The organism is Streptomyces sp. CB00316 (genome assembly GCF_001905595.1).
GTDB lineage: Bacteria > Actinomycetota > Actinomycetes > Streptomycetales > Streptomycetaceae > Streptomyces.
The window spans coordinates 337,501-394,601 of record NZ_LIXI01000011.1; the positions used below are offsets into that span (position 1 = coordinate 337,501).

Sequence of the window (57,101 nt, forward strand, 5' to 3'; positions counted from 1 at the left end):
TTTGGCACGCTGTTGAGTTCTCAAGGAACGGACGCTTCCTTCGGTCCCGTTTCACCGGGGCCCTCCGGGCGCTTCCCTTCGTTCTTGCCTTTCCGACTCTATCAGACTCTTATCTGTCCGATTCCCGGTCGAAGCGGGTCTCGCTCTTCGCTTCAGGTAATTCGCTTTTCGCGGTATTCCCTTTCGGCGAGTCCGACTCTATCAGGCCTTCTCCGTTTCCCTGACCACGTCCCTCGGGCATGCCAAAGAGAGGTTCAGGGTTAGGATCTAGGCTTAAAGGTCGCCGCCGACCCCCGACTCAAAGTCGCGTTGGGGTCAGGCAGGAGTACGACAGTACAGGCCGCCGGGCATCGAGGCAAATCGCTTGCGGGGCACTCCTAGGCCTGTCAACCGGGCGGTCTCGGGCGGAACCGGGACTTCATATGACTTACTCTGCTGAGCAGTACGCCGCCCCCACATCAGCCGCGGCGGCGACACCTGAATCTCCACCTCCTGGGAGGCTCCCCATGACCAACGTGACGTCCCCTCTTGCTGGACGCGCCATCGGACTCACCGCGGTTCCCGACCCGGTCTTCTCCGGCGCGATGGTCGGTCCCGGCACCGCCATCGACCCCGTACGTGAGCCCTCCGAGGCCGTGTCCCCGGTCGACGGCATCGTCGTCTCTCTGCACCCGCACGCGTTCGTCGTCGTCGACGCCGACGGGCACGGGGTTCTGACGCACCTCGGTATCGACACCGTCCAGCTCAACGGCGAGGGCTTCGAACTTCTCGTCAACAAGGGGGACACGGTGACCCGTGGCCAGAGCATCGTGCGCTGGGACCCGGCCGGCGTCGAGGCGGCCGGTAAGTCGCCCATCTGCCCGATCGTGGCCCTGGAGGCCACCGCCGAGTCGCTCTCCGATGTCCGTGAGGACGGGGACGTGAAAGTCGGCGACACGCTCTTCGGCTGGCAGTAACACCTCGGGCGCAGTGACAAGCCAGTTGCACAACCACCGCGGTGGCTCGGTCGCCGCACAACCGGAGACGGGTGAAATGGAGACAACGCTGCGAGGCGTCGGCGTGAGCCACGGTGTGGCCATCGGCGAGGTTCGGCACATGGGTACGGCGGTGCTGGAGCCACCCGCCAAATCGATTCCCGCGGAGGAGGCCGGTCGCGAACAGGGGCGCGCCCGGCAGGCGGTGGAGGCCGTCGCGGCTGATCTGATCGCGCGCGGCAATCTGGCCGGCGGTGAGGCACAGCATGTGCTCGAGGCGCAGGCCATGATGGCCCAGGACCCCGAGTTGATGTCCGATGTCGACCGGCGTATCGCCGTGGGCAGCACCGCTGAGCGCGCGGTGTACGACGCGTTCGCCGCGTACCGGGCGCTGCTCGCCAATGCCGGGGAGTACCTGGCCGGGCGGGTCGCCGACCTCGACGACGTACGGAACCGGATCGTGGCTCGGCTGCTCGGTGTGCCGATGCCCGGGGTTCCGGACAGCGACGAGCCGTACGTGCTCATCGCCCGCGATCTGGCGCCGGCGGACACGGCGCTGCTCGACCCGACTCTGGTGCTCGGCTTCGTCACCGAGGAGGGTGGGCCGACCAGCCACAGTGCCATCCTGGCGCGGGCGCTCGGTGTTCCGGCCGTGGTGGCTCTGCCCGGCGCCGGTGAGCTGGCCGAGGGCACGGTCGTTGCGGTGGACGGCAGCACCGGCGAGATCTTCGTCGATCCGAGCGCCGAGAAGCGTGCGGAGATGGAGGCCGCCGCCGCTGCTCGTAAGGCGGCGCTGTCCTCCTCGACCGGTCCGGGCGCAACGTCCGACGGGCACAAGGTGCCGCTGCTCGCCAATGTCGGCGGTCCGGGCGACGTGCCCGCGGCGGTCGAGGCGGGGGCCGAGGGCGTCGGGCTGTTCCGCACCGAGTTCCTCTTCCTGGACGACAGCAAGCAGGCTCCTTCCGAGGAGAAGCAGGTCGCGGCCTACCGTGCGGTGCTGGAAGCGTTCCCCGAGGGGCGTGTCGTCGTGCGCGTACTGGACGCCGGCGCCGACAAGCCGCTGGACTTCCTGACGCCGGCCGACGAGCCGAACCCGGCGCTCGGTGTCCGGGGGCTGCGCAGCCTGCTGGACCACCCGGAGGTGTTGCGTACGCAGCTGACCGCACTGGCGAAGGCCGCCGAGGGTCTGCCGGTGTACCTGGAGGTCATGGCGCCCATGGTGGCCGACCGCATCGACGCCAAGGCGTTCGCGGACGCGTGCCGTGAGGCCGGACTGCAGGCGAAGTTCGGGGCGATGGTGGAGATTCCGTCCGCCGCTCTGCGGGCACGGTCGATCCTCCAGGAGGTCGAGTTCCTGTCGCTGGGAACCAACGACCTGGCGCAGTACACCTTCGCGGCCGACCGTCAGGTGGGTGCGGTGTCGCGGCTCCAGGACCCGTGGCAGCCGGCGCTGCTGGATCTCGTCGCGCTGTCCGCCGAGGCGGCTCGCGCCGAGGGCAAGAGCTGTGGTGTCTGTGGTGAGGCCGCCGCGGATCCGCTGCTGGCCTGTGTGCTGACCGGTCTGGGTGTCACCTCGCTCTCCATGGGTGCCGCGTCCATTCCCTATGTGCGCGCCACGCTGGCCAAGTACACGCTGGCCCAGTGCGAGCGTGCGGCCAACGCCGCCCGGTCGGCCGACTCCGCCGAAGAGGCGCGCGACGCCGCTCAGGCTGTGCTGTCCGGCGAGTAGCCGCACGGCGTTGTCTGTCGGAGGGGCTTCCCGCCATGGGGCGGGGAGCCCCTCCTTCTGTGTGCCCTCGTCAGTGGTGCCTCTCCGCGGGGTCGGCTCCGATGTCGAAGCCGGCGCTGTACTCCACGCCGGATTCCGGGGAGACGGGCTCTCCGGTCTCGGCGTCGGTGCAGTAGGCGTTGAAGACCTCGCCCGCGGTGAGCGGGGCGAGGGCGCCAGTCGCCAGTCGCCAGCCGTGGACGCGGTCCGGGCTGTCGGGGGTGCTGGTGCGGAGCACCACTCCCCCGGGCGACTCCAGGGCGATCGCCACTGCGAGCACGGTGGCGAACTCCGCTCCTTCCGAGGTGTCCAGGCAGGCCGGTCCCGTGGCGTCTCGGTAGGTGTGGAGCACCGCGAGGAGCTGGTCGTTCTCCGTCGGGGTGGAGCAGACCAGGTGGTGAGTGCCCGGCCCTGCCGTTTCCAGCAGGCGTGTCAGGAGGTGGGAGGCCCGGTCGAAGGCCGCGCGTCCGATGTCCTGGCCGCAGTCAACGCAGGCGCCGAGGTCGGCGAGGAGGAGCGTGGCGTACTCCCAGGTGGCCTGGCGGACCGCGCGGGAGACCAGAAGCGGGATGAGGTCGCTCAGCCGTTGGCCGGTGTAGGCGACGGTGGCTCCGGCGGCGGCGATCTCGGCGGTGAAGCGGCTGCGGCTGGCGCCGGTGTCCGCGTCGAGTCCGGACTCGGCACAGAACTCCGCGTAGTCCTCGGGGTCGAAGAGGGCGATCGTGGTGTGCACGCCCTGGGCGGCCAGTGTCTTGAGCAGGCCCTCGACCTGGTGCAGATAGGCGGTGTGGTCGTCGAAGGGGAAGGTGCGGTAGCGGCGCATGACCGCGAAGTCCTGGGCGTCGACCAGGAGGCCGACGGTGCTGGGGGCTTCGCGGCGCAGTGTGCGTCGCAGGGTGGTGCCCTGTTTGGTGCCGGGTTTGATGCGGTGCTTCGCGTTGGGTGCGGAGCTGTGCTTGGTGTTGTCCTGCTGCGCCATGTGTCCCCCTGTGCGCGGTGAATCCTTGCTCACTCAGCGTAACCAGGGGGACTGACAAGCGGCCTAGCGGCGGCGGTTCGCGGCCAGTTCGGCGTAGAAGTGGAGCAGGTCGAGGTTGTCGACGGAACCCGGGTTGACCGCCTTGGCGAGCTCGGTGCCCTGGAGCAGGCGCTTGACCGGGACCTCGATGCGCTTGCCGGTGAGGGTGTGCGGGATGGCGGGGACCTCGATGACCTCGTCCGGTACGTGGCGCGGGGAGAGGTTCTCGCGGATGGTCGCCTTGATCGCGGCGCGCAGGTCGTCGTCGAGGGTGGCGCCTTCGGCGAGGTGGACGAAGAGCGGCATCCAGTACCCGCCGTCAGGCTCTTCGAGGCCGATGACGAGGGACTCGCGGATCTCGGGGAGCCGTTCCACGGCCTCGTAGATGTCGGCGGAGCCCATGCGGACGCCCTGGCGGTTCAGGGTGGAGTCGGAGCGGCCGTGGATGATCACCGAGCCGTGGTCGGTGATGGTGATCCAGTCGCCGTGGCGCCAGACGCCGGGGTACATGTCGAAGTAGCTGTCGTGGTAGCGGCTGCCGTCGGGGTCGTTCCAGAAGCGGATCGGCATGGACGGGAGCGGGTTGGTCACCACCAGTTCGCCGACCTCGTCCGTGAGGGGCTTGCCGGCCGGGTCCCAGGACTGGAGGTCGGTGCCGAGGCAGGGGGCCTGGAGCTCGCCGATGTGGACCGGGAGCGTGGGGACCGCTCCGGCGAAGCAACTGCAGACGTCGGTGCCGCCACTGACCGAGGCGATCCAGAGGTCCTCGGCCACCTCGTCGTGGAGCCAGCGGAAGCCGTCGGGCGGGAGCGGGGAGCCGGTGGTGGCGACACACTGGACGCGGGAGAGGTCGAAGTCGCGGCCCGGGTGGATGTCGGCCTTGCGGCAGGCCATGACGTACGCGGCGGAGGTGCCGTAGAGGGTGGCGCCGGTCTGTTCGGCGATCCGCCACTGGGCGCTGACGTCCGGGTGACCGGGGCTGCCGTCGTACAGGACGACGGTGGTGCCGGTGAGGAGGCCGGAGACGAGGAAGTTCCACATCATCCAGCCGGTGGAGGTGTACCAGAAGAAGCGGTCCTCGGGGCCGAGGTCGCAGTGGAGGCCGAGCTGCTTGAAGTGTTCGAGCAGGATGCCGCCCTGGGACTGGACGATGGCCTTGGGCAGGCCGGTGGTGCCGGAGGAGTAGAGGACCCAGAGCGGGTGGTCGAAGGGGACCTGTTCGAAGACCGGCTCGGTGTCGGCGGAGGTGAGGGCGGCCCAGGCGAGGGCGCCTTCGGGGGCGTCGGTGCCGAGCAGCGGGATGTGGACGACGGCGCGCAGGGTGGGCAGCTCGCGGCGGAGTTCGGCGACGGTCTCCGTGCGGTCGTGCTCCTTGCCGCCGTAGCGGTAGCCGTCGACGGTGAAGAGGACGACGGGTTCGATCTGCTGGAACCGGTCGAGGACGCTGCGGGCGCCGAAGTCGGGGGCGCAGGAGGTCCAGACGCCGCCGACGGCCGCGGTGGCCAGGAAGGCGACGACGGCCTGCGGGATGTTCGGGAGGTAGCCGCTGACACGGTCGCCGGGGGTGACGCCGAGGGCGCGGAGTTCGGCGGCGAGGGCGCCGACCTGGCGGCGGAGTTCGGCCCAGCTGATGGGCACCTGGGTGTGGGTCTCGTCGACGTACAGCAGGGCGGGGCTGTCCGCGCGGGCCGGGTTCTCCGCGGTGCGCAGGGCGTGCTCGGCGTAGTTGAGGGTGGCGCCGGGGAACCAGGTGGCGCCGGGCATGGTGCGGTCGCCGAGGACGCTCTCGTACGGCCTGGAGAAGCGGATGTCGAACCACTCGGCGACGGCCTGCCAGAAGGTGTCGAGCTCGTCGACGGACCAGCGGTGCAGGGCCTCGTACCCGCCCTCGGCCGGAGCCCCGAAGCGGCTCGCGGCCCAGCTCTGGAAGCGGGTCACGGCCGCGGCCTCGATGCGCTCGGGGCTGGGCTGCCAGAGGGGGGCGTCGGGCGTGGCTGCGGTCATGGGGCGGCTCCCTGGCTGGACGGGTACGCGGGTGGCGTGTGGGCGCGCACGGGCTGGGGTGTGCGCGTGAGCGGCTGACACGGACGATGCCATGTGATCGTCTTCGGCACCAGGGTGGCCCGGCGTGATGCCGGCTTCGATTCCTCGGCCGAGGTGGGTGAACGGGAGTTGAACGGGGGGTTCTGCGGTCCTGGCGGGTGGCAGGGTGTGCGCCATGGACGGTCGTGACCTGGTGCGTCGGGTGAGGTTGGTCGGTTCGGTACGGGGGCTGCGTACGGTGCGCGCGGCCTGGCGGCGCCGGTCGGCGGATGCGCGTGCGCTGCCTCCGCGCGGTGCGGAGCGGGCCCGGGTGCCCGGTGCTCTGGTGGGGGCGGAGCCGGGTCCGGGCGGGGGTGTGGTGCGGTTCGCCCGTTCGGAGCTGCGGATCCGGGTGGCGGTGGGCGGTGCGGTGTTCTGGGCGTGGGACGGGGCCGATCCGCTGCCGTCGTACGCGTTGGCGGGTGAGGTGCCGGCGGCGGATCCGCGGGCGGTGCTGGAGCCGGACAAGGACGGCGGCTGGCAGGTGGTCTCCGAGCGGCTGACCGTGGTGGTGTCGCGGACCGGTGCGGTGGAGCTGCGGACCCCGGGCGGGGTGCTGCTGCGGCGGGAGCTGCCGCCGCGCTGGTGGGAGCCGGTGGGCGGGGGCGCGGTGCGGTGGGTGCAGCGGTCGGAGGTGCCGGCGGACGCGCGGTTCTTCGGTCTCGGCGGGCGGGCGTCGGGGCCCCGGCTGCGGGACGGGGCGTACGGGCTGTGGAACACGGACCCGGGCGGGCGGTTCGGTCCGGGGGACGATCCGCTGTATCTGACGATGCCGGTGCAGGTGGTGGTGTCGGACGCGGGGACGCACCTGGCGTTCCACGACAACACCTGGGCGGGCCGGGTGGTGGTGCGGGAGGGCGAGGAGGGCGCGGGCTCCGGGCACGACCGGCCGGGGACCTGTGAGGTGCGGATGGAGGGTGGTCCGCTGCGGTGCTGGGTGGTGGCGGGGACGCCGGCCCGGGTGCTGCGGGGGTGGACGGCGCTGACGGGTGCGCCGGCGGTGCCGCCGTCGTGGGCGCTGGGGCCGCAGCACGCCCGGTGGGGGTTCGGGAGTGAGCGGGAGGTGCGGCGGGTGGTGGCCGGGTACCGGGAGCGGGGGCTCCCGCTGTCCGTGCTGCATCTGGACATCGACCACTACGACGCGCACCGGGTGTTCACGGTCGACCGGGGGCGGTTCCCTTCGCTGCCCGGGCTGGCGAAGGAGTTGTGCGAGGAGGGCGTGCGGCTGGTGTCGATCGTGGATCCGGCGGTGAAGGCGGCGCCGGGGGACGCGGTGTTCGACGCGGGCGTGGCGCTCGGGGAGCGTGGGGCGTACGTCCGGGACGCGCGGGGGCGGGTGGTGGTGGGTGAGGTGTGGCCGGGGGCGTGCGTCTATCCGGATTTCACCGATCCGGTTGTGCGGGAATGGTGGGGATCTCTGTACGAGGAGCGGCTTGGGCAGGGCTTCTCGGGGGTCTGGCACGACATGAACGAGCCGGTGTCGTTCACCGCGTTCGGGGATCCGTCACTGCCTCGTTCGGCCCGGCATGTCCTGGAGGGCGCGGGTGGTGATCATCGCGAGGCGCACAACGTGTACGGGCTGGCGATGGCGCGTGCCGGGTACGAGGGGCTGCTGCGGCTGCGTCCCGAGGAGCGGCCGTTCCTGTTCTCGCGGTCGGGGTGGGCGGGGATGCAGAGGTACGGGGGCACCTGGTCCGGTGATGTGTCGACCGGGTGGCCGGGGCTGCGGGCCTCGCTCTCGCTGGTGCTGGGTCTCGGGCTGTGCGGGGTGCCGTACTCGGGTCCGGATGTGGGCGGGTTCGACGGGTTCCCGTCGCCGGAGCTGTATCTGCGGTGGTTCCAGCTGGGCGCCTACCTGCCGCTGTTCCGGACCCATTCGGCGATCGACGCGGGGCGCCGGGAGCCGTGGGAGTTCGGGCCCGAGGTGCTGGACCACGCGCGGGCGGCGCTGGTGGAGCGGGAGCGGCTGCACCCGTACTTCGTGACGCTGTCGCACGTGGCGCGGCTGTCGGGGGCGCCCTATGTGCGGCCGGTGTGGTGGGCGGCGCCCGGTGACCGGGCGTTGCGGGGGTGCGAGGACACGTTCCTGCTGGGCGATGCGCTGCTGGTGGCGCCGGTGATGGAGGCCGGTGCGGACCGACGGGTGGTGCGGCTGCCGCGGGGGCGCTGGTACGACACGGTGACCGGGCGGGCGTACGAGGGGCCGGGACCGGTGGTGGTGGACGCGCCGCTTTCCCGGATTCCGGTGCTGGCCCGGGCGGGGGCGGTGGTTCCGGTGCGGGACGCGGACGGTGAGCTGGAGCTGGAGGTGTGGGCGCCGGCGCCGGGGCGTAGGGGGGGCGGGCTGGTGGTCCGGGACCCGGGTGACGGGTGGGCCGAGGCCGAAGCGGAGCGGTATGTGTCGCGGTGGGAGGGCGAACGGGTCGTGGTGGAGCGGGACGGCGGGGAGGGGGCGGGGGCGGTGGGGCTTCCGGTGCGGGTCCGGGGGGTGGCGGAGTAACAAGGACTCAGCCGTAGCGGCCCGCGAACCAGGCGTTCACCGCTTCCGTGTGCAGCGGGAAGGCCAGCGGGCGCGGGGCCTGGAGGATCTCGTACCCCGAGGTCTCGCGGGTGGGGACGGAGGGCGGCAGGCTCGTCAGGGGGCGCTGCGGGAGGAGCCCGAAGAGCAGGAGGTGGCCGGCCGTGTCACTGAGGGCGTCGGCGAGGCGGACGTCCCGTTCGTCGGCCTCGATCCCGGTCTCCTCGCGCAGTTCGCGGACGACCGCGTGGCGCCAGTCCTCGGCATGGTCGATGAAGCCGCCGGGCAGTGCCGTGCCGCCCTTCTGCGGCGGGATGGTGCGCGTGATGACGACGAGTCCGGCCGAGGCCGGGCGGGTCACGGGGAGCAGCGCCACGGCGACCGGGAGCGGGTTGCGGTAGACGGTGGTGCCGCAGCGGGGGCAGGTGCGCGGCCAGGTGCCGGGAGCAGCCAGGGCGGGGTACGGGGCTCCGCAGGTGGAGCAGTGGGAGTCCCTGACGTACGGGGTCGGCTGCCGACCGGTCGTCGGGGCGGGGCTGTTGGTGGGCTCGGACACGGGCGGACTGTATCCGATCGTCCTTTCGCCGGGGCGCCGAAGCCGATAGACGGTGTGACCATGACAGGAATGCGTACCGCTCTCCGCGCCCTGGCCACCGCTGTCGCCGCCACTGCCCTCGCCACCGCGGCCGTCTCCCCCGCTCCGACGCAGGCCCGGCCCGGATCGGTTTCGGCACAGGTCCGCCCCGAACCGAAGGCGCCCGACGGGTTCGTGGCGTTGCGTTCGGTGGATCGGACGACCCCCGGATTCGGGGGGTGCAGCGCGCGAACCGGCAGTCCCTGAAGAGGACGTTGACCGAGGTGGGGTCCGTGAACCTGCCCGAGGAGTGGTGGCACTTCACCTACAAGCCCGAGCTGTTCCCGGACACCTACTTCGACTTTCCGGTGGACCGCAGGTCGGTAGCAGGACGATGAAAGGAACGGGCGACCGGGACCACCCCCGTGGGCTCCGGCCGCCCGTTCTTCATTTCGGACGCGAAAGAGGCGTGTTCGGTTGCCGGTCGGGCGGCTACGGTGCCCGTATGTCACAGCAGACGTTCGATTCGTACGAGGAATTCTGGCCGTACTACGTCGCGATGCACTCTCGTGCCGCCACCCGCTGGGTCCATCTGACCGGCACGCTCACCGGCCTCACCATCGCCGCCTACGGGCTGGTGCGGGGCCGGAAGCGGTATCTGGCGGCGCTGCCTCTGATCGGGTACGGCACGGCCTGGCCCGCGCATTTCCTGATCGAGAGGAACAATCCGGCGACGCTCGGGCATCCGGCGTGGTCGTTGCGTGGGGACGCGCGGATGATCGGGATGATGCTGGCCGGGCGGGACGCCGAGCTGGCCGAGACCGCGGCGAAGTGGCTGGCCGAGAACGGCTGAGCCGCGTGCGGAACGGCTCTCACGTCCGCCCCTCTCGCCGGGGACGGCCGCCCGTGGCACACTTCTGACGTTCCATCAGATTCAGTGCCCGGGAGGGGCTTTGCCGCGAACGCGCATACCCGTGGTGGCCGGTTGGTTCACCGAGGACACCGCGGAGGAGGAGTTCCGACTGCTGGGCACGCGCTGTTCGGGCTGCCGATCGGTCCACTTCCCCCGCGAGGACGGTCACTGCCGCAATCCGGGCTGCCCCGGCGGGGAGCTGGAGGAGGTTCCGCTTTCGAGGCGGGGCACGGTGTGGTCCTGCACCGACGGGCGCTACCGGCCCCCTCCCCCGTACGTCAGCGACCCCGAGGTGCCCTGGGTGCCGTACACCCTGGTCGCCGTCGAGCTTGCGGCCGAGCGCATGGTGGTGCTGGGCCAGGCCGCGCCCGGGCTGGGCGTGGACGATCTGCCCGTGGGCTCGGTGGTGGAGGTGGTGCCGGGTCTCCTGGACGAGGACCGGGCAGCCGGCACCGTACACACGACGTGGAACTGGCGACCCGTCGCAGAGAAGGGTTCCCTGCCGTGACCGGCGATGTGGCTGTCCTCGGGGCCGGGATGCATCCGTGGGGCAAGTGGGGGCGCAGCTTCGTCGCGTACGGGCGTGCCGCCGCGCGTGCCGCTCTCGACGACGCGGGTATCGGGTGGCCCGAGGTGGGGTCGGTGGTCGGCGCGCAGACGGTCCGGGGCGGCTATCCGGGGTACGTGGCCGGGGCGACGTTCGCGCGGGCGCTGGGGTGGCAGGGGGCGCGGGTGACCTCCGTGTACGCCGCGTGCGCTTCGGGGGCACAGGCGCTCAACACCGCGCGGGCCCAGATCCTGGCGGGCATGGCGGACGTGGTCCTGGTGGTGGGGGCCGACGCGGCGCCCAAGGGGTTCTTCGCCCCGGCGGGCGGGGAGCGGCCGGAGGACCCGGACTGGCTGCGGTTCCGGGTGCTCGGGGCGACGAACCCGGCGTACTTCGGGCTGTACGCGCGCCGCCGGATGGCCCTGTACGGGGATACGCCGGAGGACTTCGCGCTGGTCAAGGTGAAGAACTCGGCGGCGGGGGCGGTGAACGCGTACGCCCGCTACCGGACGCCGGTGACGGCGGAGGAGGTCGCCGCCTCCGCCGTGGTCGCCGATCCGCTGCGACTGCTGGACATCTGCGCCACCTCCGACGGGGCCGCCGCTCTGGTGCTGTGCAGTATGGAGTTCGCGCGGCGGCGCGGGGCGGCCGATCCCGTGCGGATCCGGGCCGTCTCCACCGTGACGCCGACGTTCCCGCGGACCGTCCTCGATCTGCCGGACATCGGCACCGACTCGGCGGTGGCCGTGGAGCCGTCGTCGGAGAGCTTCCGGTCCTCGATCGCCCGGGCCGCGTACGAGGAGGCGGGGATCGGGCCGGAGGATCTGTCGCTGGCGGAGGTCTACGACCTGTCCACCGCACTGGAGTTGGAGTGGTACGAGGACATCGGGCTGTGCGGTCCGGGTGAGGGCGCGAAGCTGGTACGGGAGGGAGCCACCGCGCTGGGCGGCCGCATCCCGGTCAACGTGAGTGGGGGGCTCGCCTCGTTCGGGGAGGCGGTGCCCGCGCAGGCGATCGCGCAGGTGTGCGAGCTGACTTGGCAGTTGCGCGGAGAGGCCGGAGACCGCCAGGTGCCGGGGGCCAGAGTGGGCATCACGGCGAATCAGGGGCTCTTCGGGCACGGTTCGGCGGTGGTGGCCGTCTGCTGAGAAAACCTCTCGCCTGGGCATGACTTGACGGTTCGTCACGAACGCAGAACACTCGCAGCCCGGCCCGCCGGGCTGCGAGTGCGGCCCGTACCCCTGTCGGCGGGGGTGCGGGCCGACGCGTGCGACCGCAGGGCCGTCAGGTGGCGACGGGCGGGCGGTCCCGTGCCGCGCGCTCCAGGGCGTGCTCGACGACCGCGATCAGGACGTCGCGTACGGAGGAGCGGTCCCGTGCGTCGCACAGCAGCACCGGGACCTCGGGGTCGAGATCGAGGGCTGCCTGCACGGTCTCGGCGGGGAACTGCCCCGCCCCCTCGAAACAGTTGACGGCCACGGTGAACGGGATCCGACGGCGTTCGAAGTAGTCGACCGCGGCGAAGCAGTCCTCCAGGCGCCGGGTGTCGGCGAGGACGACCGCTCCCAGGGCACCCTGGGCCAGCTCGTCCCAGAGGAACCAGAAGCGGTCCTGGCCCGGCGTGCCGAAGAGGTAGAGGACCAGGTCCTCGCGGACCGTGATCCGGCCGAAGTCCATCGCGACCGTGGTGGTGGTCTTGGACTCGACCCCCTCCAGGTCGTCCACCGGGCGGCCCGCCTCGCTCAGGCGCTCCTCCGTACGCAGCGGTCTGATCTCGCTGACCGCGCCCACCGCGGTCGTCTTGCCGACGCCGAACCCTCCCGCCACCAGGATCTTCAGGGTGACGGGCTCGACGGGCCGCTGCTTGACGCGGCTAGAGCGCCCGAAGGCCATTGATTACCTCGCGAAGAATGTTCACGTCCGGCAGCTCGGCCGGGGGAACGGGGCGGGTGACGTGCACCAGTTCGTCCTCGACGAGATCGCCGACCAAGACCCGTACCACCCCTACCGGGAGGTCGAGTCCGGCGGCGAGCTCGGCGATCGACTGGGGCATGTCGCTGCAGAGTTCGACGATCGTGACGTGTTCGGGCGCGAGCGTCTGGTCCCGGCCGGGGTCCTCGGCGGCCGGTTCGGGAACGACGAGGGCGATCAGGTCGAGCCGGTGCCGGGAGGCGCTGCTGGTACGCCCCCGGGTCATGGCGTACGGGCGGACGACCGGCCCGGCCTCCGCGTCGTACCACCGCGAGGACTGGGGGTCGGCGGCCGCGTCCGGGGATCCGGGGCCCGTGGCCCCGAGACCCGTGGATCCGGAGTCCGTGGATCCGGGGGTCGTGCCCCGGCGGGAGTCAGCGCTCATGCCCGCCCCTCACCCTCCGGCGGGCAGACCGGTCGTCCGTGGGGCGTTGGCCAGGTGGGCCCCCACGCGCTTGACCATCAGCGTCATCTCGTACGCCACCTGGCCCACGTCGGAGTCCGCGTCGGCCAGGACGGCGAGACAGCTGCCGTCCCCGGCCGCGGTCACGAAGAGGAACGCCTCGTCCAGTTCGACGACGGTCTGGCGCACCCGGCCCGCGTCGAAGTGGCGGCCCACGCCCTTGGCGAGGCTGTGGAACCCGGAGGCGACGGCGGCCAGATGCTCGCTGTCCTCCCGGGTCAGATCCTGCGAGGTGCCGGTGGCGAGCCCGTCGCTGGAGAGCACCAGCGCCTTGCGGATGCTGGCGACGCGCTGGACGAGTTCGTCGAGCAGCCAGTTCAGCTCGCCCGAGCCGTGGCGTGCGGGGTTGGGTGCTGCGGCGTTCGGTGCGGTCATCGACCGTCCCCTCCCGGAGTGGTTCCTGGTGCTGTTCCCTCGGGGCCGGTCGCGTCGTGTGTGTCCTCGGCGTTCTGCCGACGACCGCGCTGCCAGCCGCGCTGGAGTGAAGCCATGCGGTTGCGTACCTCGTCCGCGTCACGGTCGTAGTCGTCGACCGTGTCCACGGGCGCCCGATGCGGAGTCCGGTCGGCGGACTCCGCACGGAGCTGGTGGGCGAGGCTGGCCTGCCGGACCCGGCGGGGCAGGCCGCCCACGGTGTCGGGGGCGCTCGACGCCGGAGAGCTCTCGGGGCGCGCCTCGGTGGTGCGGGGTGGTTCTGGGGTGTGCGGGGGTTCGGTGGTGCGGGATGGTTCGGCGGCGCTGAACGGTGCGGGGGTGCGCTGGGCGGCGCGGGCCGCCCAGGGGGTGGTGTGTGCGACCGGGCCGGTCGGGGTGCGGGGTGCGGTCGCGGGCGGCTCGGCGCCGTCCCGGTCCAGGTCTCGGTCCGGGCCCTGGTCGTCCACGCGGCGGCCCCGGTCGGTGACGAGGGTCGGCGGGGTGCGGCGCGGCAGCGGTACCGGGCCCGCGGGGCGCATCGGGCGGACCTCGGCCGTGGGACCCTCGCCATGGTCGCGGGCCTGCTGGTGCTGTTCGCGGCCGGTGGCCCGGCGCCGGTCCCGGCCGTCGTCACCGCGCGGGCCTCGGTCGTCCTCGCGGCGCGGGTCCCTGCCGTCGTCGCGGCGCAGGTCGCGGGCGCGGAAGATGCCGCCGCGCTCGCTCTCGGTGTCCTCCAGGTCGCAGACGCCGTCGAGTACGGGGCCCAGGGCCGGATCGAGGGCCGGGTCCGAGGCGCGGTCCAGCCGGTCGCCGGTGAGGTCCAGAGGGCCGACCGGGGCTTCCAGCTCCACCGGGCCGTCGAGCACCGCCGGTCCGGTGAGCCCGGTGGGGACCGGGGAGAGGACGGCGGACCGGCCGTTGGCCCTGCGGTCGCCGCCCGATGTGGTGCCGTCGGCAGACGGGGCTTCGCCGTCGGTGCGGCCGCTCCCGATGGCCCGCTCGGCGCGGCGGTCGAGACGGAAGCCGGTGCCGTGGGTTTCGGGGGCCTCGGTGAGGAGGGCGGCCGGGATGAACACGACCGCGGTGGTGCCTCCGTACGGCGATTTCTGCAGGGAGACCCGGACGTTCTGGCGCTGGGCGAGCCGGCTGACCACGAAGAGGCCGAGGCGGTCGGTGTCGGAGAGCTCGAAGTCTGGGGTCTCGGCGAGCCTCAGGTTGGCGTCGAGGAGGACCGCGGGGGGCATGCCGAGGCCGCGGTCGTGGATCTCGAGGGTGAAGCCGTTGGAGACGCGTTCGCCGTGCACCTGGACCGCGGTGTGCGGGGGTGAGAAGACGGTGGCGTTCTCCAGGAGTTCGGCGATGAGGTGGGTGAGGTCGGCGACGGCGGGGCCGCCCACGCCGATCCGGGGCAGCCGTCGCACCTCGATGCGTTCGTAGTCCTCGACCTCGGCGACGGCGGCGCGGACCACGTCCATGAGCTGGATGGGCTTGCGCCACTGGCGGGAGGGTGCGGCGCCGGAGAGGATCACGAGCCCTTCGGCGTGGCGCCGCATACGGGTGGTGAGGTGGTCGAGGCGGAACAGGTCGGCGAGCTCGTCGCTGTTCTCGGTACGGCGCTCCATGGTGTCCAGGAGCGTCAGCTGGCGGTGCAGGAGGACCTGGTTGCGGCGGGCGAGGTTGACGAAGACCTCGGAGACGCCTCGGCGCATGTCCGCCTGCTTGACGGCGGCCTCGACAGCGGCGCGCTGGAGGGTGTTGAGCGCCTGGCCGACCTGGCCGATCTCGTCGCGCTCGTAGGTGAGGTGCGGGGCCTCGGTCTCGACGTCGACCTGTTCGCCGGAGGCCAGCCGCCGCATGACGCTCGGCAGGCGTACGCCGGAGACCTCGTGGGCTTCCTTGCGCAGCCGGGAGAGGTCACGGACGAGTTCACGGCCGATGCGTACGGAGACGAAGATCGAGATGATCAGGGCCAGGAAGCCGAGGACTCCGGCGATCCCGGCCTGGGCGAGGACACGGTATCCGGCCGGTTCCGCGCGGTCCTGGAAGCGGTTGCCCATCTCGGTGGAGTCGTCGGCCAGCCGGTCGAGCACGGGCGGGGCCGCCTCCTGCCAGCGCTCGGTGTCGACGGCGCCGAGGCGCTTGGTGGGCCCGGCGGCGATCAGGGTGTCCTCGGCGGTGCGCAGCGGTTCGGCGTCCGGGCTGCTCCAGAACTGCTCGACGCGGCGGCGTTCGGCGGCGGGGAGGTTTTCGAGGCTGACCTCGTAGAGCAGATCGCGCTGGGCCACCAGGCCGGATACCTGGCGCAGTTCGGCGGTGGTGAAGCGGCCCGCGATGAGGCTCGACGCGACCAGCGCGTCCTCGCGCGACAGCATCTCACGGGCCCGGGATATCCCGACGAGCGCCCGCATCTGCTTGTCCAGCGATCCGTTCTCCGTGGTGTGGAGACCGTTGAGGAAGCGGTACGCGGGGTCGACGAGACCGTTGTAGAAGTCCAGCGCCTTCGTCCGGCCGATGGTGCGCTTCTCGACGGATTCGCGCAGGGAGTCCAGGCCGTCGACGGCGCTCAGGATCGCGTCGAGGCGGGTGCGGGCCTCGGCGTCGAGGGCCTCGCGGACGTCGTTCTGCCGGGCGCTGTCCCTGACTTCCGCCACGATCCGGTCGGTGTCGGCGCGTTGGCTCAGCAGGAGCGGCAGGGCGTCGGAGGCGCGGGGGTCGGCCAGGAAGACCAGGGTCTGCCGGCGTTCGGCCTGCACGACCCGGACCGCTTCCTCCAGGGGGCCGGCGACCTTGTCGACGGTGGTGCTGACGCTCATCAGCTCGCTCGCCTGGCGGCCGGTGACGTAGGTGGCGAGGACCCAGAGGCCCGTGAGGGAGACGAGCGGCACCAGCAGCAACGCCACGATCTTCCTGCGGATGGACTTCCCGCGAAAGCGCATGGCCTCCCCCAGATCGGCCCCGCACCGCGGGGGTGGTCTTCTCCCGGTCGTCCCTCGACCCTGCCCCGACGCCCGCCGTACATACACCGGCGCGCATCGGACAACGCGGGCGAGGGTCCGTCCTGCGTCAATAAACGGCGCGAGCCTACTACTGACACAGAGACAACTCGAAGACACGTCCGGATGATTTTCGGCCGTCCGACCAGGATTTGATCATGAGTTGTCCCGGTATTCCCGGAGATTAAATTCGCGAAAACGACAGAGGATCCCCACCGAACCCCCGAGTTCGGGCCCGGATCAGTTGGCTGGAATTATTCGATCCGTAGCATTCTGGGGCTCTGCGGTGGCTTTCAGCGGGAATCTTCGGAGCGGGTGGTTCGTCCATATGTACGGGGTAGACGCAAGGCGGGGGCGCGCGGCGGTACGGAGTCCATCCGCCCGCGTAGAACCGGAGTGAGCCGGGCAGCCACCCTGAAGTCGGACGGCGGTGGGGAGTTGAAGGACCTTGAGCACGCAGGAGCGCGGGAGCGCCGGAGCACCGGTCGGCACCGCGAGGGCGGACGCCGCGTACGGGGCGCGGGTTCCGCGGCAGTTGTGGGTGGAGGAGCCGGCCAGGAAGCGGCGGATGCCCGATGCGGTGCGGACGGCCGCGGTGCGGGCCGTCCTCATCATGTCGTTGACGATCATCCAGGCGATGGTCGCCTTCCTGAGCACGTTGACCGGCTCCTGGCTGGCCTTCCCGATGGTGCTCAGCAGTGTGGCGAGCACGGTGGTCGCCACCTGGGCGGTGCTGGACGTCTGGGTCACCCGGCAGGTGTGGAACCAACGCCACGGCGTGGTGTCCGAGCCGAGCAGCACCGCCCGGCAGATGCGCCGGGAGCGGCGGCGGGCCCAGCGGGCCGCGCGAGCGGCGGAGCGGGGCGAGGCGGGCGGCGGGATACGCGGCCGCAGGAACGCCGGCGACCTCTCCCGGGCCTGAGGCCTAGCTGCCCGCGGACCTCTCTCCGGGCGTGACGCCTGCCCGCGGACCCGCTGCCTCATCGGGTCCGCGGGAGCCGGGGGTTACGCCTCCGGCCGCGGCTCCGCGGCCTGCTGTGTGCTCCGCTTGAACATGCGGGTCGCCGTGATCTCGCCATGGACCGTCTCGCCGTCCGGGTCCTGCTGCGGCAGCCCGGGGCGCAGGTGCTCCTCCACGCTGATGTATTTCAGCCCGGCCCTCAGGTCGGCGTCGTTGCGCAACCGGATGACGAGGGGGAATTCGGCGAGCGCGGTCGTGTCGAAGAGGCCGGTCGTGTAGAGCAGCTGCACGCCGAGCGCGTTGGAGACCGCGCGCTGGAGCTCCAGCAGGTACGTGGCGTTGGCGCGGCCGATCGGGTTGTCCAGGAACAACGTGCCCGCGTGCCGGTGGCGGTCGCGGCCCCGGTCGTTGCTGCGCAGCGCCGCCATCGTGCAGTAGAGGGCGATGGCGGCGGTGAGCAGCTGGCCGCCGGAGAAGACGTCGCCCATCTGCCCGACCGGAACCCGCTCGGCGCGGAGCACGGCGTCCGGCTTGAGGATCTCCACGGCGATGCCCTTGGGCCGCAGGGCCGCCTCGACACCACGCAGCAGCAGGGACATGCCGTCCCGGCGCAGGTCGGAGTTCTTCTTGAGGGCGGCGTGCGTGGCCTCGTCGATGACCTCGCCGAGGCGTTCGGTGAGGGTGGCCTGGTCGGGCTCCTCGAAGCGGATCCGGAGGAACTCCTGCCCCGACCACTCCCCCAGCCCTTCGGGAAGCCGGGAGAGCCGCTGAGCCGAGCGAAGCGTGGCGAGGGCCGACTCGACCAGGCCGCGCAGCCGGTCGACGATGGAGTCGCGGTTGCGCTCCAGCTGGACCAGCTCGTCGGTCAGGACGCGCAGCCGGGGCGCGAAGGCGTCGGCCCATTTCTGGGCGTGCTCCGGCAGCGCGGATGCGGGCAGTTCGCGGATCTGCTGGCGGGCCGGGGTGCGGACCTGCTCGTAGCGGGTGGAGTTGGCGTGCCGGACGAGGATGTCGCTCGCTTCCCGTACGGCGCTCTCGGCTGCCGAGAGGTCGGTGCTACAGCCGCGCAGGGAGCGGCGGGCCTCGGCGGCGGACTGCCGGGCCTCCTCCAGGGTGCCGGGGTACGGGTCGGGGCCTTCGGTGCCGTCCTCCGTCCCGTGGTCGCGGAGGAGGTCGCGCAGGAGGGCTGCCGTCTCGTCGAAGCCGCCTGCCGAGTCCTCGGCGGTGCGGTGGGCGTGGAGCAGCTCGCTGTGGGCGGCGCGGGCCGTGTCCAACGCGGCGGTGGCGGCGGTCAGTTCGGCGGTGGCCGTACGCAGGAAGGCCTGGGCCTGCTCCGCGTCGGCCGGGACCAGCTCGTCGGGGAGCTCGGTGTGGTGCGGCCGCTCGTCGTCGGGGGCGAGCCGCTCGGCCTCGCCGCGGAACCGGCCCAGCTGCTCGCTGGCGGTGGAGGCCCGCGTCTCCAGCAGCTGTACGTGGGACTCTGCGCGGGCCGCCGCCGCCTGGCGGGAGGGGCCGTCGGCTCCGTCGGTGCCTTCCAGGAGCTGGGCGGCCCGGGTGCGGACCTTGTTGGTGAGGCGGTCCAGCTCGGCGAGGGCGGCGCTCTCGTCGCTCTCGGCGCGGGCCTGTTCGGCGCGCAGGTCGGCGCCGACGCCGACCTTCTCGTACAGCTGGGAGGCGGCCCGGTAGGCCTCGCGCAGGGTGGGCAGCGCGGTGCGGGGCTTGGTCTCGTCGGGTTCCGGGAGGATCTCCGGGGCTCCGGCGATCTCGGCGCGCTCGGCTCGCAGGGCGCGGGCGGTGCGGCGGGCGTCGTCCCCGGCGCGCTGGGCTGCCCTGCGGTCCTCGTCGGCGGAGCGGGCCAGGTCCAGGCAGACTGCGGCGCGGGCCTCGGACTCGGCGGCCTCGTCGACCAGTTCGCGGAGCCGGACCTGCCAGCCGGCCCGCTCCCGCAGCCGGTGGGCGAGCCCGGCGAGCGCGTCGGCGACCCGGCGGGCGCGCTGGGCGGCCTCCTGCCGCTCCTCGCGGACCCGGGCGGTGTCGGCGGCGGCCTCGTCGGCCTCGGCGCGGGCGATGCGGGCCTCGGCGAGGACGGCTTCGGCGTGCTCGGCCGCCGTACGGGCGGTCGCCGCGGTTTCGGCCAGCTCGGCGAGCATGCCGGGCGGGCAGTCGGCGCGCCAGGAACCGATACGGGAGGAGAGGGCACGGTCGGCCGAGAGGCGGGCTGCGAGGGTCCTGATGTCCTCGTCGCGGGCGGCGGCGCGGGAGCGCAGGGCGTGGCGCTCCTCGTCGGCGGCGTGCTCGTCGTGCATGGCCGGGTTCGGCGGGACGAGGAAGACGCCGTCGTGCTGCGCGTCGGATCCGGTGGCGAGGGCTGGAACGGGGGCGAGCAGAGCGGCGGCGGTGCCGACGGCGACGGCGGAGCGGGGCAGCAGCGCGGCGCTGCCGAGGACTTCGCGGGCGCGGGTGTGGGCGTCGGGGTCGGTGATGACGACGCCGTCGACCAGCTCCGGGCGGGCGGCGAGGACGGCGGCGTGGTCGGCCGGGTCGACGGCCTGGGCGAGATAGCGCCAGCCGGGCAGAGCCGGGATGCCGTGCTCGCCCAGGTATTCCACGGTGGCCAGGACGTCGGGGCCGGGCGGCAGCAGCCCGCCTTCGCCGAGGGCGCCGAGGATGCGGGCGTCGTCGGCTGCGGCGGTGCGCAGGTCGAAGAGGCGGCGCTCGGCGTCGGTGACGGACTGGTCGAGGAGGTCGCGCAACTCGTCGGCGCTGCGGTCGAACTCCTGGGCGCCGAGGGGCTGGTGGGACGGGGCGGGCTGGTCGGCGAGGGTGACCGCGCCGTCCGGGGCGGCCTCGGTGGCGGTGCCGTCGCCCTGGTGGCCGGTGCGCGCGGTGACCCGCTGTGCCCCGCCCGGTGTCTCCTCGGCCGCTCCCCGCCGGGGGTGCGGGACTCCGGTGCCGGAGGGCAGGCCCAGCAGGTCGGCGAGGCGAGGGTCGGCGGCGATGGATTCGGCGGCCCTGAGCTCGTCCTCGTAACCCTGCTCCGCCGCCTTGGCTCCGTCGGCGGCGCGGGCGGCGGCCAGCTCGGCGCGGCTCTCGGCTGCCGCCGCCTCGCGGGCGTGGTCGGCGGCGGCGCGGGCGGCCTCGCGGGCGGTGTCCCATGCGGCGACGGCGGACTGTTCGGCGTCGCTGGCGGCCAGGGCGGCGCGGGCCGGGTCGGCGTCGGGCTCGGTGTTGTCCAGCCAGCCGGCCTGGACCGCCTCGGTGGTCTCCTGCTCGACCTCGGCGAGGCGCTGGCGCAGGTGGCCGGCCTCGCTGCGGGCGCGCTGCGCCTCGGTGGCGGCGACGGTGGCGTCGCGGTGGGCGCGCTCGCCGGTGGCCTGGAGGGTGTCGGAGTGCTCCTCCTGCTCGTTGGCGACGCGCTCGCCGTCCTCGGCGGCGGTGTGCAGCGCCCGTACGAGGTCGGCGGCGGCGGTGGCTCGGGCGGCGAGGGCAGGGGCGGCGTCACGCTCGGCCTCGCGGATGGCGACGGCGACCCTGGCGGAGCGGTCGGCGGCGGCGCGGTGGCGCAGGACGGCCTCGGCGGCCTGCCAGGCGGCGTGCAGGGTGCGTGCCTCGGCCAGCTCCCTGCGTCCGGCGGCGGCGCTCTTCTCGGCGCCGGCCAAGGCCAGGGAGGCGTGCCGGTAGGCGAGTTCGGCGGCGATGAGGGAGCGGTGGCCGCGGGTGGACTCGGCCTCGGTGACGGTGTGGGCGGCGGCGGTGACCCGCTCGGCCAGCTCGGCGGTGCGGCCGCGCTCCTCGGCGGCGCGGGCACTGAGGCGGCGGGCCAGGGTGCGGGTGCGGCGTTCGGCGGCGGCGTGGATGTCGCGGCTGCGGGCGCGGGCCCCGGTCGCCTCGACGATCCGGTTGAGCAGGTCGACGGAGCCGGCGGTGAAGTCGCGTTCGGCGGTCAGCTCGGCGCGGCGGCCCAGCTTGTTGCCGAAGCCGCTGACCAGGTCGGCGAGGCCGTCGGTGTCGCGGGTGTCGGTGACGGCGCGGAGAAGCAGGTCGGTGAAGTCGGAGTCCTTCTTGACCGCGAAGAGTCCGGCGGCCTCGCCCTCGTCGGCGTTCATCTCGCGCTGGTAGCGGAAGAGTTCGGGGTCGAGTCCGAGGTCGCCGAGGTGTTCGTTCCAGCGGTCGTGGATCTCTTCCCAGTGCACGTCGAGGTGCTGGTAGAACTTGCCCGCGTCCACCAGGGCGTCGCGGAACCCCTTCATGGTGCGGCGCCTGCCCCGGGCTCCGGAGACCCCTTCGGGGGGGCGGCCGACGGCGGTGGCCTCCGCGACGGGCAGGCTGTCCAGGCTGAGCCCGGGACCGGGCCGGAAGGAGTACCAGGCCTCGGCGAACTTCCGCGGGTCGTTGGAGACCTGCCGCCCCCGCCACTCGCTGACCTTGCCCACGACGACGCACTCACCGGTCAGGGTGTGCTGCCACTCCAGGACGACATGGCCGCAGTCGTCGGCGAGCAAAAACTTGCGGAGCACGCCGGAGCTGGCGCCGCCGAGGGTGTTGCGGTGGCCGGGGAGCATCACCGAGAAGATCAGCTTCAGCAGGACGGACTTGCCGCCGCCGTTCTCCAGGAAGAGCACACCCGCCGGGGCGGGGCGGCGCGGCGGGCCGACCGGCTCGTCCTCGAAGAACTCCGCCTGGGCGGGGGCCGGGTCGGGGACGGGCGCACCGACGCCGCGCAGGTCGAGGACGGTGTCGGCGTAGCGCGCACCGGCAGGCCCGATGGAGTAGAGGCGGACCCGGGACAACTCGTACATGGCGGCGGACTCTCGTCGTTCGGAGAAGCGGTGGCGGAGCTGGGCGGTGCGGTGCGGTGGGGTCAGGAGGAGTGGAAGGGCAGGCCCGCGTCGGCCGCCAGCTCCAGGTCGTCGGGGTCGGACGGCGGCAGCAGGGTGGCGGTGCCGTCGGTGACGGGGACGACGCCGAGCTCCAGCAGCTCGGCCATGGCGGCGCTGCCCGCCATGTCGCGGACCTGGAGCTGGTAGCGGGCGGTGGTGCGGTAGGCGCCGCCCGCGTCGTCGCCGGTGCGCTGGAGGAAGCCGGAGTCCGTGAGGAAGGCGACGGCCTTGCCGATGATGCCGGTGGTGGATCCGGCGAGGCGGCGGGCGTCCTTGGTGGCGCCGGTGGAGCTGCGGCGGGTGTAGATGCGCCAGCCGGATTCGAGGCCGGGGGTGTCGGTGGCGGGGTCGGTGTTGTCGCCCTGCTGCTCGGCGCGCTCCTCCAGCCGCTTGCAGGCCTGGCGTACGAAGGCGTCGACGCCGTTGACCGTGATGCGGCCGATGTAGGCGTCGTCGGCGAGGTCCTCGGGGCGGGGGAAGGCGAGGGCGGCGACGGCGAGGTGGGCGAGGCCGTGGAGGAAGCGGTCGGCGGCGTCGGAGGAGGCGCGGCGGGCGTAGTCGCCCATGCGGACGGCGAAGACGGAGTCCTCGCCCGCGGTGACGGCCATCCCGGCGCGCGGGGAGACCTCAAGGACGATGAGGCCGAGCCCGGTGGCGACGGCGTCGGCGAGCCGGGCGAAGGCGCTGTCCTCCCGGTAGCGGCGGAGCAGGTCGGCGTATTCGGCGTCGCGGGCGGGCAGCAGCTTGGGCTGGAGGCCGAAGGAGACCAGGCGGGCGGCGTCGGCGGCGTCGGCCGGGGTGACGGCCGGCTGGCCGGAGGGCTCCGCGGTGTGCGGGTGCGTCGAGTCGCCCGCGTACGTCGTCGAGGAGGCGGCGTACGCGGAGGGCTCGGTCCACGCGTCGGGGTGCTCGGCGTCGTGGTCGCTCACGGCTGGGACTCCTCGGTACGGAACAGATGGGGGTGCACAGGACGTACGGGGCCGGTCATGAGGCCTCCTTGCGGTCCGCGGCCATTCCGGCGGCGTCCAGCAGGGCCATGCCCACGATGAGGTCGGCGCCGCCGAACTCCGGGTCGTCCAGCTCGGTGCCGTCGTCCACCGCGAACAGCAGGCGGCGCTCGCCCTGGCGGTAGGCGGTGCCGACCGGCGGGCTGGCGGCATGGACGGCGAGCAGGGCGACCAGGTACGGCAGCTCGGGGTCGCTGCGCCGGGCCTCGGCGAGCAGCCCGGAGAGCCTGCGCGGGGCGTCGTGCTCCAGGTCCAGCAGGGCCATGGCGCTGCTCAGCTGGGCGTCGCTGAACCGGCTGTCGTCCGGCGTGGCGATCAGGTCCGGCTCGGGCATCTCCATTCCGAGGTGCTCCCGCTCCAGCGGCGGGGTCAGGAGCATGTCGACGAGGTCGCCGACGCGGACGGATGTGGGGGTGCGCAGCCCGGTGCCGTGGGCGAAGAAGGCGTCGGTGGCCCGGGTGGACTGTTCGACGGGGAGCGGAAGGAGCGGGGCGAGGAGCTGCCCGTACAGATCGAGGCCCGCGTGGGCGGTCGGGGTGGCGAACGCCTGCCGGTCCTGCTCGGCGCGGAAGAGGGGCCCGGCCTCCAGCAGCCGGGACTGGAGCTGGGTGTGGCGGCGGATGCAGTCCTTGACGATGTCGACGAGCTCGGCGGCCCGGCGCTTGTGCTCGGGATCCTCGGCCTCGTCGCGCGCCTTGCGGATGTTGGTGAGGATCGCGTTCTCGTGGCGGTAGCGGTCGGCCACGTGGTCCAGGGCCTCGGCGATCATGTCCGGGACCGTGGTGAGCCAGTCGACCGCGCGGACGTTGCGCCGGGTCGCCTCCAGCGTGCGGCGCAGCGTCTCGGCGTACTGCACGGTGCGGTAGCGGGCCTGTTCGGCGGCGAGCTGGGCGTCCGCGAGGCGGCCCCGGCTGATCAGGACCTCCAGCTTGACCTCGGCGGCGATCTGGGCGCTGGTGACATCGGTGTCCAGGGCGCCGACGAGGACGTTGACCGCCTCGTCGGTGGCGCGGAGGTAGACCGCGCCGCCGTAGCCGGGGACCTCCTCGATCAGCTTGAAGTCGTAGTCCCGGCGGACGTAGACGCCGTCGGGCCCGAAGGTGCCGTAGACCGCGCGGAAGCCTCGGTCGACGCTGCCGACGTTGATCAGGTTCTCCAGGACCCAGCGCGCGACCCGTTCGTGCTCGGCGACGGGGCGGTCCGGGGCCTGGGCGCCGACGCGGGGCAGCAGCCTGGCCACTATCTGGTCGTGGTCGGCCCCGGTGTCGAAGTCCATGTTGAGCGTGACGTGGTCGATGGCCGCGAGGGCGACCTCCGCCATGGCGTAGACCGTGTACTCACCGGCCAGATTCGCCTTGCGCACGTCGAGGTCGTGCAGCGGCGCCGTGCACGCGAGCGCGCGCAGCCGCCGCGAGAGCCCCTCGTCGGCGGCGGGGCCCGGGGCAGGCCTCGGCCCCGCGCTGAGCTGCGGCGCAGCGCTTTCCGTGTCGGCAGGCGAAGTCACGAGGGACAGATTAGGTCCTCGCACCGACAACGGTCGAAACGGCGTTTATGCGACCGGTGCCGGGCGGCTCGCCGCCCGCCGCAGGACGGTGTGCCGGGCGGCTCACCGGCGGACCGCGGGCCCGTACCCGCCGCCGCCCGGCGTACGCACCACCAGCACGTCACCGGCCGCCAGTTCGGCGGTGTCGCACCCCTCCAGCCGCTCGGTGCCGCCCCCCGCCCGCTCGATGTACTGCTCCCCGAGCGCCCCCGGCTCCCCGCCTCCCGCCCCGTACGGCGGGACCCGGCGGTGCCCGGAGAGCAGCGCCACCGTGACCGGCTCCAGGAAGCGGATCCGGCGCTCCACGCCCCCGCCGCCGTGCCACCGCCCCGCTCCCCCGCTGCCTTCGCGGACCGAGAAGCTCTCCAGGCGTACGGGCAGCCGCCACTCCAGGATCTCGGGGTCGGTGAGCCGGGAGTTGGTCATATGGGTCTGCACGGCGTCGGTGCCGTCGAAGCCGTCGCCCGCCCCGGAGCCGCTGGCGACCGTCTCGTAGTACTGGACGCGGTCGTTGCCGAAAGTGAGGTTGTTCATGGTGCCGGACCCCTCGGCCTGGCCGCCGAGCGCTCCGTACAGGGCGCCGGTGACGGCCTGCGAGGTCTCCACATTGCCCGCGACGGTCGCCGCCGGGTAGGCGGGGTCGAGCATCGAACCGGGCGGAATCCGCACGTCCAGCGGCTTCAGGCAGCCGCTGTTGAGCGGGATGTCCTCCCCCACGAGGGTGCGGAAGACGTAGAGGACGGCGGCCATCACGACCGAGCGGGGTGCGTTGGTGTTGCCGGGCTGCTGCGGCGAGGTGCCGGTGAAGTCGAGGAGGGCGCTGCGGGCGTCACGGTCGACGGTGAGCGCTACCTGGATGACGGCCCCGGCATCGGTCTCGTAGCGGAAACCGCCGTCGTCGAGCCGGGCGACGATCCCGCGGACGGACTCCTCCGCGTTGTCCTGGACGTGCCCCATATAGGCGCGCACGACGTCGGCCCCGAACTGGTCGGTCATGCGGCGGAGTTCCGCGATGCCCTTCTCGTTGGCGGCGATCTGGGCGCGGAGGTCGGCGAGGTTGGTGTCCGGGGAGCGGGAGGGGTACGGGGCGGAGGTGAGCAGTGCGCGGGTCTCGGCCTCGCGGAGCGTGCCGTCGCGGACCAGGAGCCAGTTGTCGAAGAGCACGCCCTCCTCGTGGATCGTCCGGCTGAAGGCGGGCATGGAGCCGGGGGTGGTGCCGCCGATCTCGGCGTGGTGGCCGCGCGAGGCGACCAGGAAGCGGAGTTCGTCGCCCTCGAACACGGGGGTCACCACGGTGACATCGGGGAGGTGCGTACCCCCGTGGTACGGGTCGTTGACGGCGTACACGTCGCCGGGGCGCAGGGTGCCCTCGTTGCGCCGGAGCACCTCCTTGATGGACTCCCCCATGGAGCCGAGGTGGACCGGGATGTGCGGGGCGTTGGCGATCAGGTTGCCCTCGGCGTCGAAGAGGGCGCAGGAGAAGTCGAGACGCTCCTTGATGTTGACGGAGTGGGCGGTGTTCTCCAGGCGGACGCCCATCTGCTCGGCGATCGACATGAAGAGGCTGCTGAAGACCTCCAGCATCACCGGGTCCACGCGGGTGCCGACGGCCGTCCGGTCCGGGCGGGGGCGGGCCCGGGTGAGCACCAGGTGCCCGGTGGTGTTGGTAGCGGCCTGCCAGCCGGGGTCGACGACGGTGGTGGCGTCGTCCTCCGCGATGACGGCGGGCCCGGTGACGGTGTCGGTGGGGCGGAGGTCCTCGCGGCGGTGGAGGGGGGCCTGCTGGTCTCTGCTCTCGGCGTACATCGTCACGGTGTCGCGGGCCTGGAGCGCGCCCTCGCGGGGCGCGGGGTCACCGGGATCGGAGGCGTGCTCCCCGGTTGCCCCCGTGGCCTCCACCGAGACGGTCTCGACGACGAGCGGCTTGTCCATCGTGAAGCCGAACCGGGTGCGGTGCGCGGCGGTGAACTTTTCGCTCATCGCGGCCACGGAGTCCAGGGCCACGGCGAGCGCCGCGTCCGTTCCGGCGTACCGCAGCAGGACCCGGGCGCGCGTGCCGATCGCGGAATCGGGTACTCCGTCGGCGCGCAGGTCGTCCCGCGTACGGTCGGCCAGCTCCGCGCAGAGCCGGTCGACCCGCTCCCGTACGCTCTCGTCGAGCTCCGCCTCCACGGACTGCTCGCGCATCGCGGTGGCGTCGGCCAGACCGATGCCGTACGCGGAGAGCACTCCGGCGAGCGGTGGTACGAGGACGGTGTCGATGGACAGCGCGTCGGCGACGGCGCAGACGTGCTGGCCGCCGGCGCCGCCGAAGCCGGTGAGGGCGTAGCGGGTGATGTCGTGGCCGCGCTGCACGGAGATCTTCTTGACGGCGTTGGCCATGTCGAGCACGGCGATGTCCAGGAAGCCCGCCGCCACTTCGGCCTCGGCCGGCCGGTCCCCGGTGGCGCGGCCGATCTCGTCGGCGAGCTCCGTGAACCGTTCCCGTACGAGGTCGGCGTCGAGCGGTAGGTCGCCGTCGGGGCCGAAGACGGCGGGGAAGTGGGCGGGCTGGATGCGGCCGAGCATGACGTTGGCGTCGGTGACGGTGAGCGGGCCGCCCCGGCGGTAGCAGGCGGGGCCCGGTTCGGCGCCGGCGGAGTCGGGCCCGACGCGGTAGCGGCGGCCGTCGAAGTGGAGCAGGGAGCCGCCGCCCGCCGCGACGGTGTGGATGCTCATCATCGGGGCACGCATCCGCACCCCGGCGACCTGGGTGCCGAGCTCCCGTTCGAACTCTCCGGCATAGTGCGACACGTCGGTGGAGGTGCCGCCCATGTCGAAGCCGATCACGCGGTCGTGTCCGGCCTGCTGCGACGTGCGGACCATGCCGACGACTCCCCCGGCCGGGCCGGAGAGGACGGCGTCCTTGCCCCGGAACCGGGCGGCCTCGCGCAGTCCGCCGTTGGACTGCATGAACAGGAGCCGGATGCCCTCCAACCGGGCGGCGACCTCCTCGACGTACCGGCGCAGCACGGGTGAGAGGTACGCGTCGACGACGGTGGTGTCGCCGCGCGGGACGAGCCTGATCAGGGGGCTGACCTCGTGGGAGGTGCTCACCTGGGTGAACCCGGCCTCGCGGGCCGCTTCGGCGACGGCCCGCTCATGGGCGGGGTGGCGGTAGCCGTGCATCAGGACGACGGCGGCACTGCGCAGCCCGTCGGCGTGGGCGGCGCGCAACTGCTCGCGTACGAGGTCGAGTTCGAGGGTTCGCACGGTGTGCCCCTCGGCGTCGATTCGTTCGGGGACCTCGATCACGCGCTCGTGGACGACCTCCGGGAGGATGATGTGCCGGTCGAAGAGGCGGGGGCGGTTCTGGTACGCGATCCGCAACGCGTCCCGGAAGCCGTCGGTGACGAGCAGGACGGTCGGCTCGCCGCGCCTCTCCAGCAAAGCGTTGGTGGCGACGGTGGTGCCCATCCGGACGGCGGCGACCCGGTCGGCGGGCACGGGCTCACCGTCGCGGAGGCCGAGGAGCAGGTGGATTCCGGCCACGGCCGCGTCGTCGTAGCGGTCGGGGTCGTGCGAGAGGAGCTTGCGGGTGACCAGCCGGCCGTCGGGGCGGCGGCCCACCACGTCGGTGAAGGTGCCGCCCCGGTCGATCCAGAACTCCCAGCGTCCAGTCATGGCGCCATTCTGTTCCGGCGGGCGCGAAGCCGCAGGAAGAGAAGGTCACCCCTTCACTTCACTCCAGGAAGAGCGCCGCCAGCCGGGGCAGACGCCGGCGCATGGCGTCGGCGTCCTCCGCGTCCCAGTTCTCCCCGCTCGGCTCCCCGGCCCGTATTCGGCCCCGGTCGACCGCCTCCACTGCCGCGTGGAACCCGTCGGCCGCGCCCCCGGCCCGCGCGTACGCCGCCTTCACCGGCCCGTCCAGCGACTCGTAGCCGATCCAGCCGCTCTCCCCTCGGCTCATCCGGACCACGACGGGCAGCCCGGCCAGCGAGTCGGGGTCGGCCACCGCCCGGGTGAAGACCTCCCGCCCCAGCAGGACGAGCCCGTCGCGGAAGTCCATGAAACCGTCGTCGCCGCAACCGCCCTCGATGAGGTAGGCCGCGTTGCACAGGGGCCACCGGTAGGCGGACGCGGTCACCCCGTCCGCCGAAACGGCGAAGTCGACGATCTCCGCCGGATCCAGGGCAGCGAGCACGTGGGTCAGTGCTCCCGGCAGCGGGTCGTCGGGCAGGTCCCGGTCGTCCGCCCGGTCCCCGGCCGCCTCACGTGCCCGTCCGACGAGCCCCCACCACGTGTCAGTGTCCATGGTGAGGAGCGTAGGAGGGGGGTGTGACAACGCCCCCCCTCCTACCTCGGATCGCGCGGTCGGAGCGCCGGTGCGTCCGGCCCGATCCGGCTCCGTACCGCCGTCTGCACCTCGGCCTCCTCGGCCGGGTCGGCGGCGAGCCTGCGCAGGCGTTCGGCGACGCGGATGTCTCCGGTCTCGGCGTGCAGGGCGGCCACCTCGCGGGTGGTTTCCTCGCAGTCCCACAGGCACTCCACCGCGAAGCCGGTCGCGAAGGAGGGGTCGGTGGCGGCGAGGGCGCGGGCGGCCCGGCCGCGCAGGTGCGAGGAGGACGTCTCGCGGTAGACGTGACGCAGTACGGGGGCGGCGCAGGCGATACCGAGGCGGCCGGTGCCGTCCACGAGGGTCCAGAGCCGGGGGGCGTCGGGTCCGTCGCCGCGTACGGCCTCCCGCAGCGCGCCGAGGACTTGGGGAGCGTCCTGGGCGGTGCCGCGGCAGGCGAGGATCCCGGCGGCACAGGCGCCGAGGGCGTCGGGCCGCCGGGCCCAGCGCCGGGCGCGTTCCACGGCGGCGTCCCCGCACATCCGCTCGAAGGCGGCGACGGCCGCGTCGGCGACCGTACGGGAGGGGCTGAGGGCGGCGGACTCGATGAGGTCGAGGACGGCTGGGTCGGCCGCCTCGGTGAGGTAGTGCAGGGCGGCGCAGCGGGCGCCTTCGGAGCCGTCGCGGGCGGCCTCGATGATCTGGGGACGGTCTTCGGGGCCTGCGACGGCCGAGAGGCAGCGGGCCGCGGGGACGTGCAGTTCGCTGCCGCGTTCCAGGGCCTGCTGGGCCCAGTCGAAGACGGCCTGGACGCTCCAGCCGGGGCGGGGACCACCGGGGCGCATCTGGCGCTGCCAGCGGTCGAACGAGCCCTGTTCGGTGGCGGCCCGCACGCGGGCGCCGACCGCCTCGCGCGGGTCGTCGGCCCAGAGCCGCCAGGGGCGCGGCTCGAAGGAGTCGCGTGCGGCTGCGGCGAGCTCGGCGGTGCCTTCCTCGGTGGCCGGAAAACGACCCAGGACGGGCAGGGCGAGGGAGCGCAGGCCCGCGTCGTCGTCGCGCAGGGCGAGCTCGTCCAGGGCCCAGGCCCAGTTGGCACCGGTGGCCGCGTAGCGGCGGAGCAGCGCCAGGGCGTCGTCGCGTCCGTAGGAGGCGAGGTGGCCGAGGACGGAGAGCGCGAGGCCGGTACGGGAGTCCTCGGTGTCCGTGTGGTCGTCCGGGTCACCTAGGTGGCGCTCGATCTCTTCGATGCCGCCGTCGAGATCCAGGTACAGGCGTGCGTAGTAGAGGGAGCGGTTCTCCACCTGCCAGTCGTGACGAGGGTCGCTCACGACGCAGTGGTTGAGGGCCGCGAGGGCCTCGGGGCGCGGTGCGGCGAGCGCGTGGAGCGTGCCGTCGCCGCGGCCCCTCTGCAGCAGGCCGAGCAGGGTGCCGCTCGGCGCTATGAACGGATCGAACATGGGAGAAAGCCTCACATCAAGCTGTCGACGCAACCGGGACTGTGCAGTGCCCCGTGCCCCGTGGGCACGAGGGGGTGTCCTGGGGACACCCCTACGCCGCGCAGCGACATGATCGGCCGACCGCCGTCTTGTGCTTGGTGTAGAGCATCTTCCTCTGCCTCTCGTCGGTGGCCCGAAACGGACCCGCGACGTCATGATGACCCAGCCATTTCGCCACCGCGACCACATTTACGACGGACCGGTCAGCAGATCTGTGGGCGGACATGCGTGCGGGCGCGTCCGCACGCGTCTCAACGGGCACCGAAGCGTTCCAGCAGGTCGGCCTTGCCGAACATCCGGGCCGTGTCCCGCGCGGACGGTGTTCCGGCGGCGGGGTCGGCGCCCGCGGTGAGCAGGGCGTCGATGACGGCGTCCTCGCCCTTGAAGACGGCTCCGGCCAGCGGGGTCTGGCCGCGGTCGTTGGCCCGGTCCGGGTCGGCGCCGCGGGCGACGAGGGCGGTGACCGCCCCGGCGTGCCCGTGGTAGGCGGCGAGCATGAGCAGCGAGTCGCCCCGGTCGTTGGTGAGGTTGGCGGGGACGCCGGCGTCGACGTACGCGGCGAGCGCCTCGGTCTCGCCGGTGCGGGCCAGGTCGAAGACCTTGGTCGCCAGCTCGACCACCTCGGGATCGGGAGATTCGCTCATCGCGCGGGCCGCCTTCCTTGACCGTGCGGCGGCTTTCACCGCCGCTGTTGACCGGGGGGTGTACGGCAGGGGGCCGTACGAGTGAATCGACAGGGTACTGCTCCGGGACGGACATGACCGGGGCCGGATACGGCAAAAGATCACCGCGGGTGACTCCTGCCCGGCACGGACTTCGAAATACCGCGCGTGGGCCACAGGTTCCACTCCACCAGTCAAGTGAAAATGCGACTTATTCACTCAATTGCACCTTTTATCGCATAGATACTTCGCGTGATCCTGGAAGGACTCATGGTGACTGTCCCCTCAACCAGGAGATCCGCTCATGATCCTTTCCATCTCGGGCGTGGTACTGCTCGCCATCGTCGTCTTCCTGTTCTTCAAGAAGGACGGGCTCAAGGCGTCCCACGCCATCGTCTGCGCGCTGTTCGGCTTCTACCTGGCCGGCACCGCGATCGCGCCGAGCATCACGGCAGGCGGGGCGAGCCTCGCCGGTCTGCTGGGCGGGATCAAGTTCTGACGCTCCGCAACCGCTCCCACCCCTTCAGGAGACAGCTGTGGCACGGCGACCACTCCCCCGCGTTCTGAGCAGCGGCAGCGCTTCGATCACTCGCAGCAGAGAGATCGCGCGCACGGCCGCCGACAGTGCCACCGATGTGCTCCATCCGCTGATCACGATCCTGCGTGGTCTGCGGCTGCTGACCGTCTCCGGCCGGCAGAAGTGGGCCGCGACACCCAAGGAACGGCGTGGTCCCAAGCTGTTCCTGGCCGCGGCCTGCGTGCTCGCCGTGGCGCTCGTGCCGTACGGGCCGATCCTGGCCCTGATCACGGTGATGGGCGCCGCCGCGTGGAAGGGGCGGGAGCGGACCCCCGTGAAGACCGGCCCGGACGAGGCGGAGTCCACCCGCCTGCGCGCGCTGTACGAGGCGCTCGTGCCGTACTTCTCGGTGCCCGACGATCCAGACCCCCTGTTCGCCCACGGCGGCGACTGGGAGAAGGCCTTCGACGAGTACGCCTTCGACACCGACGGGCGGATCTCCCGCCTCCAGGTCTCCTACCCGGCGTACTTCACCGACGGCGAGGCCGCCGCCCGGTCCCGGATCGAACAGCTGCTGCACACGAAGTCGGGCCGCGCCCGTGAGTACCACTTCGCCTGGGACGAGGAGGCCAACCGCCTCGTCATGACCGTCCCGGCCCCTCTGTCGACCTCGATCGCCGCCCAGCACTTCGTGACCGCCCCCGGCGAGACGGTCCTCGGCTTCACCGACCCCGACGCGGTCCGGCGCACCGTCCCGGTCCGCGACGGCGACACGACCGTGGACGCCTCCCCCGTCGTCTGGCGGACCGGCAACCGCTCCACCGAACCCCACCTGCTGGCCGTTGGGCAGCCCGGCAGCGGCACCACCACCCTGGTCCGCTCCATCGCCCTCCAGGCTCTCCAGCAGGGCGATGTCCTCGTCGTCGACGGCAGCGGGACGGGTGAGTACGGCGCCCTCATCGACTGCCCCGGCGTCCTCGCCGTGGAGTCCGGCCTCAGCGGGGCGCTGGCCACCCTGGAGTGGGCCACACACGAGACGGAACGGCGGCTGATCTTCGCCAACCGGGCCCGGCAAGGGGGCCACCCCGTCCCCGAGGACATCAAGCGCCCGCTCTGGATCCTGCTGGACCGCCCCGGCATCCTCGGCCACCTCGCGGCGGCCGACGGCAGGCCCGACCCGCAGGAGCTGCTCCAGGTACCGCTGCGGCACGGGCGGGCGGCGGGCGTCACCGTGGTCCTGGCCGACCAGTTCGACGCCGTGGAGACCCTCAACGAGACCGTACGGACCCACACCCGGGCCCGCGTCGTCCTCGGCCCCGCCTCCCGCGAGCAGATCACCGCCGTGCTGGGCGAGGGGCCGAACACCACCCCGCCGCCGGAGGTCCCGGCGGGGCGGGGGTACGCGCGCCTGGGCACCGGGCCGGTGCTGCGCCTCCAGGTCCCGGCGACCCCGGACCCGTACGACGACGCCACGAGCGAGACGCACCGGCAGGCGGTCCTGGACGTGCTGCCGGAGCGACCGGGCGCGGAGCCCGACGCACCGGCCGACGACGCTCCCGGCTCCCACGACGAGGACACCGCTCAGGTTCCGGTGGCCGTGGAGGCCGCGCCGACCGGGCAGCTCGCCAAGGCACAGGCGGCGATCGCCGAGGGGTGAGCCCTCGGGCCGGCACGGAAGACACAGCGGGCCGGGAGACGGGCCGGACAGCCCGCTCCCCGCCCGCAGGCGTTCCCCGTAACCCTCAGGCCGCCCAAGCCGCTCAGGCCACGAAGCTGCGGGGCGCGTCCGCCCCCACGCCCGCGCCGGAGCGCACCAGCTCCACCGCCGCCGCGAGCCGGACCGCCGCCTCCTCCGCGACCGGGCCGCCCACTGTGAAGGGCAGCCGCACATAGCCCTCGAACGCCCCGTCGACCCCGAACCGCGGGCCCGAGGGCACCCGTACGCCGACGCGCTCACCCGCCACCGCCAGCCGGGAGCCGGAGAGGCCGCCCGTGCGCACCCAGAGGGTGAGCCCGCCGCGCGGCACCGCGAACTCCCAGTCCGGCAGCTCCCTGCGGACCGCGGCTACGAGCTCGTCGCGGTTCTGACGTGCCTGGTCCCGGCGGATCTCGACCGCCTGCTCCCAGCCGCCCGTACCCATCAGCCAGTTGATGGCGAGCTGTTCCAGGACCGGGGTGCCCATGTCCGCGTAGGCGCGGGCGGAGACCAGGGAGCGGATGACGTCCGGGGCGGCCCGCACCCAGCCGATCCGCATCCCGGCCCAGAACGCCTTGCTGGCCGAGCCGACGGTGAGCACCGTGCTGCCGGCCGGGTCGAAGGCGCAGACCCGGCGGGGCATGGCGATGTCGGCGTCCAGCCGGAGCTCGGTCATCGTCTCGTCCACGACCAGTACGGTGCCGGCGGAGCGGGCGGCTTCGACCAGATCCCGCCGCTGCTGCTCGTCGGCGAGGGCGCCGGTCGGATTGTGGAAGTCTGCCACCACATAGGCGAGCCGGGGCGCCGAGTCGCGCAGCGCCTGACGCCACCGGTTCATGTCCCAGCCGCCGATGCCCTCCTCCATCGCCACCGGGACGAGGCGGGCGCCCGTCTCCCGCATGAGCTGGAGGATGTTGGCGTACGAAGGGGACTCGACCGCGATCCGTTCGCCGCGGCCCGCGAAGAGGTGACAGATGGCGTCGATGGCACCCATCGCGCCGGTGGTGACCATGATCTGTTCGGGCATGGTGGGGATGCCGAGCGCGGTGTAGCGGTCGGCGATCGTCCGCCGCAGCGCGGGCAGTCCGGCCGGGTAGTCGCCGTGCGTGTGGGCGTACGGCGGCAGCTCCTCCACCGCCCCCTGGAAGGCGCGGGTCAGCCAGGGCTCGGGGGCGGGCAGCGAGGCGCAGCCCAGGTCGATCATCGAGCCGAGCGACTCCGGGGGCAGCGGTTCGAGGCCCCGGGCGGGCAGCGGGTTCCCGGCCGGGACAGCGGTCCAGCTGCCCGCGCCGCGCCGCGACTCCAGGAACCCCTCCGCGCGCAGCGCCTCGTAGGCGGCTGCGACGGTGGTGCGGCTGACGGAGAGGGCGAGGGCGAGTTCACGTTCGGCGGGCAGCCGGGCGGCGACCGGGACCCGGCCCTCCAGCACCAGCAGCCGCACGCCGTCGGCGAGCGCGCGGTAGGCGGGCGGCTTCCGTCCGGTCGGGCCGGTGGGCCGGGGCTGCTGGGCCTGGAGTTGCCGCGCGAGCTGAGCTGCCCCCACTGTCGAAGTCCACTGCGTCATCGAAATCAGTCCACCTTCCTCGAATTGGCCATGGTTGGCGGCCGATCCCCTGCCACAGGGTGACATGCAGCAGTCCACTACCACCACACCAGGGGGCAACACGTGTCCGACACCACCGCCCGGAGCGACACCCACCTCACCCGGCGGCTGGTCCAGCTGTACGTCGGTCTGACGCTGTACGGGGCGAGTTCGGCGCTCCTCGTCCGCGCCGAACTCGGCCTGGAGCCGTGGGGCGTCCTGCACCAGGGCCTCACCGAGCTGACCGGCATCTCGATCGGCGTCGTCTCGATCATCGTCGGCGCGATCGTGCTGCTGCTGTGGATACCGCTGCGGCAGCGCCCCGGGCTCGGCACCGTCTCCAACGTCTTCGTGGTCGGCCTGGCGATGGACGGGACGCTCGCCCTCGTCGGCGACCTCGACGGCTTCGGGGTCCGGATCCCGGTGATGGCCCTGGGCATCCTGCTCAACGGGGTGGCGACCGGGCTCTACATCGCGGCCCGCTTCGGCCCCGGTCCGCGCGACGGGCTGATGACCGGGCTCAACCGGGCGACCGGACGCTCCATCCGGCTGGTGCGTACGGCGATCGAGGTGGCCGTCGTCGTCACCGGCTTCCTGCTGGGCGGCTCGCTCGGCGCCGGCACGGTCCTGTACGCCCTGGCGATCGGCCCGCTGGCCCAGCTCTTCCTGCGGGTCTTCGCACTCCCCGCGCCCGCCACGGCGACCGTCACCCCCGCGCCGCCCGCCGGACCCGACCCCGTTGCCACCCCTCCATCCGGGCAGGCCATACTGCCGCAGTGAAACCGAGCCGCCACCCCTATCTGGATCACGCGACACCCATTGCCTTCGCCCACCGCGGCGGTGCGGCGGACGGGGTGGAGAACACCGCGGCCGCCTTCCGCCGGGCGGCGACCGCGGGCTACCGCTACTTCGAGACCGACGTGCACACCACGGCGGACGGCCGCCTCGTCGCCTTCCACGACCCGACACTGGACCGGGTCACCGACGCCACGGGAAGGATCTCCACGCTGCCCTGGAGCGAGGTGCGCCGGGCCAGGGTCGGGGGCATCGAGCCCCTCCCTCTCCTCGAGGAGCTGCTGGAGGAGTTCCCCGAGGCCCGCTGGAACGTGGACGTCAAGGCGGAACCGGCGCTGGAACCCCTCCTGGAGCTGATCCGCAGGACCGACGCCTGGGACCGGGTCTGCGTCGGCTCGTTCTCGGAGACCCGGGTGGCCCGCGCGCACCGCCTGGCGGGCCCGCGCCTGGCCACCTCGTACGGGGTGCGCGGTGTCCTGGGGCTGCGGCTGCGCTCGTACGGGATCTGGGCGGCGCTGCGGGCGGGCGCGGTCTGCGCGCAGGTTCCGGAGCGGCAGAGCGGCATCCCGGTGGCTGACGCCCGTTTCGTCCGTACGGCGCACGCGCTCGGCCTCCAGGTGCACGTCTGGACGGTCAACGAGCCCGAACGGATGGCGGCCCTCCTGGACCTCGGGGTGGATGGCATCATGACCGATCACATCGAGACGCTGCGTACGGTGCTGAGCGAGCGAGGGGCCTGGGCCTGACGCCGGGCCCGTCCGCGTCCGCACGCGACGACCGAGGGGGCGCGGGTTGAGCACCGGGACCGCAGGAACAGCCGATCCGGCCGGACGGCCGCCGGGCGACGGGCCGGCCGCCGCCCGCAAGCGCGAGCAGCACGGCTGGTACTTCTACGACTTCGCCTGCTCCGTCTACTCCACCAGCGTGCTGACCGTCTTCCTCGGTCCGTATCTGACGTCGATCGCCAAGGCCGCGGCTGATCCCGACGGCTTCGTGCACCCGCTGGGCATACCCGTGCGCGCGGGCTCGCTGTTCGCGTACTCCGTCTCGGCCTCCATCGTGGTGGCCGTCATCCTGATGCCGATCGTGGGCGCGGCGGCGGACCGTACGGGCCGTAAGAAGCCGCTGCTGGCGGCGGCCGCCTATACGGGTGCCGCGGCGACGGCGGGAATGTTCTTCCTGGACGGTCACCGCTATCTGCTGGGCGCGTTCCTGCTGATCGTGGCGAACGCGTCGATCTCCGTGTCGATGGTCCTCTACAACGCCTATCTGCCGCAGATCGCCGAGCCGGAGGAGCGGGACGCTGTCTCCTCGCGCGGCTGGGCCTTCGGCTACACCTCGGGCGCCCTGGTCCTCGTCCTCAACCTGGTCCTGTACACCGGCCACGAGTCCTTCGGTCTAGCGGAGTCCGACGCGGTACGGATCTGCCTCGCGTCGGCGGGCGTGTGGTGGGGCGCGTTCACCCTCGTACCGCTGCGCCGGCTGCGGGACCGGCGGGTGGCACCGGACGGCGAGGGGGCGGTCGGCTCCGGCTGGAAACAGCTGCGGGCGACCCTCAAGGACATGCGGCGCCATCCGCTGACGCTCTCGTTCCTGCTGGCGTACCTCGTCTACAACGACGGCATCCAGACAGTGATCTCCCAGGCCTCCCTCTACGGCTCCGAGGAGCTGGGCCTCGACCAGACGACCCTGATCGTCGCCGTCCTGCTGGTGCAGATCCTGGCGGTGGCGGGGGCGCTCGGCATGGGCCGGCTCGCCCGGGTGTACGGCACCAAGCGCACCATCCTGGGCTCGCTCGTCGTGTGGACCGCGATCCTGATCTCCGCCTATCTGCTGCCCGCCGACGCGCCCGTCTTCTTCTTCGTTCTCGCGGCAGCCATCGGGCTCGTGCTGGGCGGCAGCCAGGCACTGTCCCGCTCGCTCTTCTCCCACTTGGTGCCGCGCGGCAAGGAGGCGGAGTACTTCTCGGCCTACGAGATGAGCGACCGCGGTCTGAGCTGGCTGGGGCCCCTGGTGTTCGGCCTGGCGTACCAGCTGACCGGCAGCTACCGGGAGGCGATCATCTCCCTGATCGTCTTCTTCGCCCTCGGCGCGGTGCTGCTCGCGCGGGTGCCGGTGCGGCGTGCGATCACAGCCGCGGGCAATCCCGTGCCGGAACGGATTTAGACGTTGAAGTCAAAGGCCGGTAGTATACGTCTTTGGCCTGCCCGGAGGACCGTTACTGCGAGTGGAAGCAGCTCAACCGTTGGGTGACAACACCCTCCAGAGGTGACAAACCGGGCAAGGGTGGGTACCCAACCCAGATAAAGCAGCGGCACGAACGGGCGACGCATGACCGGCGACGGGAATCTTTGCCAGCGACCGGACGTTGACCGGATGACGACGACAGCGACAATTTGTCCTGTGGGCGACAAGCCCGGGAGGCACGATTCATGAGTGAGCGAGCTCTTCGCGGCACGCGACTTGTGGTTACCAGCTACGAGACGGACCGCGGCATCGATCTGGCCCCGCGCCAGGCGGTGGAGTACGCATGCCAGAACGGACATCGATTCGAGATGCCGTTCTCGGTGGAGGCGGAAATTCCGCCGGAGTGGGAGTGCAAGGCGTGTGGCGCCCAGGCACTCCTGGTGGACGGGGATGGCCCCGAGGAGAAGAAGGGCAAGCCTGCGCGTACGCACTGGGACATGCTCATGGAGCGGCGCACCCGCGAGGAGCTGGAGGAGGTGCTGGCCGAGAGGCTGGCGGTTCTGCGCTCCGGAGCCATGAACATCGCCGTGCACCCGCGGGACAGCAGGAAGTCTGCCTGACCGCGTAGCACCACCGCACTCCGCGTAACCATCGCATCGAGCGCGACAACAGCACAGCACAAGAGCCGCGGGCCGTGACACAGAACGTGTGTCACGGCCCGCGGCTCTTGGCGTACGGCCGGCATGTCCGGCGTCAGGGCGTGAGCGGCGGGCGCGGGCCTCGGGGGTCGTCGTCGGGGCCGGAGGGCCGGGAAGGGGGCTGCGTGCCGCCCTCGCGGATGACCTCCCCCTGGACCACCTTCCCGTCCGGCCGGTGCATACGGGCCTGCTGGAAGGCGTCCGAGAGGCTGCCGGGGGAAGCGGCCCGCATCCGGCGCTCCAGGGACCGCTCCGCCCGGCGGCCGATCAGGGCGCGGACGGGCGGGACCAGCAGGAGGAGACCGGCCGCGTCCGAGATCAGCCCGGGGATCAGGAGCAGCAGGCCGCCGAGCATCAGCAGCCCGTTGCCCTTGCTGCCCTTGCCGCTGCCGGGGGTGACCTGGGGCGCCTCGGTGGCGCCGGGCCGGCCCGGCGTCTGCTGGAGGGTGTCGGTGAGGTTCTTGAAGGCGCGGCGTCCGGAGCGCTTGATCACCACGGTGCCGAGCACCGCCCCGGCGACCAGGAGCAGCAGGACGGTGAGCCCGCCGGCGGCCGAGGCGACCACGGTCAGCAGCCAGATCTCCAGGACCAGCCAGGCGGCGAGTGCCAACGGCAGGAATCTACGGGCGCGTGAGCGCCGGGGACGGGTCGGGGGCGGAGTGCCGGTCGTCATGCAACCAGTGTGCCCGTACGGAGGTGGAAGCGGCGTAAGGGGGTGATCATGGACCGGCCCGTACGCGCCGGGAGGTCAGGCTTTCCTGCGGCCCAGGACCTTGTTGGCGCGGGAGGTGATGCCCCAGCCGGTGACCCGCCACAGCGCCTCGACGAGGATGTCGCGGCTCATCTTGGAGTCGCCCACCTCGCGGTCCACGAAGGTGATGGGGACCTCGACCACGTGGTAGCCGGCCTCCACGGAGCGGCGGGCCAGGTCGACCTGGAAGCAGTACCCCTGGGAGGCGACCTCGTCGAGTCCGAGACCCTGGAGGGTCTCGGTCCGGAAGGCGCGGTAGCCGCCGGTGACGTCGCGGACCGAGAGGCCGAGGGCGAGGCGGGAGTAGAGGCTTCCGCCGCGGGAGATGGCCTCTCGGCTTCTGGGCCAGTTGACGACCCGGCCGCCGGGCACCCAGCGGGAGCCGAGGACGAGGTCCGCGCCCTTGAGCGCGGTGAGCAGCCGGGGCAGCTCCTCGGGCTGGTGGGAGCCGTCGGCGTCCATCTCGACGAGGACGCCGTAGCCGTGCTCGGTACCCCAGGCGAAGCCCGCGAGGTAGGCGGCGCCGAGCCCTTCCTTGCCCTTGCGGTGCAGGACGTGGACCTGCTCGTCGGCGGCCGCGATCTCGTCGGCCGCCTTCCCGGTGCCGTCGGGGCTGTTGTCGTCGGCCACCAGGATGTCGGCATCCGGCACGGCCGTGCGCACCCGGTCGACGATCGGCCCGATGTTCTCGACCTCGTTGTAGGTCGGAATGATCACCAGGACCTTGCCGAGCGGGCCGAACTGCCTCTGACCGCCGTCGTTCACTGCTGCCCCTTAAAGTCCGTACACAGGGGGACACCATATCCAGCGCACCACCCCCGGGCTCCTACGCGGTCGCGCGGGCGCGTGGCACAGGCCGGGCAGATGGACGGAACTGCGGACAGAAGCACGTCACGACACGCGCGGAACTGCGGATCGGGGCCCGGCGCCCTTCGGGCCGACCTGGGACCCGCTGGCTGCGGGTCGACCGAAAGCCGTTGTCTACTGAACGTCCGGGCCCCACCCGGGTCGCACCCTCCGTCCGGCTGAAACCTTCCCTCGCCCCCGAGGCGCGGGCGCTGAACCTGGCTGTCAGTGATGGTGGGCCGGTGCGGCACACCACCCCATGACCCAGCGGCGTTCGACGACTGCGTGGAGGTCTACCGGTCGGACGTCCTGTGGTGGACCCGGCCGAACCTACCGGGCCGTGGGCGCGTTCTGTCAACACCCGCGCGACCTGGGCCTTTTGCCCAAATTGCCTGGTCAGTGCCCGGGATACACAGGTCGGGAACGCGTGCCCGAGCCTTCGATCGGCGGTACGGAATCCTCCGACGTCACTCGTTCGGTCGCACGTAGACCGTCTGTCCGGAGACCACCGTCCGCAGGCAGACCGGCAGTTCGGCGCCGGGGGTCAGGTCCGGCAGGCCGGGCGTGCCGGATCGGGGATCGGTGGACCACCGGGCGACTCTGTCGTCGGGGGCCTGGACCAGGAGTTCGGCGGTCCGCCAGACGGCGTAGTCGGCGGGTGCCCCCGGGACCAGGAGCCCGGCGTCGTCGCGGCCGATGGCCCGCCAGCCGCCCCGGGTGTGCGCGGTGAAGCCGGCCCGGACGGAGATGCGGTGGCCCGGGGTGCGGTGGTGGGCGGCGGCTCGGACGGTCCCCCACGGGTCGAGCGGGGTGACCGGGCTGTCGGACCCGAAGGCGAGCGGCACTCCGGCGCGCAGGAGGGCGGCGTACGGGTTCAGGGTCGCGGCCCGCTCGGCGCCCAGGCGCTGGGCGTACATGCCCTCGGGACCGCCCCAGGCGGCGTCGAAGGCGGGCTGGACGGAGGCGGTGAGCCCCAGCTCGGCGAAGGCGGCGATCGTCTCGGGGGTGAGCATCTCGGCGTGCTCGACCCGGTGGCGGGCGGCTCGGATCCGGGCGAGGCCGAGCGTCCCGGCGGCGGCCCGTACGCCTTCCACGACGGCGGTGACGGCCGCGTCGCCGATGGCGTGGAAGCCCGCCTGGAGGCCGGCCTCGGTGCAGGCGGTGACGTGGGCGGCGATCCGGGCGGCGTCCAGGTGGGCGGTGCCGGTCTGCGGGTCGTCGGCGTACGGCTCGTGCAGGCAGGCGGTGTGCGAGCCGAGGGAGCCGTCCACGAAGAGGTCTCCGGCCGCGCCGATCGCGCCGAGCTCCCGGATGCGGCGGGCGCCCTTCTCGTCGGCGATCTCCTCGGCCCAGAGGCCGAAGACCCGGGGCCCGGGCCGCTCGGCGGCGAGGGCCAGGAGGGTGGTGAAGTCCTCCTCGTCGGAGATCTCGGGTCCGGCGCACTCGTGGAGGGTGCCGATGCCGAGGGAGGCGGCGTGGTCGAGCGCGGCGCGCTGGGCGGCGGTCCGCTGCGCGGGGGTGAGCGCGTTGTGCGCGGCGGCGCGTACGGCGTGGTGGGCGTCGCCGGTCAGCGGCGCGTCGGGGTGGTATCCGGCCAGCGCGGTGACGCCCGGGACGAGGTCCAGCAGGGCGGTGGTGGCGACGGCGGAGTGCACGTCGATCCGGGGCAGGTACAGGGCGCGGCCGCCGGACGCCTCGTCGAGCTCGGCGCGCGAGGGGTGGCGCTGTTCGGGCCACCGCGCGGCGTCCCAGCCGTGCCCGAGCAGGACGTCGGTGGCGGCGTGCCGGTTCGCGAACGCACGGACGAGGCCGAGGGCTTCGGGGAGCGTACGGGCGCCGGAGAGGTCGAGCCCGGTGAGGGCCAGGCCGGTCGCGGTGGTGTGGACGTGGGCGTCGGTGAACGCCGGGGTGACCAGGGCGCCCTCCAGGTCGACGACCTCGTCGACGCCGCTCGCGAAGGCGTCGGCGGCCCCTTCGGAGCCCACCCAGGCGACATGCCCGCGTTCGACGACCATCGCGGTGGCGAACGGGTCGGCCGGGCTGTGGACGTCTCCCCCGCGCAGCAGGAGGGTGCGGTGTTCGGGGGCGCTCTGGGGGGCGGTGCTCTCGGTCATGGGACCAGTCTCGCGCCTGCCGGGTTCCGGCAGGCCCGCGGCCCCCTCAGACGCGCGGGGGCCGCGCCTCGTACGGGGTGGACAGGACGACGGTCGTACGGGTCGAGACGCCCGCCAGCGTACGGATCCGGGTGAGCAGGTGCTCCAGTTCCAGCGGGGTCGCCACGCGCACCTTGAGGATGTAGTTCTCGTCCCCGGCGACGCTGTGACAGGCCTCCAGCTCCGGCACCCCCGCGAGCCGCTCCGCGATGTCGTCGGGCGCGCTGGGGTCGAACGGCTTCACCGAGATGAACGCGGTGAGGGGCAGCCCGACGGCCTCGGGGTCGACGACGGCGGCATAGCCGCGGATCACCCCGCGCTGCTCCAGCCTGCGCACGCGCTGATGAACGGCCGAGGTGGACAGGCCGGTGGCCTTGCCCAGGTCGGTGTAGCTCATCCGCCCGTCCTTGACGAGCAACTCCACAATCTGACGGTCCAGCTCCTCCATGCGGATCAACCTATGGCCCCGGGTGCCTGTCGGCACAGTCGCGCGGGTCACGGAACGGCACCTGCGGGGGGCATGTGACGAACACCACAGACCTACGGGTCGGTAGCGGGCCCCCTCGCGGTTATCGGCCGCGAGCGGAGGGAAGTGCTTGCTGTGGTCGAGGCCGTGGCGCTGTGCCGGCCCACCCGAGGGGGGAAGATCCCATGCAGAGCATGAAGCTCACCGGACGTACCGAACCGGAGCCTGTCGATCCCGACGAGGACGACGGCGCCGATGTGTACGACATGTTCGAGATGTTCCGGGTGGTCTGCCCGGACTGCGCCCAGCCCATCGCACTGCTGGCCGACGAGGACGTCCTGCCGGAGCACGCCCGGTGCCCCACCCCGTGGAACCCGTTCGTGCTCACCGTCTGCTCCGGCACCGGCCGCGTCGTGGCGGACGCCCGGCCCGCCGACGAGACGCTGGAACCCCAGGAGCAGGAGGCGGCGCTGCTGCTGACGCTCCCTCAGGGTCTCGACTGGCGGATGCAGCCCTTCTCCCACGCCGGCGGCCCCGGCTCCCGCCCGCTGCGGGTACCCCGGGTGCGGCGCGAGGCCGCCTGAGCCGCCGCCCGAGGCCGCAGGGACATTTGCCGGGCGGGTGCTCACGGGCACCCGCCGAACCGGCACTCAGTTCACGGCGGCAGTGACCTGGCAACGCCCCGGGGCGTTGACGCCCGTATGACGACGCTGTATTCACGGGTCGGCTCGGGCCGCCGCCGTCTCGCTCCCCCGGCTCCCGAAGAACCGGTTCTCGCAGCCGCTGCCCCGGCCGACGGGGAACTCCCCGATGGCCTCCCCCGTCGATCCGCCCATCTGCAGCGCCCTGTTGCGGGGCACCGGCGCAGCAGCGGCCGGACCGTGCCGGGCTACCGCGCCCAGGAGTGGAACCGGGCCGCCGCGCTCCCCGCCCGGTCGGACCGGCCGCCAGGGGGTGCCAGGCACCCCCTGGGGGTCAGCGGGTCTCCGGGCCCGCGAGGTGACGTGCGATGACCATGCGCTGGATCTGATTGGTGCCTTCCACGATCTGGAGCACCTTGGCCTCGCGCATCAGCCGCTCGACCGGGAAGTCCAGCGTGTAGCCGTAGCCGCCGAGCACCTGGACGGCGTCGATGGTCACCCGCATGGCCGCGTCCGTGCAGAAGAGCTTCGCCATGGCCGCCTGGCGGGAGAAGGTCTCCCCCGCGTCACGCAGCCGTGCCGCCTCCAGGTAGAGCGCCCGGCCGGCCTCGATCTGGGTGGCCATGTCGGCGAGCATGAAGCGCAGCCCCTGGAAGTCCGCGATGGGGCGGCCGAACTGGCGCCGGTCGGTGGCGTACCGCACGGCCTCGTCCAGGGCCGCCTGGGCGACCCCGATCGCGCAGGCGGCGATGCCCAGGCGCCCTGAGTCCAGCGCGGACAGGGCGATGGCGAAGCCCTGGCCCTCGGCGCCGATACGGCGATCGTCCGCGACCCGTACGCCGTCGAAGTTGAGCTGGGCCGTGGGCGAGCCCTTCATCCCCATCTTCTTCTCGGGGAGGGCGGCGTTCAGGCCTTCGGCGTCGCCGGGAACGAGGAAGGCCGTGATGCCGCGGGGGCCGTCCACACCGGTGCGGGCGAGCACGGTGTAGAAGTCGGCGACGCCGCCGTGGGTGATCCACGCCTTGGTGCCGGTGATCACCCAGTCTTCGCCGTCGCGTACGGCCTTGGTGCGCAGGGACGCGGCGTCGGAGCCGGAAGCCGGCTCGGAGAGGCAGTAGGCGCCCAGCAGACCGCCGGAGAGCATCTGGGGAAGGTGCGTGGCCTGCTGCTCCTCGGCGCCGTAACCGGCGAGCGCGTGGCAGGCCAGGGAGTGGACGCTGACGCCGAGGCCGACGGTGAGGCGGGCCGCGGCCAGCTCCTCCAGCACCTGGAGGTAGACCTCGTAGGGCTGGTCGCCGCCGCCGTGGGCCGAGCCGTAGGGAAGTCCGAGGAGACCGGATGCGGAGAGGAGGGTGAAGACCTCGCGCGGGAAGTGGCCCGCGTCCTCCTCCTCGGCCGCCCGGGGAGCGATCTCCTTGGACACGATGTCGCGGACGAGCGCGACGAGCTGCCGGGACTCCTCGGTGGGCAGACGGCGTTCCACCGGCTGCGGGGCACGGTCGGACATGACGGCGCTCTCCTCCCTGTCGGGCGTTGCGACGGTCGCGCGCTCGGGGTGAGAGAGGCGCCGCCGGGTGATCTCCCGGAACGGAGCCGGGGAAAACAGACTGCCCAGCCGATCCTGCCCTTCCGGGTCTCGGGGGGTGCGGGTCAGCGGCTGTGGCGGGTTGAGTATGCCCGATCGGATGCCTCCCGTCACGGGGTGACGGGCTGGTCGGAGGGGATGCCAGGTCCGGGAAGTGGCTGACGCTCTTTCGGCGGCCTCCGTACGTTACGACCGGACCGGCTCCGTACCGCTGCCTCTCGCCGCACAGCGAACCCCCGTCCGGACGGGAGGTCTCTCGCTTTTCGTACGGGAATCTTTCCGACTTTATTACGGGAACCTTTTCGGCCACCCGGCCGACTACTGCCCCATGGGAAGAGACCGTGACGCAGGGCCCGGAGTGGGAGCGCGCGAAGGGGCTGACTACCTTGTCTCCATGCGTGCACGGGGCGGCCGGCCGACGCGAGCCGCCAGGGGCCTGCTCTGCGGCTCCGCCTGCCTGCTTCTCGGCGCCGTGAGCCATGTCGCGGCGGGCGGACGTCTGCCCGGCGCGGGGGTGCTCGCCCTTCTGTTCCTCTCCCTGAGCGTGCAGGGAGCGCTGCTCTTCGGCGGCCGGCGCCGCCGCTTCGACGTCGTGACGCTGGTGCTGGGCGGCACCCAGTTCGCCCTGCACGGCGCCTTCCACTTGCTCCCGGCGCCCGGCGGAGGCCGGCACTCCGCGATGGCTGTCGGAGGCGAGCATCAGGCGGCCGGGCCGTCCGGCGGCCACGACGGCGGGCACGTGATGGACCCCGGGATGGTCCTGGCCCATGCGGCGGCCACCCTCGGGACGGCGCTCTGCGTGATCCACGGGGAGCGGGTGCTGCGACGCCTCGCGGGCCTGTTCGTCCCCCGCGTCACCCCCCGGCCCGCTCCGCCCCTCCCCTGCCTTCCCCGGTCGAGCCCGGTGCCGCCGGTGGTCGCGCGGATCCGGTTCGGGGCGCTCCTCGCCCGGTCCTGCCACCGGCGTGGGCCGCCGACGGCGGCTGCGGCCTGACGGGCCCCGCACCCAGCCGCGAGCGCCGGAGGTGATCCGGCGCTCGCGGCTCCGCGCGGGAGCCGCCGGGTCGCCAACGCCACCGCGTCCACCGCCCGGGCAGAACCCCGGCCCCCACCGGCAGGTCGACGGAGCCTCCCTCCGCCCTGCCCTCCGAGGAGCACGCATGTCTCACGGAACCGAAGAAATACCACAGAACGACCACGACCCCACCGACGCCGCGAAGGGCGAGCCGGACAGCGACAGACCGGACGGCCCCGCGGAACCCGCCGCCACGACGGAGGGCCCCGCGGAACCGGCCGACGGTCCCGCCGCCCTCACGGAACCCGGCTCCGACCGGCAGCGGCCCGCCCGTTCCTGGGAGGCCGTACGCCACCTCCTGGTCCGGCTGCACTTCTACGCCGGGGTGCTCGTCGCCCCCTTCCTGCTGGTGGCCGCGCTGACCGGACTGGCCTACACCTTCACGCCCCAGCTCGACCAGCTCCTGTACGGCGACCGGTTGCGGGTCGAGCGGGTCGGGGACGATCCCCGCCCGCTGGCCGAGCAGATAACCGCCGCGCGGGCGGCGCACCCCGAGGGCACCGTGGCGTCGGTGGTCACCCCGCCGGGCCCCGAGGACACCACGCGGGTGGTGCTCGCGGTCCCGGAGCTGGGCGAGAAGCAGCGCACGGTGTTCGTCGACCCGTACACCGCCGAGGTACGGGGTGAGCTGACGACCTGGTTCGGGTCGACGCCGCTCACCACCTGGCTCGACGACCTCCACCGCAACCTCAACCTCGGCGAGACGGGCCGCCTGTACTCCGAGGTCGCCGCGAGCTGGCTGGGGGTGACCGTCGTGGGCGGCCTGATCCTGTGGCTCGGGCGCAGTCGACGACAGCGTGCGAGGTCGGCCCGGGGCGCACTGCTTCCGGACCGCAGGGCCCGGGGAGTACGCCGGACGCGCAGCTGGCACGCGGCCACCGGGGTGTGGCTGGCGCTGGGGCTGGTCTTCCTCAGCGCCACCGGTCTCACCTGGTCGAACTACGCGGGTGAGCGGTTCGGGCGGCTGCTGGACGCGGCGAACGGCAACGCCCCGGCCCTCGACACCGCCCTCCCGGGCGCGGACGCCCCCGTCGAGGACCACTCGGACCACGCCGGCCACGGCGGCGGCGAAGCGACGGCCGACGCCGACCCGGCCGACTTCGACGCGGCCCTCGCGGCGGCACGGGACGCGGGTCTCGGCGGCGCGCTGGTGGTCACGCCCGCGGCGGACGCGGCGAGCGCGTGGACCGTGGCGCAGAACGACAACGTCTGGCCGGTGCACTACGACCGGGTGGCCGTGGACACGAGCAGCGGCGAGATCACCTCGCGCACCTACTGGGCCGACCATCCGGCCCTGTCCAAGCTCAGCAAGCTGGGCGTACAGGGGCACATGGGCGTGCTGTTCGGGATCGTCAACCAGATCGTGCTGGCGCTGGTCGCCCTGGGCCTGACGGCCGTGATCGTCTGGGGCTACCGCATGTGGTGGCAGCGGCGCCCCACCCGCGCCGACCGGCGGGCGCCCGTCGGCAGGGCCCCGGAGCGCGGGGCGTGGCGGCGGCTCCCGCTGCCGGTAGTGATCCTGGGCATCCCGGCGGTCATCGCCCTGGGCTGGGCGCTGCCCCTCCTGGGGGTGACCCTGGCCGGGTTCCTGGTGGTCGACGTGGTGGTGGGGGCGGTGCGGCGACAGCGGCGTACGGCCTGACGGTCCGGTTCACAGCGCTCGGCCGGGGAAGCACCCCGGCCGGGCGCCTCACCGGAGCTCTGCTTGCGCTTCGGGGTGCATGACGACCCCGAGCCGTCATCAGCCCGACCGGCTGCGAGAGGTCGAGCGTCTTCGCCGCGGCGGCCAGAACCGTGTCGGTGTCCCGCAGATGGACGTCCAGGTGGTCGGTGCGCCCCTCGGGCGTCCCGACCAGCAGGGCACGGGCGTGCGCCAGGACGAGAGGGTCGTTGTCCACGTACACGACCGTGTCGGGGGCGACGCGCTGGGCGACCTCGTGCGTGTTGTCGGCGCTCGGCAGCCCCGTGCCGATGTCCAGGAACTGCCGGATGCCCTCCTCCCCGACCAGGTGGCGTATCACCCGTCCCAGGAACAGCCGGTCCGTCTTCGCGTACTCCGGCGGAGACGCGCCGCCGGAGTCACAGCAGGCCGAGCGACCGCAGCACGCGGCGCTGCCCCGGCGTCGGCCCCGACGGCCAGTACACGTAACAGACCCCGCCCGTACCGCTCCTGACCCGGCCGCTCGCGTCGTAGCGCTTCGTCCTGAGCCAGATGTTCTCCCAGTCGCGCCGCCGGTAGACGCGGCGTACCGCCTCGTTGTCCGGGGACGCGGGGTCGTTGGCGATCACGTCACCTGCCGGGGTGAACCCGACCACCGTCATCAGGTGGCCCGCCGTCCCGTAGCCAGCCCCGGGCAGTTCCTCCTCCAGGAAGGACTGGGAGGTGATGACGGGGATTCCGGCGTGGACCAGCCGCTCCAGGTCGGTGAGCGAGCCGAGACGGGTGACGACCGCGTTGAGGTCCCGGTAGGTGGCGGCGTAGGCGGCGTTGAAGGGCCAGTTGCCGCAACCGCCGTACTGATGGTCGTACGTGTACCGGGCGGCATGGCAGACCTGGGGGTCGGGCAGGCCCGGCCGGACCCAGGCGAGGTCCTCGGCGGTGGGCTTGCGGCCCCAGTATTCGACGATCATCTGCGAGGAGGTGGGACTGCACCACGCCTCGCCGCCGTTGTCGTACTCGGGGTACTGGCCGATGTGGACGTTCTGCGAGTAGCGGGGGACCCGCAGTTCGCGGGCGTGGGCCGGGGTGGTCGCCGGGACCGTGAAGCGGTCGGGGACGGCGGAGGCCATCGCGCCGACGCGCCAGACCGTGGGGGTGAGGCGGGTGCCCGGGGTGCGGTACAGGGTGAGGCGGATGCGGTACGAAGCGAAACGTACGCCGCTCGCCGCGTCGTCGACGGAAAGGGTGTCGGTCCAGACCGAGCTGTACGGGTCCCCCTGGTCGTCCACCGATGTGCGGCGGATGTCGCCGTCGCCCGAGGCCCAGCGGCCCATCACGAACCAGGGGGTCGTCGTGCCGTCCGCGTAGTTGGCGCTCAGCTCGACCGCGATCCAGGTGCCCGTGGGCGTACGGGCGTTCCAGGAGGTGATCAGTTCGGTGGCGGGGGCGGCGGGGCGGTGGATCGGCGAGGTCCAGGTGGCGTACTCCCAGGCGGCCGTCCTGCCCGTGTGGGGGTCGGTGTGGTCGGTGCGGCCGACGGGGGTGGCGATGGCCAGGCCGGGGCGGGTGCCCGCAAGGACCCGGGTGCCGTCGCCGGAGCCCCAGCGCCAGTCGGTGTACGTGTGCCAGAAGCGGTTGTCCACGAGGGGTGCGGCTGCCTGGGGTGCGGAGGGCGTCGATGCGGGTGGCGGTGCGGCCGCCGCGGGTCCGGCTGCCGCCGCGGTGCCCGCGGCAGCAGCTGTCGCGAGTGCGGCGGTCAGGACGGCCCTGCGTGAGGTCGGACTGGTCATGAGCGAGACCCCCGGTCATGGGTGGGAGTGGGGCTGCGGATGCCGATCGGTGAGCCAACTATCCCGTCTCCCGGCTCGGTCGGGCCAGTGATTGCGCCTGCGCCGCGCCACCAATATGGGTCTGGACCACTGGCGTGACCTGCGGTGGGCCGGGCATGTCGGCTCCCGGCCCGTACCCTGGGGCCATGAACGACCTGGCCCGCCACGCCGCCACCCTGCGCTCGCTCCCCGCCTCCTGCGGGCCGGTCCGGCTCGTCGCGGTGGACGGGCACGCGGGGTCGGGCAAGAGCACGTTCGCCGGGCGGCTGGCAGAGGCCCTGGGCGGTGCGCCGGTGCTCCATCTGGACGATCTCGCCACCCACGAAGAGCTGTTCGGCTGGGTCGGGCGGCTGCGGGACCAGGTGCTCCTGCCCCTCGCGCGCGGCGAGGCCGCCCGGTACGCGCCGTACGACTGGACCGAGCGGCGCTTCGGCCCGGCCCGGACCCTGGAGCCGGCCCCGGTGGCCCTGGTCGAGGGCGTCGGCGCGGGCCGCCGGGAGGTGCGGCCGTGGCTGGCGGCGCTGTGCTGGATGGAGCTGGAGCGGGTGACCTCCTGGGGGCGCGGGAGGGCGCGGGACGGCGCGGGGCTCACGGAGTTCTGGGACGGGTGGACCGCCGCCGAGGAGGCGCACTTCGCCGAGGACCCTTCGCGCCCGTACGCCGATGTGCTGGTACGTCAGTTGCCCGAGGGGTACGCGTGGCAGGAGGGGCCCGGCGCGACAGCGGGAGCGAACCGATTCGTCACAGAGGGTAGGCAGCACGCTCCCCCGTACTGAGCAGTCGGAAATCAGTCCGTAAGTGCCTCAACTCGGCTTGACCGAGGGGCCGTACTGGTCTTACGTTCTCATTGTGCGGCTTTTCGGAGCCCCCGCAGACGCGAAGCCCCCGGTTGTTCCCCCGTGATCGGGGGCTTCGTTCTGCGCGCGCACCGCCGCCCGGCGACCACACAGAGCGACTCGCTCACTTTCGGTCACCGCCTGCCTGGTCCGCCGTTGACCGGCCTTCTCCCGCGTGCGCAGGTACGATGCCCCTCGGTGCGGTCAATTCCCTTCCTCCGCGCAGTGATTCGGCACGCTCAGGTGGGCATGCTGTGCGGGCGGGACATCCTGGGGGAACGGTTGGCGTGGGGGACCTGATGGACATCGGCACACCGGGCGCACAAGCCCCCGCCGACCTCGCCTGGCTGCGTGGCATGGACGCCTACACGATGGGCGCCTACCCGCAGGCCGAGGAGGAGTTCAGAGCTGCGGTACGGATCGATCCCGGCATGGCGGACGGCTGGCTCGGCCTCCACGCGCTGCGCATCGACACCGCCACCGCGCTCTTACGCATGTACCGGCACCGCGACCGCTTCGGCGAGCAGCGGGCCCGGCACCGCCGTCCGCTCAACTCCTGGTACTGGCTGGGCTGGTGGGTGCAGCCCCTGCTGGAGAGCCCGCGCGATCTGCTGCTCGCCCACGCCTCTCACTGGCTGGACGGGCGCCATGTGCCGGAGCTGGACCGGGCGTTGGCGGGGCTGCCGCCGGTGGACGCGGACCCGCAGGTGCGGTTCCTGCACGCCTGCCGCTCGTATCTGGTCAAGGACTGGGAGCAGCTGGTGCGCTACACCGAGCAGCTCGTCGACGATCCGATGCTCGGCATAGAGGCGGGCCTCTTCGGGGGCATGGCCCGGGTCCGGCTGGAGATGTACGGGCAGGCCGAACCGCTGCTCGCGGCCGCCCTGATGCGCTGTCGCAGCGAGCAGCCGCAGCGCAAGGAGCTGCGTTACTGGCTGGCGCGGGCCCACGAGGGAACCGGGCGCAGCGCGGCGGCGCTGCCGCTGTACCGGGCGGTGCACCGGGTCGACCCGGCGTTCATGGACACCTCGGCCCGCCTCGCGGCGCTCGTAGAGGGCGACGGGTACGACGACTCCGCCGACCTGACCCCCGTGATGCTGACCGGCTTCGGCTCGGGAGGCGTGGGAGGGGCGGGGACGGAGGCGCTCCCGGACGGCGACGCGAACCTGGGCACGGATCTGGTGGACGGCCGCGAGCCGTGGCCCATGGGCGACGCCGGGCTGCTCGGCGACGGCGACGACACCGTGACCTCGCCGGCCGCCCCCGTCGAGGGCGTACGCCGGACGAAGACCCGGAAGCCGCCGACCTTCCCGGCCGGGCCGAGCGATCCGGTCCTGCTGGCCGGGGCGCTGGCCCAACTGGAGCGCATGGTCGGTCTGGAGCCGGTGAAGCGGCAGGTGAAGGCGCTCTCCGCGCAGCTGAACATGGCCCGGCTGCGGGCCGAGCAGGGGCTCCCCGTCCAGCCGCCGAAGCGGCACTTCGTCTTCTCGGGCCCCTCCGGCACCGGCAAGACGACGGTGGCGCGCATCCTGGGCCGGGTCTTCTACGCGCTGGGGCTGCTCGGCGGCGACCATCTGATCGAGGCCCAACGCTCCGATCTGGTGGGCGAGTTCCTGGGCCAGACCGCGGTGAAGGCCAACGAGCTGATCGACTCGGCGCTCGGCGGGGTGCTCTTCGTCGACGAGGCGTACAGCCTGGCCAACTCCGGTTACAGCAAGGGCGATGCGTACGGCGACGAGGCCCTCCAGGTCCTCCTGAAGCGGGCCGAGGACAACCGGGATCATCTTGTCGTCATCCTCGCGGGCTACCCGGAAGGCATGGACCGGCTGCTCGCCACCAACCCGGGGCTCTCCTCCCGCTTCACCAGCCGGGTCGACTTCCCCAGCTACCGCCCGCTCGAACTCACCGCGATCGGCTCGGTGCTGGCCGCCGAGAACGACGACGTGTGGGACGAGGAGGCGGTCGACGAGCTGCGCTCCATCAGCGGCCATGTGGTGGACCAGGGCTGGATCGACGAGCTGGGCAACGGCCGCTTCCTGCGCACGCTCTACGAGAAGAGCTGCGCCTACCGCGATCTGCGGCTCTCCGGATACCCGGGGACGCTGAGCCGGGAGGACCTGTCCACGCTCCGGCTGCCGGACCTGATGCAGGCATACGGCGAGGTGCTGTCCGGGCGCGGCCCGGTGGGGCGGGGGAAGCAGGAGCCGGGCGGGGTGTGAGCCCCCGGAAGCGTAGCGCTGAGAGCGGTACGGGCCCGGGCGGGCCCGGAAGTCCCGGCCCGCCCGACCCCGTACGCCTCGGATCCGCCCCGCCCGAACCCGTCCGCATGGGATCCGGCCCCCCTCAGGAGACCAGCGCCCGGCCCTCCGGCCCCGCCGCGTCCACCGTGCGCAGGGGCACCGGCACCACCCGGTGGGCCGGGTCGCGGACCTCGCCCACCAGCGTCTCCAGGACGTCCTCCATCGCCACCAGGCCGAGGATGCGGCCCGAGCCGTCCGCGACCTGGGCCAGGTGCGTCGCGGCGCGGCGCATCACCGTCAGGGCGTCGTCGAGAGGGAGCTCGGCCCGTACGGTCGTCATCGGACGCCAGAGCTGCTGCGGGACCGCCCGGTCGGCGTCCTCCAGGTCCAGGACGTCCTTGACGTGCAGGTAGCCCATGAAGGGGCCTTCCCCGCCCTCCGCGCAGACGGGGAAGCGGGAGAAGCCGGTCCGCACCGTCAGCTCCTCGACCCGGCGCGGGGTCACCGACGGGTCCACGGTCACCAGGCCGGCCCGCTCCAGCAGGACGTCGGTGACCGGGCGGCTGCCCAGGACCAGGGCGTCCTCCAGGCGTTCCTGGGCGTCCGGGCCGAGCAGCCCGGCCTGGCCCGAGTCCTCGACCAGGCGGTTGAGCTGCTCGCTGGTGAAGACGGCCTCCACCTCGTCCTTCGGTTCGACGCCGAAGAGCCGGAGCACCAGGCCGGCGCAGGCGCCCAGCGCGGTGGTGACCGGACGGCACAGCCGGGCGAAGCCGACCAGGCCGGGGCTGAGCCGGAGCGCGGTGCGCTCCGGGGCGGCCATGGCGAGGTTCTTCGGGACCATCTCGCCGATGACCAGGTGCAGGACGACGACGAGCGCGAGCGCCAGCGCGAAGCCGAGCGGGTGGATGAGCCCTTCGGGGAGGTGGGCCAGATGGAAGACCGGCTCCAGGAGGCGGGCCACGGTCGGTTCGGCGACGGCTCCGAGGGTGAGGGAGCAGACGGTGATGCCGAACTGGGCGGCGGCCATCATCCGCGGCAGGTTCTCCAGCCCGTACAGGACGGTCCGGGCCCGGCTCGATCCCCGAGCGGCCAACGGTTCGATCTGGCTGCGGCGGACGGAGACGAGGGCGAACTCGGCGCCGACGAAGAAGCCGTTCGCCAGCACGAGGAAGGCGCCGAACACGAGTTGGAGCATGCTCATCGCACGGCCTCCAGCAGGACCGGGGCGGGCTCCTGCGGCTGCCCGCCGGGGGCTTGGGTGAAGCGGACCCTCTCCGCGCGGTTGAGGCCGACCTGGCGGACGGTGATCCGCCAGCCGGGCAGTTCGGCCTGGTCACCGGGGGCGGGGATGCGGCCCAGCAGGTCGGCGACGAGCCCGGCGACGGTCTCGTACGGCCCCTCCGGCAGCTCCAGGCCCGCCCGGCTCAGGGTGTGGACCCGGCAGCTGCCCTCGGCGTCCCAGACCGGGCGGCCGTCCTCGCCGGTGGCGGTGGTGAGTTCGGGGCGGTCGGAGCCCACCGCGTCGTGCTCGTCGCGGACCTCGCCGACGAGCTCCTCGATGATGTCCTCCAGGGTGACGACCCCGGCGGTGCCGCCGTACTCGTCGACCACGACGGCTATCGGCTGCCCGTGGCGCAGCCGCCGCAGCAGCCGCTCCACGGGCAGGGTCCCGGGCACCAGGAGCGGGGCGACGGCGATCCGGCCGGCCGGGGTGCGCAGCCGCTCGTGGGCGGGGACGGCGAGGGCGTCCTTGAGGTGGACCATGCCGATGACCTCGTCGATCCGGTCCCGGTAGACCGGGAAGCGGGAGAGGCCGGTTGCGCGGGTGAGGTTGAGGACGTCCTCGGCGGTCGCGGAGGAGTGCAGGGCGCTGACCTTCACCCGGGGGGTCATGACGTGCTGGGCGGTGAGCCCGGCCAGGGACAGGGTCCGTACGAAGAGGTCGGCGGTGTCCTGTTCCAGGGTGCCGGCCTCGGCGGAGTGGCGGGCCAGGGAGACCAGTTCGCCCGGGGTTCGGGCGGAGGCCAGCTCGTCGGTCGGCTCGACGCCGAAAAGCCGTACCAGCCGGTTGGCCAGCGTGTTCAGCGCGGTGATGGCGGGCCGCAGCAGGGTCGCGAAGCGGGCCTGCGGTCCGGCGACGAACCGGGCGACCTGGAGCGGCCGGGAGACCGCCCAGTTCTTGGGGACGAGTTCACCGACGACCATCTGCACGGCGGAGGCGAGCAGCATCCCGATGACGACACCGACGCCGGGGACCGCGCCCGCGGGCAGCCCGGTGGCGGTGAGGGGGCCGGCGAGCAGCTGGGCGAGGGCCGGTTCGGCGAGCATGCCGACGACCAGGGACGTGATGGTGATGCCGAGCTGGGTGCCGGAGAGCTGGAAGGAGAGTTCCCGCAGGGCGTCGACGACGGTGCGGGCCCGCCGGTCGCCCTCGGCGGCCGCGCGTTCGGCGTCGGGCCGGTCCACGGTGACGAGCCCGAATTCGGCTGCCACGAAGAACCCGTTGGCGAGGATGAGGAGGAAGGCCGCCGCGAGGAGCAGCAGAGGGGTGGTCATGAGGCCGCCGCCTCCGGGGAAGGGGCGGCGCAGGTACTACCGGACGATCCGTCCATTGCTGGAGGGAGTCACTCCTTGGGTCGCAGGAAGGCCCCGCGGGCCCCCACTGGGGCCGTGGAACGGGCGGGGCGGGGCGCACGGGGCGCCGCCGCCCACCAGAGTAGACAAATGGGCCCCGCGCGGCGGGGGTCTCCGCCGGTCAGGGGGTGTCGTCGCCGACGGCCGACCGGGACTCGGCGAGGGCGCGCAGGGCGCGGGCGTCGCGGATGGCCTGCTGCTTGGCCATGCCGGGCTGGATGCCGAGGGCGGGCATGCTGGTGCCGTCGCTGAGGTCGAGGAAGACCCAGGGGTCGCCGGACCGCAGGTTGACGCGGAGGATCTCCTCCCAGGCCAGCCTGCGGGTCCGGGTGATGTTGACGACGGTGACCCCGGTGTCGTCGGCGGTGACCCGGGGCCTGCTGAGCAGGGCCAGGACGCCGAGGAAGAGCGCGGCGACGAAGATGAAGGTGACCCGCTCCCCCGGGTTGAGCCGCTCCAGCATCAGCGCGATGACCGTGATGACGAGGAACATCGCCAGGCCCACGCTCAGCAGGACCACCCGGGTGAGAGTGGGCCGGAAGGTGACCGGGAGGGTGGGGAGTTCGGGCCGGGGCGCGGACATCGGGGTCTTCTCTCGGGTGTGCGGTGGCCGGGGCGCTCAGAGACGGCAGGCGTGGATGGCCGTGGTGAGGATGGCGCGGGCGCCGAGCTCGTACAGGTCGTCCATGATCCGCTGGGCCTCCTTGGCGGCGACCATGGAGCGCACGGCGACCCAGCCCTCGTGGTGCAGCGGGGAGATGGTCGGCGACTCCAGGCCCGGGGTGAGCGCGACGGCGCGCTCCAGGTGCTCCACGCGGCAGTCGTAGTCCATCATCACGTAGGACCGGGCGACCAGGACGCCCTGGAGGCGGCGCAGGAACTGCTGGACCTTGGGGTCGCCGGTCGGGGCGCCGTTGCGGCGGATCACGACGGCCTCGGAGGTCATGATCGGGTCGCCGATCACCTCGAGTCCGGCGTTGCGCATGCTGGTGCCGGTCTCCACGACGTCCGCGATGATCTGGGCGACGCCGAGCTCGATGGCGGTCTCGACCGCGCCGTCGAGGTGGACGATGGACGCCTTGACGCCGGCCTCGGTGAGGTGGGCGGCGACGATGCCCTCGTAGGAGGTGGCGATCGTCATGCCGTCGAAGTCCTGCGGGCCCGCGGCCGTGCCGGGCTTGGTGGCGTAGCGGAAGGTGGAGCGGGCGAAGCCGAGCTGGAGGATCTCCTCGGCGTCGGCGCCCGAGTCCAGCAGCAGGTCACGGCCGGTGATGCCGATGTCGAGCTTGCCGGAGCTGACGTAGATCGCGATGTCCCGGGGGCGGAGGTAGAAGAACTCGACCTCGTTCTCAGGGTCGACCAGGACGAGCTCCTTGGACTCCTTGCGCTGCTGGTAGCCCGCCTCATGGAGCATGGCCATCGCAGAGCCGGAGAGTGCACCCTTGTTGGGGACGGCGATGCGCAGCATGAGGTCAGGTTCCTTTGTGCGGAGGGAGAACAGGGGGAAGTGCGGTGCTCGGGCCGGACTCAGAGATGGGCGTAGACGTCGTCGAGGGAGATCCCGCGGGCGACCATCATCACCTGGACGTGGTAGAGCAGCTGCGAGATCTCCTCGGCAGCGGCCTCCTTGCCCTCGTACTCGGCGGCCATCCAGACCTCGGCGGCCTCCTCGACGACCTTCTTGCCGATGGCATGCACGCCCTTGTCCACCAGCTCGGCGGTGCGCGAGGTGGAGGGGTCGCCTTCGGCGGCCTTGAGCTGGAGCTCGGTGAAGAGCTCTTCGAAGGTTTTGTGTCCCATGATGGTCCTCA

General features: G+C 72.9%; 45 protein-coding genes and 2 pseudogenes. 19 read left to right on the forward strand and 28 right to left on the reverse strand.

Annotation, left to right across the window (positions count from 1 at the left end):
* Positions 1–506 precede the first annotated feature (506 nt).
* Positions 507–956 carry a PTS sugar transporter subunit IIA gene (locus AMK21_RS28480; RefSeq protein ID WP_018512548.1) on the forward strand — a complete coding sequence of 150 codons (450 nt, stop codon included), beginning with the start codon at positions 507–509 and terminating at the stop codon, positions 954–956.
* Between the two features lie 76 nt (positions 957–1,032).
* Positions 1,033–2,703 carry a phosphoenolpyruvate--protein phosphotransferase gene (ptsP, locus tag AMK21_RS28485; protein ID WP_073882040.1) on the forward strand — a complete coding sequence of 557 codons (1,671 nt, stop codon included), beginning with the start codon at positions 1,033–1,035 and terminating at the stop codon, positions 2,701–2,703.
* Positions 2,704–2,773: 70 nt separating this feature from the next.
* On the opposite strand, the gene AMK21_RS28490 is transcribed toward ptsP, so the two are convergent.
* Both AMK21_RS28490 and AMK21_RS28495 read right to left on the reverse strand, forming a co-directional pair.
* On the reverse strand, positions 2,774–3,721 hold the full coding sequence (locus tag AMK21_RS28490; RefSeq protein WP_073882041.1) for a hypothetical protein: 948 nt from the start codon (positions 3,719–3,721) through the stop codon (positions 2,774–2,776).
* Between the two features lie 63 nt (positions 3,722–3,784).
* Positions 3,785–5,764: an acetoacetate--CoA ligase gene (locus tag AMK21_RS28495; RefSeq protein ID WP_073882042.1), complete on the reverse strand. Its 1,980-nt coding sequence runs from the start codon at positions 5,762–5,764 to the stop codon at positions 3,785–3,787.
* Between the two features lie 214 nt (positions 5,765–5,978).
* Here AMK21_RS28495 and AMK21_RS28500 point away from each other — a divergent pair, with 214 nt between their 5' ends.
* On the forward strand, positions 5,979–8,342 hold the full coding sequence (locus tag AMK21_RS28500; RefSeq protein ID WP_073882043.1) for a glycoside hydrolase family 31 protein: 2,364 nt from the start codon (positions 5,979–5,981) through the stop codon (positions 8,340–8,342).
* A 7-nt stretch (positions 8,343–8,349) separates the two neighbouring features.
* Here the strand turns inward: AMK21_RS28500 and AMK21_RS28505 are convergent, their stop codons facing one another.
* Positions 8,350–8,916 carry an NUDIX domain-containing protein gene (locus tag AMK21_RS28505; protein ID WP_073882044.1) on the reverse strand — a complete coding sequence of 189 codons (567 nt, stop codon included), beginning with the start codon at positions 8,914–8,916 and terminating at the stop codon, positions 8,350–8,352.
* A 233-nt stretch (positions 8,917–9,149) separates the two neighbouring features.
* Between AMK21_RS28505 and AMK21_RS28510 the strand changes: the two are divergent.
* From AMK21_RS28510 to AMK21_RS28525, 4 genes and pseudogenes are all read left to right on the forward strand, one after another.
* Positions 9,150–9,332, forward strand: a pseudogene (locus tag AMK21_RS28510) (M15 family metallopeptidase); the annotation flags it as partial.
* 107 nt (positions 9,333–9,439) lie between these two features.
* Positions 9,440–9,787 (forward strand): DUF962 domain-containing protein, encoded by a 348-nt coding sequence (locus AMK21_RS28515; RefSeq protein WP_073882045.1) that lies wholly within the window; start codon positions 9,440–9,442, stop codon positions 9,785–9,787.
* 100 nt (positions 9,788–9,887) lie between these two features.
* Positions 9,888–10,355, forward strand: a complete 468-nt coding sequence (locus AMK21_RS28520; protein ID WP_199863303.1) for a Zn-ribbon domain-containing OB-fold protein — start codon at positions 9,888–9,890, stop codon at positions 10,353–10,355.
* A complete protein-coding gene (locus AMK21_RS28525; RefSeq protein WP_073882046.1) occupies positions 10,352–11,542 on the forward strand; it encodes a lipid-transfer protein in 1,191 nt (396 codons plus the stop codon). The genes AMK21_RS28520 and AMK21_RS28525 overlap by 4 nt, the downstream gene beginning before the upstream one ends.
* A 136-nt stretch (positions 11,543–11,678) precedes the next feature.
* Here AMK21_RS28525 and AMK21_RS28530 read toward each other — a convergent pair whose 3' ends face one another.
* The 4 genes from AMK21_RS28530 to AMK21_RS28545 are packed head-to-tail and all read right to left on the reverse strand — an operon-like array spanning position 11,679 to position 16,178.
* Positions 11,679–12,287: a GTP-binding protein gene (locus AMK21_RS28530; RefSeq protein WP_073882047.1), complete on the reverse strand. Its 609-nt coding sequence runs from the start codon at positions 12,285–12,287 to the stop codon at positions 11,679–11,681.
* Complete coding sequence (locus AMK21_RS28535; protein ID WP_073882048.1) at positions 12,268–12,750, reverse strand: DUF742 domain-containing protein; 483 nt, start codon at positions 12,748–12,750, stop codon at positions 12,268–12,270. Before AMK21_RS28535 ends, AMK21_RS28530 begins: the two co-directional genes overlap by 20 nt.
* Before the next feature lie 9 nt (positions 12,751–12,759).
* Positions 12,760–13,203 (reverse strand): roadblock/LC7 domain-containing protein, encoded by a 444-nt coding sequence (locus AMK21_RS28540; RefSeq protein WP_015607287.1) that lies wholly within the window; start codon positions 13,201–13,203, stop codon positions 12,760–12,762.
* Positions 13,200–16,178: a nitrate- and nitrite sensing domain-containing protein gene (locus AMK21_RS28545; protein WP_073882049.1), complete on the reverse strand. Its 2,979-nt coding sequence runs from the start codon at positions 16,176–16,178 to the stop codon at positions 13,200–13,202. Before AMK21_RS28545 ends, AMK21_RS28540 begins: the two co-directional genes overlap by 4 nt.
* Positions 16,179–16,803: 625 nt before the next feature.
* On the opposite strand from AMK21_RS28545, the gene AMK21_RS28550 reads away from it, so the two are divergent.
* Positions 16,804–17,157 carry a hypothetical protein gene (locus AMK21_RS28550; RefSeq protein ID WP_073882121.1) on the forward strand — a complete coding sequence of 118 codons (354 nt, stop codon included), beginning with the start codon at positions 16,804–16,806 and terminating at the stop codon, positions 17,155–17,157.
* Between the two features lie 83 nt (positions 17,158–17,240).
* Here the strand turns inward: AMK21_RS28550 and AMK21_RS28555 are convergent, their stop codons facing one another.
* The 7 genes from AMK21_RS28555 to AMK21_RS28590 form a co-directional block, all read right to left on the reverse strand.
* Positions 17,241–21,995 carry a hypothetical protein gene (locus AMK21_RS28555; RefSeq protein ID WP_073882050.1) on the reverse strand — a complete coding sequence of 1,585 codons (4,755 nt, stop codon included), beginning with the start codon at positions 21,993–21,995 and terminating at the stop codon, positions 17,241–17,243.
* A 62-nt stretch (positions 21,996–22,057) separates the two neighbouring features.
* Entirely contained in the window at positions 22,058–23,005 is a 948-nt protein-coding gene (locus AMK21_RS28560; protein WP_073882051.1) for a hypothetical protein, read from the reverse strand.
* 55 nt (positions 23,006–23,060) lie between these two features.
* Complete coding sequence (locus AMK21_RS28565; protein ID WP_073882052.1) at positions 23,061–24,587, reverse strand: hypothetical protein; 1,527 nt, start codon at positions 24,585–24,587, stop codon at positions 23,061–23,063.
* A 102-nt stretch (positions 24,588–24,689) separates the two neighbouring features.
* Positions 24,690–28,289 carry a hydantoinase B/oxoprolinase family protein gene (locus AMK21_RS28570; protein ID WP_073882053.1) on the reverse strand — a complete coding sequence of 1,200 codons (3,600 nt, stop codon included), beginning with the start codon at positions 28,287–28,289 and terminating at the stop codon, positions 24,690–24,692.
* Positions 28,290–28,347: 58 nt separating this feature from the next.
* Complete coding sequence (locus AMK21_RS28575) at positions 28,348–28,920, reverse strand: DUF4240 domain-containing protein (RefSeq protein ID WP_073882054.1); 573 nt, start codon at positions 28,918–28,920, stop codon at positions 28,348–28,350.
* Between the two features lie 41 nt (positions 28,921–28,961).
* The gene (locus AMK21_RS28580; protein WP_073882055.1) at positions 28,962–30,398 is read right to left on the reverse strand and encodes a HEAT repeat domain-containing protein; all 1,437 of its coding nucleotides are present in this window, start codon (positions 30,396–30,398) and stop codon (positions 28,962–28,964) included.
* A gap of 290 nt (positions 30,399–30,688) precedes the next feature.
* Positions 30,689–31,081 carry an ankyrin repeat domain-containing protein gene (locus AMK21_RS28590; protein ID WP_073882057.1) on the reverse strand — a complete coding sequence of 131 codons (393 nt, stop codon included), beginning with the start codon at positions 31,079–31,081 and terminating at the stop codon, positions 30,689–30,691.
* A 322-nt stretch (positions 31,082–31,403) separates the two neighbouring features.
* Here AMK21_RS28590 and AMK21_RS28595 point away from each other — a divergent pair, with 322 nt between their 5' ends.
* Together AMK21_RS28595 and AMK21_RS28600 are read left to right on the forward strand one after the other, a co-directional pair.
* Complete coding sequence (locus AMK21_RS28595) at positions 31,404–31,598, forward strand: hypothetical protein (RefSeq protein WP_003970432.1); 195 nt, start codon at positions 31,404–31,406, stop codon at positions 31,596–31,598.
* Between the two features lie 37 nt (positions 31,599–31,635).
* Positions 31,636–33,273 carry a hypothetical protein gene (locus AMK21_RS28600; RefSeq protein ID WP_073882058.1) on the forward strand — a complete coding sequence of 546 codons (1,638 nt, stop codon included), beginning with the start codon at positions 31,636–31,638 and terminating at the stop codon, positions 33,271–33,273.
* A gap of 103 nt (positions 33,274–33,376) precedes the next feature.
* Here AMK21_RS28600 and AMK21_RS28605 read toward each other — a convergent pair whose 3' ends face one another.
* On the reverse strand, positions 33,377–34,876 hold the full coding sequence (locus AMK21_RS28605; RefSeq protein ID WP_073882059.1) for a PLP-dependent aminotransferase family protein: 1,500 nt from the start codon (positions 34,874–34,876) through the stop codon (positions 33,377–33,379).
* Between the two features lie 102 nt (positions 34,877–34,978).
* Here AMK21_RS28605 and AMK21_RS28610 point away from each other — a divergent pair, with 102 nt between their 5' ends.
* From AMK21_RS28610 to AMK21_RS28625, 4 genes are all read left to right on the forward strand, one after another.
* On the forward strand, positions 34,979–35,674 hold the full coding sequence (locus tag AMK21_RS28610) for a YczE/YyaS/YitT family protein (protein WP_073882060.1): 696 nt from the start codon (positions 34,979–34,981) through the stop codon (positions 35,672–35,674).
* The gene (locus AMK21_RS28615; protein ID WP_073882061.1) at positions 35,671–36,435 is read left to right on the forward strand and encodes a glycerophosphodiester phosphodiesterase family protein; all 765 of its coding nucleotides are present in this window, start codon (positions 35,671–35,673) and stop codon (positions 36,433–36,435) included. Before AMK21_RS28610 ends, AMK21_RS28615 begins: the two co-directional genes overlap by 4 nt.
* Positions 36,436–36,481: 46 nt before the next feature.
* The gene (locus AMK21_RS28620) at positions 36,482–37,855 is read left to right on the forward strand and encodes an MFS transporter (protein WP_073882062.1); all 1,374 of its coding nucleotides are present in this window, start codon (positions 36,482–36,484) and stop codon (positions 37,853–37,855) included.
* A 266-nt stretch (positions 37,856–38,121) separates the two neighbouring features.
* The gene (locus AMK21_RS28625) at positions 38,122–38,496 is read left to right on the forward strand and encodes an RNA polymerase-binding protein RbpA (protein ID WP_003959706.1); all 375 of its coding nucleotides are present in this window, start codon (positions 38,122–38,124) and stop codon (positions 38,494–38,496) included.
* A gap of 133 nt (positions 38,497–38,629) precedes the next feature.
* On the opposite strand, the gene fxsA is transcribed toward AMK21_RS28625, so the two are convergent.
* The 4 genes from fxsA to AMK21_RS28645 form a co-directional block, all read right to left on the reverse strand.
* Positions 38,630–39,247 carry an FxsA family membrane protein gene (fxsA, locus tag AMK21_RS28630; RefSeq protein ID WP_073882063.1) on the reverse strand — a complete coding sequence of 206 codons (618 nt, stop codon included), beginning with the start codon at positions 39,245–39,247 and terminating at the stop codon, positions 38,630–38,632.
* Positions 39,248–39,322: 75 nt separating this feature from the next.
* The gene (locus AMK21_RS28635) at positions 39,323–40,090 is read right to left on the reverse strand and encodes a polyprenol monophosphomannose synthase (RefSeq protein ID WP_073882064.1); all 768 of its coding nucleotides are present in this window, start codon (positions 40,088–40,090) and stop codon (positions 39,323–39,325) included.
* A 548-nt stretch (positions 40,091–40,638) separates the two neighbouring features.
* On the reverse strand, positions 40,639–42,285 hold the full coding sequence (locus tag AMK21_RS28640; protein ID WP_073882065.1) for an amidohydrolase: 1,647 nt from the start codon (positions 42,283–42,285) through the stop codon (positions 40,639–40,641).
* Between the two features lie 46 nt (positions 42,286–42,331).
* Positions 42,332–42,772, reverse strand: a complete 441-nt coding sequence (locus AMK21_RS28645) for an Lrp/AsnC family transcriptional regulator (protein WP_015607305.1) — start codon at positions 42,770–42,772, stop codon at positions 42,332–42,334.
* A gap of 203 nt (positions 42,773–42,975) precedes the next feature.
* On the opposite strand from AMK21_RS28645, the gene AMK21_RS28650 reads away from it, so the two are divergent.
* On the forward strand, positions 42,976–43,374 hold the full coding sequence (locus tag AMK21_RS28650) for a hypothetical protein (protein WP_073882066.1): 399 nt from the start codon (positions 42,976–42,978) through the stop codon (positions 43,372–43,374).
* 132 nt (positions 43,375–43,506) lie between these two features.
* Here the strand turns inward: AMK21_RS28650 and AMK21_RS35195 are convergent, their stop codons facing one another.
* Both AMK21_RS35195 and AMK21_RS28655 read right to left on the reverse strand, forming a co-directional pair.
* Positions 43,507–43,650 carry a hypothetical protein gene (locus AMK21_RS35195; RefSeq protein ID WP_158070735.1) on the reverse strand — a complete coding sequence of 48 codons (144 nt, stop codon included), beginning with the start codon at positions 43,648–43,650 and terminating at the stop codon, positions 43,507–43,509.
* A gap of 115 nt (positions 43,651–43,765) precedes the next feature.
* Positions 43,766–44,938, reverse strand: a complete 1,173-nt coding sequence (locus AMK21_RS28655) for an acyl-CoA dehydrogenase family protein (RefSeq protein WP_073882067.1) — start codon at positions 44,936–44,938, stop codon at positions 43,766–43,768.
* A gap of 472 nt (positions 44,939–45,410) precedes the next feature.
* On the opposite strand from AMK21_RS28655, the gene AMK21_RS28660 reads away from it, so the two are divergent.
* Together AMK21_RS28660 and AMK21_RS28665 are read left to right on the forward strand one after the other, a co-directional pair.
* Complete coding sequence (locus AMK21_RS28660; protein ID WP_073882068.1) at positions 45,411–46,010, forward strand: hypothetical protein; 600 nt, start codon at positions 45,411–45,413, stop codon at positions 46,008–46,010.
* Positions 46,011–46,176: 166 nt separating this feature from the next.
* Positions 46,177–47,733 (forward strand): PepSY-associated TM helix domain-containing protein, encoded by a 1,557-nt coding sequence (locus AMK21_RS28665; RefSeq protein WP_073882069.1) that lies wholly within the window; start codon positions 46,177–46,179, stop codon positions 47,731–47,733.
* 97 nt (positions 47,734–47,830) lie between these two features.
* Here the strand turns inward: AMK21_RS28665 and AMK21_RS28670 are convergent.
* Positions 47,831–48,148, reverse strand: a pseudogene (locus tag AMK21_RS28670) (SAM-dependent methyltransferase); the annotation flags it as partial.
* 22 nt (positions 48,149–48,170) lie between these two features.
* The gene (locus AMK21_RS28675; RefSeq protein WP_073882070.1) at positions 48,171–49,541 is read right to left on the reverse strand and encodes a peptidase C39 family protein; all 1,371 of its coding nucleotides are present in this window, start codon (positions 49,539–49,541) and stop codon (positions 48,171–48,173) included.
* A gap of 185 nt (positions 49,542–49,726) precedes the next feature.
* On the opposite strand from AMK21_RS28675, the gene AMK21_RS28680 reads away from it, so the two are divergent.
* Positions 49,727–50,356, forward strand: coding sequence for a uridine kinase family protein (locus AMK21_RS28680; protein WP_073882071.1), 630 nt, complete (start codon positions 49,727–49,729; stop codon positions 50,354–50,356).
* Positions 50,357–50,715: 359 nt separating this feature from the next.
* Positions 50,716–52,635 carry an AAA family ATPase gene (locus AMK21_RS28685; protein WP_073882122.1) on the forward strand — a complete coding sequence of 640 codons (1,920 nt, stop codon included), beginning with the start codon at positions 50,716–50,718 and terminating at the stop codon, positions 52,633–52,635.
* Between the two features lie 124 nt (positions 52,636–52,759).
* Here AMK21_RS28685 and AMK21_RS28690 read toward each other — a convergent pair whose 3' ends face one another.
* The 5 genes from AMK21_RS28690 to AMK21_RS28710 all read right to left on the reverse strand — a co-directional run bounded on the left by AMK21_RS28690 (position 52,760) and on the right by AMK21_RS28710 (position 57,090).
* The gene (locus AMK21_RS28690; RefSeq protein WP_073882072.1) at positions 52,760–53,857 is read right to left on the reverse strand and encodes a hemolysin family protein; all 1,098 of its coding nucleotides are present in this window, start codon (positions 53,855–53,857) and stop codon (positions 52,760–52,762) included.
* On the reverse strand, positions 53,854–55,212 hold the full coding sequence (locus AMK21_RS28695) for a hemolysin family protein (protein WP_073882073.1): 1,359 nt from the start codon (positions 55,210–55,212) through the stop codon (positions 53,854–53,856). The genes AMK21_RS28690 and AMK21_RS28695 overlap by 4 nt, the downstream gene beginning before the upstream one ends.
* Before the next feature lie 199 nt (positions 55,213–55,411).
* Positions 55,412–55,873 carry a PH domain-containing protein gene (locus AMK21_RS28700; protein WP_073882074.1) on the reverse strand — a complete coding sequence of 154 codons (462 nt, stop codon included), beginning with the start codon at positions 55,871–55,873 and terminating at the stop codon, positions 55,412–55,414.
* A 36-nt stretch (positions 55,874–55,909) separates the two neighbouring features.
* Positions 55,910–56,758, reverse strand: a complete 849-nt coding sequence (hisG, locus tag AMK21_RS28705; protein WP_073882075.1) for an ATP phosphoribosyltransferase — start codon at positions 56,756–56,758, stop codon at positions 55,910–55,912.
* A gap of 59 nt (positions 56,759–56,817) precedes the next feature.
* Positions 56,818–57,090, reverse strand: coding sequence for a phosphoribosyl-ATP diphosphatase (locus AMK21_RS28710; RefSeq protein ID WP_073882076.1), 273 nt, complete (start codon positions 57,088–57,090; stop codon positions 56,818–56,820).
* Positions 57,091–57,101: the final 11 nt, after the last annotated feature.

Coding starts and splice junctions, on each gene's coding strand:
- AMK21_RS28605 (WP_073882059.1), bottom strand. CDS start 34,876: ATGACGCAGTGGACTTCGACAGTGGGGGCAGCTCAGCTCGCGCGGCAA.
- AMK21_RS28645 (WP_015607305.1), bottom strand. CDS start 42,772: ATGGAGGAGCTGGACCGTCAGATTGTGGAGTTGCTCGTCAAGGACGGG.
- AMK21_RS28665 (WP_073882069.1), top strand. CDS start 46,177: ATGTCTCACGGAACCGAAGAAATACCACAGAACGACCACGACCCCACC.
- fxsA (WP_073882063.1), bottom strand. CDS start 39,247: ATGACGACCGGCACTCCGCCCCCGACCCGTCCCCGGCGCTCACGCGCC.
- AMK21_RS28495 (WP_073882042.1), bottom strand. CDS start 5,764: ATGACCGCAGCCACGCCCGACGCCCCCCTCTGGCAGCCCAGCCCCGAG.
- AMK21_RS28540 (WP_015607287.1), bottom strand. CDS start 13,203: ATGACCGCACCGAACGCCGCAGCACCCAACCCCGCACGCCACGGCTCG.
- AMK21_RS28695 (WP_073882073.1), bottom strand. CDS start 55,212: ATGACCACCCCTCTGCTGCTCCTCGCGGCGGCCTTCCTCCTCATCCTC.
- AMK21_RS28550 (WP_073882121.1), top strand. CDS start 16,804: ATGCCCGATGCGGTGCGGACGGCCGCGGTGCGGGCCGTCCTCATCATG.
- AMK21_RS28685 (WP_073882122.1), top strand. CDS start 50,716: ATGGACATCGGCACACCGGGCGCACAAGCCCCCGCCGACCTCGCCTGG.
- AMK21_RS28575 (WP_073882054.1), bottom strand. CDS start 28,920: ATGGACACTGACACGTGGTGGGGGCTCGTCGGACGGGCACGTGAGGCG.
- AMK21_RS28570 (WP_073882053.1), bottom strand. CDS start 28,289: ATGACTGGACGCTGGGAGTTCTGGATCGACCGGGGCGGCACCTTCACC.
- AMK21_RS28625 (WP_003959706.1), top strand. CDS start 38,122: ATGAGTGAGCGAGCTCTTCGCGGCACGCGACTTGTGGTTACCAGCTAC.
- AMK21_RS28500 (WP_073882043.1), top strand. CDS start 5,979: ATGGACGGTCGTGACCTGGTGCGTCGGGTGAGGTTGGTCGGTTCGGTA.
- AMK21_RS28595 (WP_003970432.1), top strand. CDS start 31,404: ATGATCCTTTCCATCTCGGGCGTGGTACTGCTCGCCATCGTCGTCTTC.
- AMK21_RS28660 (WP_073882068.1), top strand. CDS start 45,411: ATGCGTGCACGGGGCGGCCGGCCGACGCGAGCCGCCAGGGGCCTGCTC.
- AMK21_RS28690 (WP_073882072.1), bottom strand. CDS start 53,857: ATGAGCATGCTCCAACTCGTGTTCGGCGCCTTCCTCGTGCTGGCGAAC.
- AMK21_RS28650 (WP_073882066.1), top strand. CDS start 42,976: ATGCAGAGCATGAAGCTCACCGGACGTACCGAACCGGAGCCTGTCGAT.
- AMK21_RS28555 (WP_073882050.1), bottom strand. CDS start 21,995: ATGTACGAGTTGTCCCGGGTCCGCCTCTACTCCATCGGGCCTGCCGGT.
- AMK21_RS28490 (WP_073882041.1), bottom strand. CDS start 3,721: ATGGCGCAGCAGGACAACACCAAGCACAGCTCCGCACCCAACGCGAAG.
- AMK21_RS28700 (WP_073882074.1), bottom strand. CDS start 55,873: ATGTCCGCGCCCCGGCCCGAACTCCCCACCCTCCCGGTCACCTTCCGG.
- AMK21_RS28655 (WP_073882067.1), bottom strand. CDS start 44,938: ATGTCCGACCGTGCCCCGCAGCCGGTGGAACGCCGTCTGCCCACCGAG.
- AMK21_RS28515 (WP_073882045.1), top strand. CDS start 9,440: ATGTCACAGCAGACGTTCGATTCGTACGAGGAATTCTGGCCGTACTAC.
- ptsP (WP_073882040.1), top strand. CDS start 1,033: ATGGAGACAACGCTGCGAGGCGTCGGCGTGAGCCACGGTGTGGCCATC.
- AMK21_RS28590 (WP_073882057.1), bottom strand. CDS start 31,081: ATGAGCGAATCTCCCGATCCCGAGGTGGTCGAGCTGGCGACCAAGGTC.
- hisG (WP_073882075.1), bottom strand. CDS start 56,758: ATGCTGCGCATCGCCGTCCCCAACAAGGGTGCACTCTCCGGCTCTGCG.
- AMK21_RS28480 (WP_018512548.1), top strand. CDS start 507: ATGACCAACGTGACGTCCCCTCTTGCTGGACGCGCCATCGGACTCACC.
- AMK21_RS28710 (WP_073882076.1), bottom strand. CDS start 57,090: ATGGGACACAAAACCTTCGAAGAGCTCTTCACCGAGCTCCAGCTCAAG.
- AMK21_RS28640 (WP_073882065.1), bottom strand. CDS start 42,285: ATGACCGAGAGCACCGCCCCCCAGAGCGCCCCCGAACACCGCACCCTC.
- AMK21_RS28680 (WP_073882071.1), top strand. CDS start 49,727: ATGAACGACCTGGCCCGCCACGCCGCCACCCTGCGCTCGCTCCCCGCC.
- AMK21_RS28675 (WP_073882070.1), bottom strand. CDS start 49,541: ATGACCAGTCCGACCTCACGCAGGGCCGTCCTGACCGCCGCACTCGCG.
- AMK21_RS28535 (WP_073882048.1), bottom strand. CDS start 12,750: ATGAGCGCTGACTCCCGCCGGGGCACGACCCCCGGATCCACGGACTCC.
- AMK21_RS28580 (WP_073882055.1), bottom strand. CDS start 30,398: ATGTTCGATCCGTTCATAGCGCCGAGCGGCACCCTGCTCGGCCTGCTG.
- AMK21_RS28530 (WP_073882047.1), bottom strand. CDS start 12,287: ATGGCCTTCGGGCGCTCTAGCCGCGTCAAGCAGCGGCCCGTCGAGCCC.
- AMK21_RS28545 (WP_073882049.1), bottom strand. CDS start 16,178: ATGCGCTTTCGCGGGAAGTCCATCCGCAGGAAGATCGTGGCGTTGCTG.